Origin of the sequence: Pseudomonas sp. LS.1a (assembly GCF_022533585.1) — a bacterium.
GTDB lineage: Bacteria > Pseudomonadota > Gammaproteobacteria > Pseudomonadales > Pseudomonadaceae > Aquipseudomonas.
In genome coordinates this window covers 1,507,924-1,565,594 of the sequence record NZ_CP092827.1, presented here as the reverse complement: position 1 = coordinate 1,565,594, position 57,671 = coordinate 1,507,924, and the positions used below count along the sequence as shown (strand labels likewise).

The following is a 57,671-nucleotide window of genomic DNA, read 5'->3' as shown; positions in this document are numbered from 1 at the left end:
GCTCCTCGAGTCGGTTGGTCTTGTTGCGCAGGCTCTGCACCTCGATGTTCTGCAGCGCCAGCTGGCCGAACAGCGCGGTGATGCCGATGTCCTTGTCCACCTGCACTTCCAGGGTGTGCGGGGTCAGCAGCCGGCACGGGTAGCCCTGCAACGTCGGTGCAGTGGCCAGGTCCTGCTTGATGTCGAGGACGAAGGTTTCGACATGCAGCTTGCCCAGCAACTGGCGCATGCTGGTGTTCTCGACGATGGTGCCGTGGTCGATGATGCCGATGTTACGGCACAGCTGCTCGGCCTCTTCCAGGTAGTGGGTGGTGAGGATGATGGTGATGCCTTTCTGGTTCAGCTCGGTGAGAAAGCTCCACATCGAGCGGCGCAGCTCGATGTCCACACCGGCGGTAGGCTCGTCGAGAATCAGCAGGCGCGGCTCGTGGATCAGCGCGCGGGCAATCATCAGGCGGCGCTTCATGCCGCCGGACAGCGAACGCGACTGCACGTCGCGCTTGTCCCACAGGCCGAGCTGGGTCAGGTACTGCTCGGCGCGCTCCTTCGCCACCTTGGGCGGAATGCCGTAGTAGCCGGCCTGGGTCACGACGATGTCGAAGGTTTTCTCGAACTGGTTGAAGTTGAATTCCTGCGGCACCACGCCCAGGCAGCGCTTGAGCGCCGAGGGCTCGCGATCCAGATCGTGGCCAAACACGTTGACCGTGCCGCTGGTCTTGTTCACCAGCGTGGAGAGAATACCGATGGTGGTGGACTTGCCGGCACCGTTGGGGCCGAGCAAGGCGAAGAAGTCGCCTTCGGCAACATCGAGGTCGATGCCTTTGAGGGCCTGAAAGCCATTGCTGTAGGTCTTGGTCAGCTGTCGAATGGACAGGGCGGAACTCATAGCGGGTCACTTACCGAAGAAAAAGGTGCAGGACACGCCAGGCGAAGTCACTGGCGCAGTGAGTGCGGCCAATGGTGCTTGGCCTGGCCGCACAAGTACAGTCATGTGTATTGATAGTGACTATCGAAACAGCCGTGGTGTTCGATCAGGTCAGCGCGGTCATCACCGCGGCCTGGTAGGCCGGACGGGCCTTGAGGCGTTCGTACCAGGCCTCCAGGTGACGCATGGCCGGGCGCTCGATGGGCATTTCGAACCAGGCATAGATGAAGCTACCCAGTGGGATGTCGCCCATGCCGATCTGGTCACCGGAAAGATACGGTTGTTTGGCCAGGGCTTCGTCGGCAATGGCCAGCAGCTGGGCGCATTGCTTGTGCGCAGCGTTGATCGCCACCCAGTCGCGCTGGTCTTCCGGGGTGCGCAACAGGCCCCAGAACAGCGGACGGAACGGAGCGGCGAAGGACGAAGTGGTCCAGTCCATCCACTTGTCGGCCAGGGCGCGCTGGCGTGGGTCTTCGAGGTACCAGCCCTGCTCGGTGCCGTACTCGGCGCACAAGTAGCGGACGATAGTATTGGATTCCCACAGGGTCAGGTCGCCGTCTTCCAGCATCGGTACCAGGCCATTGGGATTGCGGGCGCGGTAGTGCGGCTCGTTGACCACGCCGAAGGCGCCGCCAGCGTCGATGGACTCGAAGTCCAGGCCCAGTTCATGGGCGATCCACAGCGCCTTGCGTACGTTGCTCGAATTCTTGCGGCCCCAGATCTTCAGCATGTCGACATCCCTGAATGAACACGAAGGGAGAGTCTAACCCTACAACCTTCAGGTTGCAGCCGAAACCACGCTTGCGCAACCGGGCAGCGCCTACCTGCTAAATCTGCCAGTAGCTGGAATGCAGTGCCGATGTTGCAATCAGTGCACTTGCCAGCGCAGCGAGGCCACACCATGGAACAGGAAACTCATGCCCCCCATTCAACCCGATCACGATATGCGCGGCTGGCGCATGCACGTGGTTTTCGATGCGGCCAAAATCAATGCCGCGCGCGAGCGATTGATCGGATCGAAGCCACCCGTGCTCCACGAAACGATTAACTACGAACGGCTCAGGAGTGTAACCAGCGAGCATGTGATCTGCGAACTTGCGACACCCTTCGTGGAATATCTCCAGGACCGTGTGCGGGTCTGCTCACGCATGATGTCCTTCGCCAACTTAATCTGGTCCGCACCGGTATTCGGTGGCAAACCCAGGGCAAGCCTTGAAAGAGTGGTTGCATTTACCAGGAACGAACCGCAATACCTTTATCAGGAGTTCCCCCTGGATGGGTTTGTCGGGCATTGTGCAGGGCCTGGCGCTGCGTTGACGCTGAAAGTTAAAAACGACTCAAGCTTCTATATACAGGCCACTGGCTCGGCTAAGCCTGACGTAGAGCTGGCAGACATCTTTCGCCAACGTTTCAATGCCCTCCCGGACGAGCAGCGCATCCTCCAGCCTTACAAGGTCGAAGCCAGCACACAAAGTCGATGGCTGCTGGATGAATTGCGATTTTACCTGCGCAAGCACCCGAGTTCAGGGGCTCACGTTCTCTATATCGTGAACGGGAAGAGCGACACAGGAACGTACCCCACGCAAGACAACACCCCCGTGGATCAACTGGCCGTCTATATGCCCCATGCCCAAATGCCAGACCCGATCTACTACAATGACTTCACCGACCTTGCCCTCCTCTTGCTACCGCCGTCCCATGTGCTGTGTGACAAAATTGAGGTAGTTCAAAACCATGTTCACAAGATGTCTTACAGGTTCCTGCGCGCCAATGCGGAGCAGGCACAACCCCAGGCACCGCTGAGCTTCCACGCCGACCCTCTGGTCGCAGCGGTCAGCGCCGGCAGCACTGCACACACGATTGAACTGCAGCCGCAAGGTACGGCTATACCCCGCTGGGAATTGGACGGACGCGGCCACGGCTCATTGAAGCCCAATGGCTATAAATGCGATTACTCGGCACCAGCCAAGCCGGAAATTCGCCTGGCTGACAACAGCCTGACCGAGGCACCAACAGCAACCAGGACGTCATTCGAAGAGCCGCTGCGAATAGACCGGGTACTTACAGGTTTTGGCTTGCCTCCCCTTGTATCGACCTTCGTGGTTCTGAACATCGCCCCTAATTTCTTCATCAAGGCCGAGCTTGATCAAGGCCGTCTGAAGCTGCGCTTGTTCTACAGCAACAATGGCAAGGAAACCGAAGCCCCTGCCCACCTGACCGAATGGAAAGTAATGGCAGGTGACGGAAAACTTGATAAGTCCGGCATCTTTACGCCCGGCCTGACCAGCCGCTTCACCGTAATCCAGAGCGTAATGGAGGACCTGACGAACTGGTACTGGGCCTACATCATCGTGCCCGTACCCTTGATGACGGCCGAGGCCTTCGTGGCCAGAGGGAACAAGACCTGATTGCCTGCCCCTCGATACCTTGCAGCGAACGCTTCCAGCCACACCTTGTCACTGTTCAGGTAAAGCCTTTGCCAAGCGGCCGTCTAAGCTCTTGGCATAGGCTTCGAACACCGTTTCCATGGAGGAAGGGCTATGTGGCTGTTGTGGTTGGCGGGGTTGGTGATCGGCGCGGCGTACCTCACGCACAGGCGCCTGGAACCCTTGCAGATACTGGGCATCATGGCGGCCTATGTGCTGCTGATGGGTATATTCAGCCATGCACCCGGCTGGCTGCTGACGCTGATCTGGGCCGTGCTGGCGCTGAAAATCGCCCTGGTGGCCTTGCCCGATTGGCGCCGCAAGGTATTCACCGGCCCGGTGTTCCATTGGTTTCAGCGCACTCTGCCGCCGATGTCGCAAACCGAACGCGAGGCGATCGATGCTGGCACCGTGTGGTGGGACGGCGAACTGTTCAGCGGCCGCCCCGACTGGCGCATCCTGCTCGATTACCCGGCGCCGAAGCTGACCGAGGAAGAACAGGCCTTCATCGATGGCCCGACAGAAGCACTCTGCGCCATGGTCAGTGACTGGCAGATCGGCCAGGACATGGACCTGCCGCCCGAAGCCTGGGCACATATCAAGCAGAATGGCTTCTTCGCCCTGATAATTCCCAAGGAATACGGCGGTAAAGGCTTCTCGGCCTACGCCCACTCCCAGGTGGCAATGAAGCTGGCCACCCGCAGCGGCGACCTGGCCTCCACGGTAATGGTGCCCAACTCCCTCGGCCCGGCCGAACTACTGCTGCACTACGGCACCGATAAACAACGCAGACATTACTTGCCGCGCCTGGCCCGCGGCGAGGAAATCCCCTGCTTCGCCCTCACTGGCCCGCTGGCAGGCTCCGACGCGGGCGCGATGCCGGACACTGGCGTCGTCTGCAAAGGACAATGGCAAGGCGAGGAAGTCATCGGCCTGCGCCTGAACTGGGAAAAGCGCTACATCACCCTCGGCCCGGTCGCTACCCTGCTGGGTCTGGCATTCAAGGCCTACGATCCGGACCACCTGCTGGGCGAGGAAGAAGAGTTGGGCATCAGCCTGGCGCTGATCCCCACCGACACCCCGGGCGTGGAAATCGGCAAACGCCACCTGCCGCTGGGCGCCGCCTTCATGAACGGCCCCAACAGCGGCAAGAACGTGTTCGTGCCGCTGGACTGTCTCATCGGCGGCCAGGCCATGCTCGGCAAGGGCTGGATGATGCTGATGAACTGCCTGTCGGTCGGTCGCTCGATCTCCCTGCCGGCCGTGGGTACCGGGGCCGCCAAGTACACCAGCCTGGTCACTGGCCAATATGCCAATATCCGTGAGCAGTTCAATGTGCCCTTGGCCGCTTTCGAAGGCATCCAGGAATCCCTGGCCCGCATCGGTGGCAATGCCTGGCTGATGGACAGCGCCCGCCTGCTGACCGCCAGGGCCGTGGACCTGGGCGAGAAGCCTTCGGTGCTGTCGGCAATTCTCAAGTACCACCTCACCGAACGCGGCCGCGAGTGCATCCAGCACGCCATGGACGTGCACGGTGGCAAGGCCATCATCATGGGCCCGAACAATTACCTGGGGCGCAACTGGCAAGGCGCGCCGATCTTCATCACCGTCGAAGGCGCCAACATCCTCTCGCGCAACCTGATGATCTTCGGCCAGGGCGCCATCCGCTGCCACCCGTTCGTGCTCAAGGAAATGGCCCTGGCTGGCCGCGAGGACCGCGAGCAGGCGCTACGGGAATTCGACGATCTGCTGATGAAACACATCATGTTCGCCGCCGGTAACGCGGCTAGCACGCTAGTGTTCAACCTGGGGCTGGGCCGCCTGGAGAACGTGCCGGGCGATGCCCTCAGCCAAGGCTACTTCCGCGCCCTCAACCGTCAGGCGGCGGCCTTCGCCATGCTGGCAGACCTGTCGATGATGCTGCTGGGCGGCGCGCTGAAACGCCGCGAACGCCTGAGCGCAAGGCTCGGAGATGTGCTGAGTTACCTGTACCTGTCCAGTGCCGCGCTCAAGCGCTATCACGACCTGGGCTCACCGGAACACATGCAGCCTTTGCTGCGCTGGGCGATGGAAGAGAGCCTGGGCCAGGCGGAAACAGCCCTGGACCGGCTGCTCGAGAACTTCCCCAACCGCTTTGTCGGCTGCGCACTACGGGCCCTGGTGTTCCCCTTCGGCCGCCGCCATACCGGGCCCAGCGATGAACTGGATGCCGAAGTCGCGGCGCTGATCGGCCGCAGCAAGGGCGACCCGGCTCTGGAAGAGTTGCTTGCGGGTTGCTTCAGGCCGCAGGCCGAGGGCGACCCGGTGGCAGCACTGCAACGGGCTTGCGCGTTGCTGGCTGACGCAGCGCCACTGCACAAGGCGCTTCATCAGGCGATAAAGGAGGGCAAGGTACGGCCAGCCCCCGGCCAGTCAGTGATTGCTGCGGCTGTAGAGGGTGGTGTACTGCAGCCGGGTGAAGGGCAACGGCTGCAGGCCGCGGAACAGGCACGCCGGGCAGTGATCGATGTGGATGCCTTCGACAAAGCGCAGTTGCTGCCCGAACAGGGCAAGGTGCGCTGATCCGTTGCCCCGTCTGCCGGGTGGACGGAGCCTGAGGGGGCGGTACGGCCACCGCCTTCCCCAACCCGCCCCCAACCGGCGTATACTCCGCCCCCGTTTCAACCACCCCGAGGACCACCCCATGGCCACCCCCATCTGGAATACCACCTGCAACTGCTGAATCACCTGCGCACCATCCTGGCAGCCCTGGGTGAGGCCGAGCAGGTACCGGAGGAAAGCCACGTCCTGTTTCTCGAACGCTTCGACGAGCTGCTGACCCTGCTGCCGCAAGATCCCCTGCAAAGCCAGTACCTGGGCCAGGACCTGATCTGCCAGGTGATCCAGCGCTACCCGCAAATCGCCCACCTGGTGCCACGCGACCTGCTGTGGTTCTTCGGTGGCGACTGCCTGCACTTCATGCCGGATGAAGAGCTGAGCCTGTACCAGGCCCTGGAAGAGCGCCGCTACGAATGCGAACAGCGTGGCGAACCGTTCGACTGGCTTGAGCAAAAGCAGTTGCTGGCTTCGACGGCAGCCGATACCCGCCACTGATCCCGGGCTGCACAGACGAAGGGGCATGGCTCCCCTTCGATCAGCCTGTTTCCCCCGCATTGTGCAGCCTTCGCCTACAGCCCACCTGTGTTGCCCTGCGTACTCTGTCTGCGCGCTGAGATACATGAGTTCGCAGCCATTCAACACAGGGATCATCCAATGAAAAAAACACTATCTGTACTTGCGCTGAGCCTTTGCAGCAGCGCGGCAATGGCAGCCATCATCAACTTCGATGGTTCTGTCAGTGCGCCTGGCACCTGCCCTATCGAGGTCGTTACCCCAGGCGGTCCAAGCCTGCCAGTGGTCTTCCTGGGTAACTTCAACACGTTCGACTTCGATGCAATCGGCCAGGAAACCACCAAGAGAGAATTCGCGTTGCGCGTGCCGGCAAGCTGCGTGACTGGCACCCAGAATGCCTACGCCACCTTCCAGGCGGGCCTCGGTGCGGATCCGGCAAATGCCGATCTTTATGCCCTCAGGGACGGCCTTGGCTACACCACTGGCCTGGGTCTGGCAATCAACGACCTCACGAAACGCCTCAAGCCCAATACCGAATCGATGGCCTATGAGGTGAAAGACACTCGCGACACCGACATGGTCTTTTCAGCGCGCCTTGTCACCACCGCTGCGAAGGTGAGCGAAGGGCAGATCGACAGCAACATCTCATTCAATGTCGACATCCGCTGATTCTCCCCCCCTGCGCTGCCAGGGGGACTCATCCGTTTCGCCTATCATGCCGGCCCCACCATGTCCATAACCACGCTGCGCAAGTACGTACTCAGCTTTGCCTGCCTGGCAACGCTTTCCTCAACCAGTGAAGCGGCCTTGACCATCAGTGCCACCCGTGTTGTCCACTCCAGCGACAAACACAGCAGCTCGGTGGTTGTCGCCAACCCAAGCCAGGCCACTTACGCGGTACAGGCCTGGGTAAACACCGAGGCCGACGACACCAGTACCGCAGTGCCTTTTGCCGTATCCCCCACCTTGTTCCGGCTCGACCCCAAACGCGAGCAGCTGGTCAAGATAAACGCACTGCCAAACAACCTGCCCAACGATCGCGAATCGCTGTTCTACTTCAATGTGCAGGAAATTCCCCAGGTCGATAGCGGTCTGCAAAATGTACTGAAAATAGCCCTGCGCACCCGCATCAAGCTGTTCTATCGGCCCAGCCAGGTAAAAGGTGTGCCCGAACAGCACCTGGATAGCCTGCAGTGGTCACTGGCGAGCAAAAACGGCAAAACCTACCTGCAAGTTCACAACCCCACGCCTTACCACTTCACCTTCAGCCGCCTGGAAGTTTACAAAACAGGAACCGGCGAAAAGATAGACACGGCTCTGATGGCATTGCCCATGCAAAAGCAGTCCTTCGAACTGAAGACAACCCGTGCTGCAGACGGCCTGAAGGTTCGTTTCACCACGATCAACGACTACGGTGGCAGCACCCGGTTGATGGAAAAACCACTGCCCATTTCGTCGATATAGTCCAACTGTTCAATCGCGCAGATACATGTCAAGCAGTGGAAAGACGGGCGATGACGGCCATGTCTGGCCTTGATCGAAGCTGATGGAGATCCGGACAGAGAGCTTGTCACGCTTGAGCCTTGACAGAAAAGGCTTGCTCGCCTTGACCATATCGTCGAAACCCAAGCCGCTCATTACTTGCTCCGGGGTCACAGCATGCTCCTTCAGCACTTCTTCGCTCTGGGCGTTACCCTGCGCATCCTCTCCGCCGACGACCAACGTTACCCTGTGGTCCGTATGGATATAGCGCCAGGCATTGACGGTAATGACCATCCCCTCTGCCGGGACATTGGAAACATAGACCGTGCCATGGGTGGCAGAAGGAGGGGGAATATCCGGTGTCGGAAACCCTTGAGTCAGCGGCAAAAACGATACCAGGCGGGCATCGGACTGATGAACCTTGCCATTTTTGTCGGTCACATGAAAAGCTACTGTCAGCACTTTACCGCTGTGCTGTGCAATCAGGTTCAGCGGGATATCGTACTGACCGGGAAAGCCTGGTGCCTCCTCTGTCGCCAGGTAGCTCCCGATCCCTCCCGGCGCTCCCCATGACACCTCGACCTTCTCGCCAGGGAACGCAGCCCCCGCTGGCACAGTCACCCGCATGTAGTTCAGCCTCTTGTTGGGGTCCAGTTCCACCTGCTGCCCGCTTCCCGTGGTATGGCTGATTTCCGGCCAGCCCAGTTCTCTGGGCAAAGGTGCCGTATCAGCCTTCAGCTGGACCACTTTCGGCTCTTCAGGTGAACTCTTGTTACCGGCATAATCGTTTAGCCGGTAATGCACGAAACGCACCCCGTCCCCTCGCGCCCGGATGATATCGCCGGAGATTTCCAGCGTAACGGGAAAGTCCCCCTGCTTGAGAACCTTCTCGCCGACAAGATTGTCTTCGTACAGCGTCGTATCCCAAAACCAGCGAATGTGGTCTCCAGGCACAAAGACCTGATAGTCCGGCACCCGTGCGACCAGCACATCATCGTGACGCTCCAGGTAATCCGCCGTTACGCCATCGGTGAGCACCTCTGCTTCGAATATCAGGCCACCGCGATCACCGCCCAACCTGGGCCCGGTCAAGTCCAGGGTTATGATCAGCGGCTCCGAATACCCTTCAGCACCGTTGTAACCCGTGACCCTGTAGATCAATTCAGGGGTGCTGTCCTCCCTGAGGTGAAGCAGAGGGATTTCGACATAATAGTCATCGGGATCAATGGGAGCCTCCCATTGCCTGGGTTCACCTATCTGTACACCATCGCACAACAACACCAGTGTCTCCGGCGTGCCTGGGGCGGGGTTGGAGCCCGGCCACGGCGTGACATCCACACGTAGAGGCTTTTCCAGCAGATCCAGAGGGATGACGTTTTGCGCGCCACCCTCCAGGTTTTCAAGCGAGCCGTCCACCCAGGGTGGAGGAAAAAGCGTTTCCGACTTCCCGTTTCGCATAACCTAACCTCCAACGTGTCCAGTCCGGCGCAATGAGCGGCTCGCCATGCCTTACCAGCTGTAATGCACTCCCAGGTTGACGCCCCACGGCTGCTCCAGTGCCTTGCCGTTGCTGTAGTCGAAGTCGGCATGCAACTGCAGGCGGTCCATCAACGACACCGCCACCCCCATGCCCAATTCACCACGCGAACCTGACAGGTCATTGTCGAAACGGTGATCGTTGACCTTGACCTGGTTGTTGTTGGCAAACTCGTGCACATAAGCCAGGCGCACATAAGGTTGCAGCCACTGCCCCCCCTCAAGCTTCAAAGTACGGCCCGCCGTGGCGCCAACCTTGCCCAGCACCGAGCGCGTCGTATCACCGTCAGCCTTCAGGCCATTGTCCAGGTGGTAGTCCTGGCCCTGGATGCCGACCACCGACAGTTGCCCGAAAGGCTCGACGAAATAGTCGTCATCCAGCGTCAGGTGGCGCCCAAACTCCACCGACGCCCCCAAGCCGACGTTGTCATAATCGCCTTCGGTGCGCTGGCCATCACTGAGGCTTACCTTGGCCTGGTTATCGAAGCGGTTCAGCTTGACCACGCTGTCGAGGTAATAGCCACTCTGGGCGTCCAGCCAGGTCGCATACAACCCCAGGTAGTAGCTTTTCACCTCACCCGAAGCCCCCCGGGTCAAGTTCAGATCAGAGCTGCTGTAACCCGCCATCACCCCGGCCAGCCATTGGCCGTCGCCCAGGGGCAAGGGGGTGTCGGCACCCAGCGAGAAACCCTGTTGAACCTGACTGTACGGTGTACCGGTCGAGGAAGAGACGTTGTACTTGTTGCCATAGCTGCGCGCCCACAGGCCCGCTTTACGCTCGTCGAGCCGCAGCTCGCCCATGCGGCTGCGCAAGGATGACAGCTCGCCATACCACACGGTCGGCGCGGTGTTGAACAAAGCCATCGCCGCCTCGGTGCTTGGGCTGATCACCTTGGTCGCGCCATCCAGGTACCAGTCATTGCCACGCTGCACCAGGTCATACGAGAAAGCCCCCAGGTCCACCGGCCCGTTGAGCAGGGAGAACTGCGCATCACCCGCCGCAGCGTGAACCAGATGCAGGCTGTTTGCCTGGGTGGGTTCATTGCCGCTACTGCCCACCAGCAGGCTGTGGTTGCCGGTGGCCGTGCCGGTAATGTCGAGGAAGTCGCTTTCGCCGCTGCTGAAGTCGGCATCCATGATGAATGTGCCACTGCCCGACAGGCTGCCCAGGGTAAGGCGCTGGTACTGCGTGGCCTCACCGAACCGCACCGAGCCACCCGCCATGTCCAGTTGCCCGACTTCACTGTCCTCCACCATGTTCCAGCGCCCGCCATCATTCAGCGCCAGACGTTCGACATTGGTCAGGCGCCCGGTCAGGCTGGCCTGGTTGCCCAAGGCCAGGTTGGCACTGGAGCCGGACTCCACCCACACATCCCCCACCAGGTCGCTGCCCTCGACCCGCATGGTGGCGTTGGAGTTGTTCGCCACCTCCAGCAGGTTGCCATTGCTGCCAAGCAGCGCAGTACCGCCGGTGACGGTGATCGTCGCATCGCCGGGCGCCTGGTTTGCGCTCCCCACACGGATGGCGGCGCCATTCTGGCCTTCCACGTGCGTGCCCTGCAGATTGATCGATGCAGCTTCGGTCGAAAGGCTATCGCCAACCACCCGGATGCCGTCCGTGGCGCCGGTCAGCCGGCTGTTGATCGCATCCAGCCGGGCATCGCCGAACAGCAAAGCAGCACCGGCCGCCCCTGTACTCACCAAGGTACTGTCAGTCAGGGACAGATGAGAACTGCCGGCCACCCTGGCGCCACCTATACCCCCTTCGATATGGCTGCCATTTACCGACACGCTGGCACCAGCCGTCGCACTGCGCAGCACATCGAGGCCGAACAGATTGCTGGTCAGGCGCGAGCCACTGGCGATGGTTGCCGAAGCACCGCCATTGACCATCACCGCAGCGACCCCCGTGGCTGACACCGTGGTGCTCTCAAGGTGCAAACCACCGCCTGTACGCACGTCGATCTGCTGTGTGGTGGCGCCCTCGGCTACCAGGCGCCCGCCGTCAGTGACCCTGTAGCTATCAACAGGGGTGCCGGCACCGATAGTTTTCTCATGGTCCACCAACGTCAAGGCATTTGCCGGCCCAACGAAAAGCACGGCCGAAACGCCCATTAACAGTTGCCCGATGGCCGATGCCAAGGGGGACAGGGTGGAACTGCGTTGTTTGATCATTGCACTTTGGCCTCATCGATTTACCCAAGAACGGGCAACAGAAACGTGGGCAAGGCTATTAAGAATTCACCTAAAAACGTGTAGGAAAAGTCCGAGGATTGATGCGACTTTTCAACAGGCCTCACCCAACATGCTGTATCGCCGACACTCAAGGGCGAACGAGAGGGCACTCAGTACCAAAACTGTGCATTGATACCACCGCCACGGCGGGATCGGATTTGACAACTTTGCCATTACGCATGAATGCATAAGTAAAGGTCGCCAACCCATCATATTTATTGTTTGCCTTATCGAACTCGTAGATCGGCTTCAGACCATCGGCGTAAGGAATTGGCCAAACGAAACCGATCGGCGGGTTGTCTTTGTCCAGCTCGATGATTTTCTCATACTTGGCATCGGGTATCTCGGCCCCACCGGGAGCCGTTCCCTGCGTCGCTGTCCAGGTCAGTGTCAATTCGTCACCTTCTGCCAACCATTTGCTCAGGTCAGGGATCTGGATACGTACATCAGGAGTAACATCAGCTGAATCATCCGGGTCAAACAACGAACTGCAGTTCAGCCACAGGCGCCCTCCGCTGGTGAACCCGCCGCGGATCTCCGCCGCTTCGGGGTGTAGAACAATAGCCTCCACCACAATTGGCTGAGGTTTGGAAACAGCCTTGTTCGGCACGTCTTTGCGGCTGACCTCGTAGTGAGCAAAACGGCTACCATTGTCGTGCCGAAGAATGTACGACCATGGAATCGTCACTTCGATTTCAGTACCGGGCTCATCCTTCCCAAGTACATGATCCGCCTCCACGACATGCTCATCGGTGTAGTAGAACTCGGCCAGGTCACCTTCCTTGAATGCAGCATCGATCGTTACTTTCAACACGGCATCGGCCAGCTCGTCTTTCTCGGTCAGCCGATTTTTCTGGTTGTCATTACCGCCATAAACATCCGGCAAGGCCATGCTCGGGTTCACAGGCCCCGGCCATTCCGGATCCGGATCAGGTACAACTGGGCCAATGCGCTCGAGGTTGACGTTGAAGGAATCCTTTTCGCCACCTAACAGGTAGTCACCGCGGTGCACCTCATACGTGACTTCGACCGGTTTCACGCCGGTAGAGCCTTTTCCATAAATAGCCAGGACAACGCTGGCAGGGATGGCCAGCTTGACCGGGAACGTGCCGACAGTCCGCGTTTCGAAAGTATGCGTACCCCACTTGATCGTGATCAGGTCAGTCGCCTTGAAATGCAGGAAGGCACCAATTTCCACCGTAATACCGTTGAACACGGCATCCTGGTCCACCACTCCGCCGTTCATGCCCAAGACCAGGGGCTTTTTGAAGTCCGCCGGGGTAGGCAAATTGCCAGTCGCCACCGTAACGCGCGTGGGCACTGACACGGCACTCACATTGCCGGCAATGTCCTTTAAAAGGTAGGCAATATGGATGCCGCCATCCCCTGCATCCCGAATGACCTTCTCAGGCACCGGTATCGACAATGGCACTGCAGTGACAGGCGTGAAGCCGTCAGGCACCAGGTCGCCCGGGTCGCTGGGCACTTCCCTGCGCCAGATCCACGCCACGATGTCTCTGGCATCCCAATCCGGATAGGCGGGCAAACTAAGCTTGACCGCACCAATATTGGCATCCAGCACAGCGGCAATAGCCGGGAATGCTGTCGGAAGTCGATTTGGATAAGGAGCCACACGATCGAAAATCAGGCTCAACGGAGGGAAATCCACAGGCAAGGGACTATTGTAAGGGATCACCCTGATGAAAAAATCATGTTTGCCTTCACCCCAGGATTTTACCTTCGCCTTATCCAGCTTTACCGGGAAGGGAAAGGTACTATCCCTGTCATACTGACCACTGTGCAGCTCCTCCTCCACGCCCCCCTCTGGCAGGTGATACAGCCACATCTGGTCAAACTCCCCCACGCTGGGATCGCCTGCGGCATTCCAGTCTTCGATGGTCAAGTCCATCTCGACGGTATCGTCGGTCAAGGCCGTGCTCAACATCGTATTGTCGGTAGTGTCGGCCAACAGCGCCGGGTCGATTTTGGGTGCGACGGGTGCAAGTACAACATTATCGTTTGCGGGTGTGTATTCGTCGTCTTTCATTTTGACCTCTCAACGATACAGGGGCTGCAGGAAAATACATACTTATTGAAATCCACGATTCTACCCCCGCACAACTGGCAAATTTGTCAGTTGCCAGCAAGGCCGCTGTATCATCCGCACGCCAGCCAGACAATAAAAAGCCCGCGCTAGCGCGGGCTTTCAGCGGGTAATAACGCTACAAGCAGAAGATCAACTCTGCCCGCTCAAACGATCAACACCATCATAGTAATAGTTCGAGGTCACGCCACTCTTGACCACTGACCTCAGCCGACCAGTAGCGTCATAATCCATTTTCATGCCCTCACCATCGTCCTCGAGGTTACCGTCATCGTCATAGCTCAACTTCACCTCGGGCGCATACCCTTCGTAGCTATTGGTTATTCCGCTGAGCTGCGCAGGGTCTTCATGTTCGAAGAAGTACTCAGCCACGTTTTCACCCGGTTTATCAGTATCTTTATCTGTCAGTTCGGTAATAACCAGAACAATGTTGTCGATGGCATCGAACTCAAACGCCTGGGTACGAATCACATGACCTTGCGGGTCGACCGGGGCCAGTGTTCCGTTACATTTATAGTCATACAGGCGACCGCGGCTATCGTAGGCATACACCTCGTGCCGCAACCAGTTTTCCTCGGCCGAGTCTGCTTTAACATTCGACCGATAGGGCGTGTGCCTGGCATAAATCGCCCTCAACAGCTGATCGGCTTTTTCAGTCACCGCAGGCTCGTGCAGATTACCTCGCACATGATTGGCATAGGCTTCGGCCTGGCGCAGCATCTTGTCGTCCGGCTCACCAGACCACAGCGTTTTCAGCTCAATGCGGTCGCACTCATCATACTCCTGGGTCAAGGTCTGAATTTCACCTTTCATATCGAAGCGACGACGCCGTTCACGATCGAACTCGTCATACTCCAACTGGGTAATCAGGTAGTTATCACCATCACGGGTCTCGATTTTCGACGTCCTGCCCAGCTTGTCGTACTCGAACATCGCCACTGTGGAGCCCAAGGTAGTCTTCTGCAGGCGCCCGGCATCGTCATACTGATAGCTCTGCACCTGGCCCAGTACATCGGTATAGCTCAACATACGTGCGCGATAGCTGTAGCCATACGTCATTTCGAACGTTTCGTTGCCCTCAGTGCGCTTCTCCGATTTCATCTGTCCGGTACTGAAATAATCCCGCTGCAGGGTTTGCCCATCCTCTTCGCAGCGTAGCAACCGGGCATTCTGCGGGTCATACTCGTAGTCAGCCGTGAACCGGCTGGATGCCCGCTTGAGCGGCTCCTCACCCAACACCGGGTTATATTCATACTCGACCCATTGTCTGGAAGGCGTGAACACCTTCTCTGGTCGGCTATGCCCAGGCTTGTAGTACAAGGTGCGCTCTCGACCGCCGGTGACAGACCGGTAAAGCCGCTTCAAGCCATCGAACCTTTGCGTACCCAGCTCAATGCCATTGACACCGATGTACTCCGGAAGGTCATCACTGTCGAACGTGGCATAGTGGCGGGTAACCACCGACCTGTCGGGGAGCGTCTGTGTCAGCAACCGGCCAAAGATGTCGTACGTACTCAGCGTGGTGGCCTTGTCGGCAGCCACTTCCCGGGCCACACGGCCCAGGCCATCGTAATGATAGGTGTGCTGGCTGTACGCAACGGTATCGTCCTTTTTCTTGAAGCGCCTGACGTGGGTGGCCTGCTCGAAGCGGTTGAGCCAGGTCTCGGTCACGCCGCTTGCAACAGTGCCATCCGCCGACTCCCGCCAGCTGCGCTTGATGGGCATATTGGCCGATGCTTCGGTGCCAACCGGGTCCGTCACCTCGAAATGGCAGATGCCGTCCGCCCCCCTTTGCCAAGCTTGCTGGCCCCAGTCGTCGTAGCCGTATGTTGTCTGCAGCGTCAGGTCCACCGCCTGATGGATACCCGGCCCGGTAACCATATCGGCCAACCAGTCATACTCGGTTTCTTCGACAAGCTGGCCATAAGCGTCGTAGCTGGCCGAGTAGGTCTTGCGATACTGCTCGCGCCGCCAGATTTCCTCACTGTCGGCCTCCATACGATACTCTTCGACCACCCGGCCGAGGCCGTCGATCACGGTGCGGACTGTCACGCCCTTGACATCGGTCGAAGTCTGCACAGCCGGGCTGTTACCCTGAGCCAGCACGTAGCTGTACTTGCGGGAAGCCTTGTAAAGTGGGTCGTTTGGCGCAGCCGTCTGGAGAATCACACGCTCCACAGGGTCATAGGCGTAGGCAATTTCCACATCGTTGTCATCGCGATTGAGCAACGGCTTTCCGGTCAATGCCGAGTGCTTCAGGTCGAAGGTTTTCTGCACATGGCGAATGGTGCCGTCTTCCAACACCTGCCCATGATCGAAACCCGTCACTACCTGATTGACGACCAGGGCTGGATGGTTCTCCACCACTTCCGTCGTGTAGCTGTATGAGGTGGTCGTAGGCTTGTCGTCCATGGCCTTGATCGTCTTGGCCGGCCGCCCATAGCTCAACAAGTCTTCCTGGGACTCATGGTAATGGGTAATCGTCTGACTCAGCGGCACCTTCACTTCACCTGCCAGCCTGAAGGCATGTTCCTCGCTCAACACGATCCACGGCTTGATAACAGGTTCGGGCGTGTCTGCAGGCAGGGGAACCGGATCAAGGGCCTTGTACACGAACTCGGTATGCTCGGTCGCAGCTGAGCCCTCACCGTTTGGCGACGGTTTGATGGTCTGGCTCTTGCGCCAGCGCACAAAATTCTGTGGGTCGGCCGGGCACTTGCCAGGCTCCCCGCCAACGGGATAGTACTCGTACTCCGTCTCGACGCCCGTGGCGGCAACTTCGCGGGTCAGGTTGCCGAACAGGTCATACGTGGTGGCATGTACAGCCTTGGCCATCCCACCGTTCCCGTTCTGCCAGGTCTGGGTCGATAGCTCCTTGGACTTGTAGTTCGCAGGTTGCCTGGCGAACGGCTCCTCCGATTTGCCGTGGTACTTGGTAACCGTGGTTGTGACGCAACTGCCCTGAACCCGTTTTTCCTCGACCAGACGATGGAAACGGTCGTAGGTGCTCAGCAGGGTGCGGTCTGCTTGCCCTGGGCAACGCTCGGTGGTTTTGCTCCAGTAGTGATAGCTGGCGTCGGTCACATCGTAGAGGTTATCGCGGCCATTATTGTTCCAGACAACAGAGCTGCCATTACCCACGAAGTTGGTCGAGGAGTAATCGTACTCGGTGACCTGTTCGGCCTGCCCCGCCCCCGGAATGAGGCGGTGGCGCTTGACCCTCGGCAAGTACTGCTCGACGCCTGGTAGTTTGTGGCCAGGATCACCGCCTGTGCCGTATTCGATATGCTCCTCCGCACCACCAGGACTGCGCACCCAGCTCACACATGTTTGCCCGTGCACCGGTTGATACTTGAACTCCCACTGTTCACCGGTAGGCAGTTTTACACTCTTTAGCTCCCGCCCGCTGAACGCGAGGGAATAACTGGCTCGCGCCCCAGGTTGATCGGGGTACAAGGTGATGACCATGTTGCCCGGGTACTCGATCAACAACAGACGCCGCGGCAGTTGCCCACCCAGCCCGGACTCACGCACTTCATGCAAGCAAGGGTTGCCTGGTAGTTGCGGGTTGTCACGGTAGACAAACTCCAGCCAACGCTTCGAATCGGAGTAAACCTTTGTGGGCAGCGCCAGTTTCTTCTGGCCGATTTTTGTAAGCTCCAGTATTTCTGTCAGCTGAGTATCTTTATGCTCGATTCGGAACTTACCCTCGCCATCCTTGTGAAAATGGAAAGAATCCAGTTTTTTCTCACTGATACTTTCGACACCATCCACCGTGAAACGCTCACCGGTGTACAACGATAGCGCTCCTCCCCCCTCGGGGTAGGCATGCTCGATGAAGCTGCTGAGGTTGATATCCCAGCCTTGCCCATAGCCGAAGTCACCTGCGCCCATCGAACTGTACATAAGACTTAACGGAAACTCTGCCCCGCCCAGATAATCCCCACGCAATACGGGCAAGACAATACTCAGGCCATACTGGCCTGTACGTGGATCAACACTATTACTGATGAAGCTGTCAAAGCTAAAAGCACCTGAATGCAGCGCAGTTTTGCCGGACATAGTGATACTCCTCCAAAAGCCAATATTAACGAACCGAGAAAGTCAGCTTGTCGCGGCTGCCCTGCACACCGTTGGGGTGGTGAAAATCAACCCGGAGCCGATGCCAATTACCAAATTGATCCATCACACGGAACAATAATGGTTTTTCCAGTGGCGCCCGCCATTTTTTGCTCACGTCTTGTTCACTGTCATAGAAAATCGGCAGGTTCGATACTCGGTGGATAGCAAAACATACATCGCCCCGCCCTGGCTTGGCGCTCTCAACCAGTTCAGTATCCAGAAACGCTGGATCGGCGACTTGAGCGTTCACCAAAGATTGCAACAGGCCATCATGTACCAGGTACTTTTCCGGATTTTCCGGATTCTCCGGGCTTTCCGGATCCTCCGGCTTGGGCTTCAATGGGGTAAACGAATAGCTGGTAAAACTGCAATACTTCTCTTTGCGCTGATTGGACTCCCAGCGGATCATCGAAACCCTGCTGTCGTCTTCAAACTTCAGCCTGAGGAAACTCAGCGTTTTGAATTCATCGCTCTTCGCCCCTGCCAGTACCCAATAGTCGGTAGTGTCATCTGTTTTGTCGAAGGCTTCGGTTTCATTGCCTTCCCAACCCTTGACTGGGATACGTTTGAATGTATAGGCATCCTCAGTGTATTTTTCTGGCGGCGCCTCACCGGTTACCTTTACTTTATCAATACCTGTGTTGATGTCAGTGGACTTGTAAGAAACATTATCGTCACCGGTGAACTGAGCGCCTACGGACAGGGTTCCCACACTGTTGGTCAGCAAGAACAAATGCTTGGTTCGAGTACTGGCGTCGAGGACCGAGGGTTCTTCCGCCTTTGTTCCTGGCCGTGTTCCTACCCGATTACGGTCTTCATGCACCGCCCAAGTTCCGGGCTTCAATGGGTCATTAGGCTCCAACCCTTCTTCACCGGCAGGCAAAAACTCGATCACCTTGCCGCCTTCAGTGTTGAACAACTGGAGGCTGCCCAGTTCTGTGTCACTGATCGGCGGCGAAACCCCTGTCCCCTGACTACCTTTCGTCTTGATGGTTATCAACACTTCGATTTGCTGCATACCGTTGGCGAAACACACGCCTTGGCTAAGCAGTTCGATGCTGAAAACGCTAAGATCCTCCCAGCCACTGCTCGTCGGGCGGGACTGAACGACCGGGCGGTGCTCGATGATTGCGTAGCCGCTACTGAGGTTATTGTAATCAGCCATGACCACAGTAACGGGCCACTTGGCTGCCTGGGGTGGTGTATACAGACCGTCCTGGCCTATATCGCCCTCGCCGAACACATGCCATGTCAGGCCAGGCGGTGTGCCCTTGACGCTGAACGGCAAGGTGCTGTTAGGTTTGTAGTCCGAAACGTAATGGGGTTCGACACCAAAACGTTGCGGCCAGGTCACGATCACGACTGTCGCATCTGCATATGCGCCTGAACGGGTGTCCGTAGCCCGAATGACCTGGAACAGGATTTCAGGCTTGCCCTCCTCGATAATGGCCGGGGTAAACCTGGCCTGCCCATTGCCCAGGTCCTCGAGTTTGCCCAGATCCCCCACGTAAGTACCTGCAAGATCGCGTTTCTCTGGGTTAGCAGCCCGCTGCGGCCCTCGTGAAGCACGAAGCGTTTGCGGCGTTTCGACCTTTTCCCAGCGAAGGGTACCGCCGTCCACGCTTATGGCGGAAAGGCTGATCGGCACACCATTGGCGCCAGTGGTCGCCACCCGCGGGGAAATCTGCACAGGCCTCACATGCTCGATCACCAACCCGGCACGTTGCTGGTCGCCGTTACCGCCATCGGCATAGTGCCCCGTCACCAATGAGACCTGGCTATCCGCCGTGAACGCGTCCGCATCGGGAGACGAATACACACCCGCAGAGGTGACTTGGCCGCTGGCAGCAGCGTTCCTGAGGTTTGTAGTTGTCCACGCCCTGGCGGGAGTGCTGCCTTGAAGGCTGAACGACACCCCCCCTTTCGCAACGGTTCTGGTGATGCCTGGCTCGACCCGATAGGTACCAACAGTGGGCGAGACATGACCAAAACCGACCACATCGCTCGGCACGAACTTGTCACCAGCCTTGCAGGTGTACCGATGTGCATTGGGCATACGCACCGGCCTCAACACTTGGGTCAATGGCTCGGCGCGCTTCCCCTCGTTGACAGGGTCAAGCAACAAGGTGCATGAGTACTGGGTTCCTGCTGCGGCCGTGCCAGGAAGCAGGAAAGGGAAATCGTGACCAGGTTGTGGAAGTGTGCCAGCCAGCAGATGCGAGCGTGGCTGCATCAGCAGGAGCACGGCACCATCGCCTTCGCTGGCGGCCTTGTCCTTGAACGCCTTGTTGGTCTTGCCCCCCCAAGGCGCCGTCTGGGTCAATACCTTGATCCCCATGGGCGACATCGACGCATAGTCTTCACGATCGAACTGGGCCAGTATATAAACCTGACGATAGCCGGGTTGCTCAAGCCAATGGCTGAATGCCGCCTTGCCAATCTGTCTCGAAGCGTAGCGGGTGGTGCCAAGCTCACACTCCAGCGTATTTGGCTTGGCGTCGGAAAGCGAAAGCATCAACTGGGTGTACTGACCGCTCTCGCTCTGCTGCAACTTCAGCTCGACTTGCGCACTGACCGCATACCCCATGGCCTCGTCCAGACTATGGGCCCGCAGCATGATCGGCTGGCTGCCTGGCAGGTGGGCATGCTGGACATAATCGCCTGAAAGGATATTCATCCGCACCGTCGTCACCGCCGAGAGCAACGTTGCATCTTCGAATGAAAGTTGTGGCGGCCCAAATACCAGGTTGCGGAATTCACCACGCAATTCGCCACCCTCGTCCAGGTCGAACTGGCTACGCATGGGCGCAATGAACGATTGGTCGGTATATCGCAACAGGAACTGGTCGCGAAACAACAGGTTAATGTGGCTTCGCGCAATCGCGCCAATAGCGCCCCAACCCCTCATGACGGTACCGGAGGCCAAACGCGTCAGAATTTGTTCTTTTGTAAGGTCAGCCATGATCAAAACCTCAATCGATTGGTCCAATTAGTTTCATGAATCAAATGTTACTGCACGAATCTTCTGACTACCTGGCAACAGAACATGCCAGGCTTTGGTATATTTCAAACATCCCGAGCTTGCCGCGGAATGGTGCTGTTTTTACCTTTTGAACGTCAGATACAACGTTGGAAAGCGCCACCATTGAGTGCCGTCAAAACTGACGCTGGCCCAGACAGAGAGGGGCGAATCCGATTTAAGCTTGTCCAGTTCCTCGTACGGAAGTACATCTCTTACACCTTCTTTAACCTCCGACTCGCTAACCGCTACGCTATCCCGCAGAACGCCCACCAGCTGCGTGCCATCCTGCGCCACACCGGAAAAGTGAATACTCAACCACTGGTTCTCATTGATGAAAATCCAACGAGCCAACGTAAGCCTTGCCCCACCTGGCACCAACACCAAGTGTCCGTCACTCGAGGCATCCAGGCAGTCAATTCGCATATATCTGCCTTCTTCCAGCGGTGACACCAGTAACTTCACCGGTTTGCTGTCCAGGAAATGGCCTGTGTGCTTGTCAACGATTCGGTAAAACACGTCAAATCGCTTCGATGGTGTTGTTCCCATATTGGCCGGGATATATTTTGCTGGCACGTTGAATACCCGTGGACCTTCAGCACTCGGGGTTGTAATGACCACCCGACCAGCGTTCGGCTCGCCCTGCCAATGCACTTCAAATTCCTCACCCTCGCGAAGGTCGGCTTCGTCGGGGATGATGACGTATGCACCACTGTTCCTGATATCGTAGGCATCGATACCGAATTCATTTGGCTCTTCCCCCTTCTGAGTACTTCGCCTGATTGTGGGCATTGGAGGGGTTACGCGGGGCGTCGTAACGTTCAGCGACAATACTTTTGATGTCAGCGAGCGCCCTTCACGGCCATATTGGTAAAACACCTGCACCGCCCCCAAACTGGCAACTAACCATTTATGTTCGATGCGCAGGACGAACTGCTTTGCCATCAGACTGCTTTGATCCAGACGGAAAACTTGCACGTGCGCTTCACCTGACGGCACCATCCAGGCCAACACCATGTGATCGCCAACAGCTCGCTGCGAATAGGCGTCAATGGCAACAGGCAGACCGTTGGTGTAATTACCAGGGTCAATCTCGTCACTGCCACCATTTTCCACACGGGGGACCGGCAGGAGTGTAGCGGTGTCGATAACATCACGAATGATGAACTTCTGGGTACGCGAGGCCTCAAGCTGCATACCGTCCCTGAGTTTTATCTTATAACTAACTTGCAGATGCCCCCCTGTATCGAGGGTATTCAATTGGGCCTTGGGTATCTGCCATTCGAGGGGGGCACCGTCAAACTTTTGCTGGCTGATCAATTGCGTTACGAACGGCGATAATTCGGTGCCATTGCTTCGGAAGCGACGTACAGTCAGCTCAGCGCTGTCACCTTCTTGTATGGCTTGATAAGCTGCCGCCACTACATTGACATGCTGCTGTACCTCAGCCTTGACGATTTCCAGACCATGTGATTGCAACACCTGCACCACTGGCAGTCGACTGGCGGAACGCAAACCTATATAGCAGAACTGCCGCAGCGACTCGTCGCCTGCAGTACTGTTGACCTGATAAGACAAAAACGCATACCCGCCGCGGGCAGCGGTCACCAGTTTATTGTCTATTTCGACTATCACGTTATCCGGGTCATTTACCGGAGTGCCATTCCCTACCAGGTCAAATGCAACCCCCTCTGCATCCACGCCTCGCCAGTTGGTAAACACCACATCGCCAAGTTGCAAATTTGCCCCTCGGATAAAAAATTTGAGATTTACCTCGCCCAATGCGTCCAGATCGACCTCAAGGTCTTGGGTCAACCCCTCGATAACTGGCATTGGATTTCTCGAACGCGGGCTGTTTCCCGGGCGGGCGATGGGGCTGTTATCAGCCGTCGAATTCATTACAGTCACTCCGTATCAACCGTTCCGGAATGAAGTTCTACGCCCCCCGGGTCATTTCCACTACTGGTAAAAATACTAGGTATGGACATTCTCAGCGGATACGCAGCCACGCTGCTGCCAGCAACCTTACCTGTCATTTCTGCCAGGTGCCAACCTGAGCCTGGTGTTTTAGCCTGAGCACTGCCAGCCCTGCAAACGCTGCGGCCCGCGTCAACAACTTCTTCAAAAACGAAGGAACTCGACCATGACCAATACGGTAAAGCGAAGCCTGCTCCGCCTCGCCTCAATAACAGTACTATTCCCTGTTTTCATACTTATGCTTTTTGGCTTACCGGCATCCAATGCCAACGCCGGAACGATTACGCTGATCTCAAAGCCCATGGGTGATCATGGGGAACGTCGGTGCTCCGTGGACATCCCCGCTGCCGGCGCCGGCAAGACATTGAAACTTTCCCTGGCCGATAGAGGCGGTATCGGCATAGGGAACTGCTATGATATGCAACCCACTGAAATCATCATGCAGGACATCCCGTCTGCAGCAGAATTTCTGCTGACCGACGACTGGTTGTGCAACACGGATGCAGGTACTACTTTCTATACGAACGATGACCCGGAAGATAACAAGAGTTTTGTCATCAGGCTCGAAACCACACGCAATCTGTCACAGCTTCCAGAAATTGGCATTGACCGACTGGTAGAATTTGAAAAGGGCAAATACCTGGACTACGTCAATGAAAACCAGGAAAAGCCGATCGGGTTCAGACTGGTAGATAAAAGCCATACAGGCGAAGGCCGGATTACTCGCAAGCTCAGCTGCCTTGAAATAAAGATCTCGGAGGGTGAGGTAATACCAGAATTAAAAGCCGTAGCACTAGGAGGTGATGCCTATTCGAAAGTCGAGTTCGCATCGAATACTGATTTCAAATGCCCAGAGAACTACGCCATGACTCGCCGCAAACATAGCGGTGACGAGATGAAAAAGTCAACTTATTATTGCAACCCAGTCGTAGGCAACGGCACCGAAACAATTCTGAGAAAGGAAAGCTTCGTTTCCGCAAAAATCCCTGAATGCGGCAGACGCAAACCCGACAAATTGACTGAAAATCCGCCGGAAAAGGATTGCAAAAGAGCCTTCAACTACGACAAAGAAAAGTTAGACTTCATTTATTTAACTTGCCCGACAGACAGCGTGATGATTGGACGATGGCATATGGGCGATGAAAACGACTATACCAAATACACCTGCGCCGAATTTTATATTGGCGAAATTGATGATGCGAGAAAGAACAGGTTGATCGTAGAACCCGACGAGTGGGAAGAGGAGCAGAAAGAGAGCAACTCCGACATCCACTGCGGCATCGGTAAAGTCATGATCGGCCGCGCTCACAAGGCCGATGAAAATGGCCCTACCAGATTCCGGTGCGGCACGCTGTACTACCCAATCAACGCCAAATCACAGGTGACCCCATGAGTAGCATGGCCGCGTACTCCAACGCCAACAACTTCGCAGTCAAGAACCGCGTCGATGAACGCACAGGGCAATACGGGCTAAGCATCGCAATCCCTAAACTGGTTGCCAATAGCGGTACAGGGCCCAATCTCGAGCCGGTCCTCGATTACAACTCGATGGGCGGGGGCGATGTCGGTTACGGCGAAGGCTGGGACTTGAACTTTTCCCGCTTTGTCGAGCACGCCTACCCTGAAGGCGGCGGCGCCCTGTCACTGTCTACCGGTGAGCATTTCACCGTGGATGGCATCGACAGCATCAGCGAGAAGAAGCTCGATACCTTTCATTTCCACAAGGACGGTGAAGGGCGCTTCCGTGTCGTGCACCGTAGCGGCGTGGTCGAAGTGCTGGAAAACATGGGCGAAGGCAAACAGCGTGTGGCATTGCCGACCCGAATCTATGCCCCGACCGGGCAATGGATCGAGCTGAAGTATGCCAATAACCCAATTGCACCTGGCTGGTTCTGTTTGACCGAAGTACGCGACGGCCATCCCGACGGCCCCGACAAAGGCCGCCGTCTGCTGGAGGTGACATACAGCGGCGCTACCGTGTTCACCCGCTATCCTGACGACGAGGATGTACGGGCCAGCCATAGGCTCGAATTCAAGGGGCGGCAACTGCAGTATGCAATCATGCCCGACCAGACCCGGTGGGAATTCGACTACCAGCCTGTGCATGGGCAAACCTGTGTATCCAAAGTGACCTGGCCAACAAAAGCGGAAGAACACGTGGAATATGGCGTTGACGGTGACCCTGGCCATTCACTGCCGGGTGTTGCCAAGAAACTGCCACGCGTCAAGCGCCATCGCGTTCTGCCGGGGTATGGCCAGCCTGAGATACGCACGGTTTACGACTACTCCGCTGAAAACTACATGGGTAACGGCGGCAACATTACCTGGCACAACAACGGCCGCGACAATTTGTACGACATCGTCGACCCAGGCTACAGCTATTGGTGCAAGACTACCCGGAGTTGTGCAGGCGAGGCCGACCTTGTCATCACGACCCGCTATGACCGTTTCCACCGCACCGCCACGAAAACCCGCGCTCAGGGCAAGGAGGTCACCCTGACCGAAATCGCCTATCACGGTGAGCTGGGCGAGCCCTTCGCCAAGCAGCCCCCCAACTTCCTGACGGCCAAGACAGTCACGACCACCTGGCAAATAGAGGGTGACAGCAATAAAACGCGCTCCGAAGTCATCACCACCGAATACAACCCTGAGGGCAACCTCACCAAGGAAATCAGAGCGGATGGCTCGTACACCGAACTGGAGTACTTCGACGCCAACGGCGAACCCGGTAGATGCCCAGCCGAGCCTAACGGCTTCAAGAAACATGTGAAACGCCAGACGGTCTACCCAAGTAAGCATGACAGAGTTGTAGAAGGGGCGATCCCGCAATGCACGGATTTCACCTACAAAGCGCTGGATACCCTGAAAGGCCGTGACGACCTGCCCGAAAACGGCAAAATTGCCTCGACCTGGCTGGCCATCGAGCAGGAAGAGCTGTCGGACGCCTCCGATCCAGACAACCTGCGCCCCCTCAGCACGGTCAGGCGTAGCTACCTCACCATCCCCGGAGATGCAGTTTTACATGGGCGCATGAGAAAACGCACAACCACGTTGCATGGCGAGCATGATGGGACAGACCTGGGCAAAGTGCTGGCCGATACCACCACCACTCTTGTGTGGAAGTTCAGCCGCGGCCTTCACAAGACGCTGGGCAATGTCTTGCAGACCACACAGACGGCCATCGGGCACAAACAGAGCACGAAGGTGTCGAAACAAAGCCAGCATTCGCTGACAGGTCAGGTGCTGGAGAACGTCGATATTCATGACACGGTAACGCGCTTCACCTATGACACAAGCGATCGGCTGACCAGCGAGACCTCCGCACCGGACGATGTCGATCGGCGCGCCAAAGTCGAATATCGCTACGTGGTATCGCCCGAGAAGAATTGCCAGGAAACCGAAAACAACCAAGGCGTGATCAGCCGCGTGCTGTTCGATGGCCTCAACCGCGTTATCAAGGAAGAGCGGATATGCGATGCGCTGCCCTTGCACCCCGGGCAAAAGAAAACGTATGACGTCTACTCGGCCTCGTACAACGCCTTCGGCCAGCTGGAAGAAGAAACCACCTACGACCACCTGCCCGACCGCATACTGACCTCGACCAGCAAGCATCGATACGACAACTGGGGTAACCGGTACGCCACCGTTCGCCCGGACGAGGTGACCGTGTTCACCGAGCGCTCACCATTCGGCAGCGAGGGGGATATCGTCACCTCCTGGGAGGAATACCCGGATCAACCCGGTGTGCGAAAAAACCAGAGCGTCACCACCTTCAACCGCTTCAACAAGCCAGAACGCGTGCAAACACTGGACGAGAAAGGCGACACGGCATCGACACGCACATACCGCTATGACGGTTTTGGGCGCAGCGTCGAAGAAACCTTTACCTTCGGCGTACCGGCAACCGACAAGCGAACAGCGCGCGCCGAACACAAACGCACCACCGGTTACAAGTACGACGTCTGGGGCCGGATGACGCGCACCGACCGCCCGGATGGTTCCGCGCTGAGCCGGGAGTTCGCCCGCCACAGCACCGAAGAACTGGCTACCAGCATTCTGTTGCACCCGCAGCGAAACGCTGAAGGGCTTTCGGTATGCAAGCGCGAGTTCGACGACATCGACCGCATGGTCTCGATGACCGTTGGCCCACACCAGGAAACGCGGGAGTACGTCGGCTCGCGGACTCTGCCAGACAAACGGATCACAAAGTCTGGCCGAACCTTCAATTACGAATACGACCTGGCGGTAGGCGCCTCGCCAACACGTATCACAGCGGGGAAAAACCAGAAGCTTTCCCGCTTCAAGTACAGCATGGCCTCGGCAGACATTACCGAAGCCGAGAACGAGCAAGGTAAACGCGAATACAACTACACCGACCAGGGTTACCTGCTCAGTGAAAGCTGGACAGACAATCAATCGGGCAAATCCTACACGCGCAATTTCCTCACGTCGTTGCAAGGGCGCATGCTGGAAAACAACGACGGCGACAACAGCCGAAAGGTCTACGACTACGATGACCTTGGCAGGTTGCACAAGATAACCCAAGGCTCGCTGGAGGCCGTGTTCTGTTACAACAGCGCCGGGCTGCTGCACACAACACGGACAACCAGCACCTCCGATGCCAGCAGTACGCAGCAATTGCTGTGCACACAAAACTATGACCATCGAGGCCGGGAGACTTCGCGCACCCTGAAACTGAGCCGTATTCGGCAGGACGTTGATCCGCCCGCCGAGGTAACCCTGGATGAACGCACATTAAAGCAGGTGTGGCGTGACGACAACATGTTGCACAGTCGCACGCTGATCAAGGCGGGTGAGCCGGTGCTGACGGAAACCTTTGATTACGATGACCGTGATCGCTTGTACAACCACAGGTGTGAAGGCAGCGTACTGCCGACCAATAGCAAGGGCCGGGCGATCATCAACCAGGCCTTTGAGTTTGATGACTACGACAACATCTACTTCTGCCTGACCGAGTTTGCAGATGGTAAAAGCGATGAAGCCTTCTACGATTTCTTCGAAGATTCGCCCTTCCAGCTGAAAAGCGTAAGCCATTCGCTGACAGAGGATTACCCGGCACTCGTGACGTTCGACAAGGACGATTACGACGCCGACGGCAACATGCTGAAGGACGAACAGGGCAACAGCCTGGTATACGACGAGGATACCGGCCAGCTCGCCAGCGCAACGGCCCCCGATGGCAAGCCCTTGGCCAGCTTCCGCTATGACGGCCACGGGCAACTGGTGGGCGTGCGCTACGGCGCGCAGGCCGAGGAGCAACGGCGTTACGAGGGTTATCGCGTCGGCAGCACCCTGCGCGATGGCCTGCTTACAGAGTACCTGTTTGGCGGCGAGGTACCGCTGGGGATGCAACAATCGGGCAAAGGCAACGAAACGCGCCTGTACATGGCCAGCAGCAACAACAGTGTAATCGCCGAATGCGCGGCCAATGACGAGGTGCATGAAGCAACCTACAGCGCCTATGGCGAACTGCCGGAAGGCAAGCTGCTAGGCCTGCTGGGGTTCAATGCCGAAGCGCGCGAGCAGACATTGGGCTGGTACATGCTGGGGCGTGGTTTCCGCGCCTTCAACCCAGGCCTTATGCGCTTCCAGAGCCCGGACAACATGGCCCCCGAAGTGGCGGGCATCAACCCTTACGTGTACTGCCTGAACAACCCGGTGATGTGGCAGGACCCCACCGGGCATTACAGCCGGGGCGACTGGGGCTCGAAGGATGACCCGGTGCAAGAGAAAGAAAAGCGCGGGATTGAATTCTGGCTGAATATTGGCGTTATGGTGATGAACGTGGCGCTGACCATCACATTTACCGTGGTCTCAATGGGAGCCTTTACCCCGCTGGCCATTGGAGTGGTGGCTCTAGGTGCAGCCGCGACGGTGGCATCGGCGGCTACGCAGGTTGCTGCAGAGTTCACGAAAGACCCGGAAAAGAAAAAGAAGCTCGCAATCGCATACCTGTCATTGTCGATCGCCGGTACGCTGGCGTTGTCGACAGCGAATTTGAAAGGAGCCTGGGATAAGAGGCAGGCCAAGAAAAAAGCAGCACTTGATGCTGCAGGAGGTGATGGGGATAGCGACAGCAGCCTCTCAAGGCGCTCAAGTTCTACCCCCGGGAACTCCAGGACACCGGATGCTGAAATCTCAATGGAAAATCCAGAGCTCCGAGAACTCAATACGCCTGAAGCGCGCAGACCATCCAGCAGCTCTGGAACATACGATGCACCGTTATCGGATGTGGCTGATTCAACAAGCAGCAGGCGCAGTAGCACAACCAACCAAGCTAGTGAGGGAGCCCCTGAGGTTCAAAGTACCTCGCTTGCACCACCACCTCCTGGTTTTAGCGCTAGCGTAGTTGGTAATCTCATTGAACTGAAAAGACACAAAGACATGTTTACCGGTGTATTTACTCCAACCGAAATCACAAGTAACTCACAGAAGTACCAAGAGTTTATAAATAAGAACTTTAGCTTTAACCCATAACGCCACTGCACGGCAATGCAGGTTCACCCTGCATTGCCGTAACTCACCGGCACTGTCTCCATCAGGCGTTATCGACACCGCCGACTTATCCCTCTACCCCCAGACTAACCTTACAGCCCCCCCCACCTTTCTCCTTATCCTCGCCCCACCAAGCGATCGCCTCGCCTAGCCAAACACGCCTCGCTTGCCACCGCCGGCACCGCCTAACCGCCGCGCTTCAACGTCCAGACCAGGCATCCGTCATGCTCAAGCCCCTCAAACGCCGGCAGGCGCTGTCACGCCTGCGCTTTTTGCCCTTCCCCGCGCTCGGCGCAAGCCTGCTGAGCCTGCAAGCTGTAGCCGCCCCGCCCGACCTGCAGTTCGAACCCGGCTTCATCCGCCAAAGCCCGGGTCAACCCGCCGACGCGGGCGCTCTTGCCCTGCGTGCCCTGGCCGAACATCGGCCCCTCGCAGCTGGCCGCTATACCCTGGAGCTGTATGTCAACCTCAGCCCACTGGGCAAACGGGAGATCACGATCAACGAGAGCAGCGACGGCCAGACCCTGTTGCCCTGCCTGAACGCCGAACTGCTGGGTGAAATCGGTGTGCGTGAACAGAACCTGGCCGTCAGGCAACCCGGCAACGAAGGCAACTGCTTCGACCTTGCCACCCAGCTGGACGGCGCCAGTGCCGATCTGGATACCGGCAAGCTGCGCCTGAACCTGTCGATACCGCAGTCCTACCTGCGCCGCGACACCAGCGGCGCCATCGCCGAAAGCCACTGGGACGACGGCATCAATGCCGCGTTCGTCAACTACCAGGCCTCGGCCCAGCACAGCAACCGGCGTGGCAGCGGCAGCCGCAACAGCCAGGACCTGTACCTGAACAGTGGTATCAACCTGTACGGCTGGCGCCTGCGCAGCCAGCAGGCCCTGCGCGAGAACCAGCAGGGCGACCTGCGCTGGACGCGCAGCAATACCTACGTCCAGCGCGACCTGCCGGCGCGCTGGGGCACTCTCACCCTCGGCGAAACCTTCACCCAGGGGGAGGTTTTCCGAAGCTTGCCGTTCAAGGGCGTCAAGCTGGCCTCCGACACCGGGATGCTGCCCGACACCCTGCAAAACTACGCCCCTGTGTTGCGTGGTGTGGCACAAACCTACGCCAAGCTGGAGGTACTGCAGAACGGCTACCCGCTCTACTCCACCTTCGTCGCCCCCGGCCCATACGAAATCGACGACCTGGCCGTTGGCGCCAGCAGCGGCGAACTGGAAGTGGTGCTGACCGAAGCGGATGGCCAGGTGCGCCGCTTCATCCAGCCGTACTCGACCCTCAGCAACCTGATGCGTGCCGGCGTGTGGCGCTACGACCTGGCCCTTGGCCGCTATCACGGCGCTGGCCAGGCCGACACACCAGCGCTGTGGCAGGGTGCGCTGGCCCGGGGCATCGGCTGGGACAGCACGCTGTACACCGGCATACTCGGTGGCGACTACTACCGCGCCGCCACCCTGGGCCTGGCGCGGGACTTCGGGGCACTCGGCGCATTGTCGCTGGACGTCACGCAAGCCACTACCGACCTTGGCCCCGCACTGGGCGAAGTGAAGGGCAACAGCCTCTCGGCCCGCTACGGCAAGGCCTTCGACATCGGTACCAGCCTGAACTTTGCCGGCTACCGCTATTCCACCGTCGGCTACCGCGACTACGACGAAGCCGTCCTGCAGCGCAACGCCTCCAGCCTGTACCTGGGCAACCGCCGCAGTCGGGTGGAGGCCTCGGTGTACCAGCATTTCGGCAATGCCGGCACGCTCAGCCTCACACTGTCACAGGACGACTACTGGCACAGCAGCCTGCAACGGCGCCAATATCAGCTGCAATACAATGCGCAATTGCCGCACAACGTCAGCCTCAACCTGTTTGCCTCGCAGTCGCTCACTTCGTCACGCAGCAACGACCGTCTCATCGGCCTGGGCATTACCCTGCCGCTGGACTTGGCGCATGCCTCCAGCGCCACGTTCGACCTGCAACACAGCGCAGGCAAGTCCAACGAACGCGCCAGCCTCAGCGGCCACTTCGACGAGCGGCGCCTGAACTACCGGGCTACGCTGGCCAACGACACCCGGCAAAATGGCAGCCTGTCGCTGGGCTACCAGGGAAGCCATGCCAACTACGGCATGGGCTACAGCGAGGCCTCCGACTATCGCAGCCTGTCACTGAGCACCAGCGGCGCCCTGCTGGCGCACGGCGGCGGCATGCTGTTGGCACCGTTCATAGGCGAAACCAACGCCGTGGTGCATGTGCCGGATATCGCCGGGATCGGTGTCAGCCAGGGACAGCAGGGCAAAACCAACGGCGACGGCTATGCCTTGGCACCCTATATGCGCCCTTACCGGGCCAACCCCGTGGTGCTGGAACTGGACCAGCTCGACCCGGAAATCGAAATCGACAACGGCGCCACGCAGGTGGTGCCACGCCGCGGCGCTGTAGTACTGGCGCAATTCGCGGCGCGCCGGGTCAACCGCCTGGTGCTGACCCTGTTGCAAGCAGACGGCCGCCCCTTGCCCTTCGGCGCACAGGTCAGCGATGAGCACGGCCAGGAACTGGCGATAGTCGGCCAAGGTGGCCAGGCACTGGTGGCCACCCACCTTGAGAACCAGCAACTGCTGGCCAGGTGGACCGCAGGTACAGAGCAGCAATGCAGCTTCGACATCACGCCCGCCACCTTGCCGCTTGAACAAGGCTATCGCCTGCAGACTTTGCGCTGCCAAGCCCCCTCCGACAGGAAAATCCAATGACCACTTTCACTCGCCAGCGCCTGCGAACGGCCCTGCTGTTTGCCAGCCTGCCTTTCATTACCCTGCAAGCCGCCTATGCCGCATCAGGTTGCGCCACCCAAAACGGTCCTGGCCCCGCGGTATTCACAGCAGATTTCACAAATGTATGGGTACCCAGGGATCTGCCAGTCGGTGAGCCAATCGTCACCAAAACCTTTGCCGGGCTGCTGGACCCATCAGCCACTCGCATCCAATGCGACAACGACGGCTCAGGCCTGCTGGAGGCGCGCATCGATTACACCGCTCCATTCGCCCACAACCTGCCCATGCGACTGGGCAATGGGCGCTTCGCCAACAGGGTTGTCAGAACACGGATCGCCGGGATTGGCGCAGTGATCGAGATGCGCTGGCCGTTTGCCGGTCAAGCCTTCAACAACTTTTATTCGGCAGGCAGCGACAATACCGTACCTTACTACGGCACCAACAACCGCCTGATAGGCGCGCCCCCTCTGTTTATCGGCCCGCTCTACATGGATGTGACGCTGGTCAAGACCGGGCCCATAGCCTCTGGGCCGATCCTCCTGGATGAAGAACTGGCCCATGGCAGCACCACGGATGTGCCCGACGCCTTTCGCCTGCGGACAAGCGCCACCCTGCACCAGGCACAGTGCACGCTGAAAAGCGATGCCGTCAGTGCCGACCCCGTGGATTTGGGCAGCCACACAGTGGCGGACTTCCCGGGAAAGGGCACCACCACAACCAGCATACCGTTCCACATCACTTTGAGTGACTGCGAGGACGACCCTGCCGCGAGCACCGCCACCGCCTACATCTACTTGACAGGTACCGACGGCTCGGTGGCAATTGACCCGAAGCTTGGCCTGTTCAGCCTGGGCAATGGCTCGACGGCGAAAGGCATCGGCATCCAGATAACCGATGACCTGGGGGTTCCCGTCCCCCTGCAGGAACACGTGTCGAGCAACAAAAAACTCGAGCTCCCTCTCACCCGCCTGCCCTATCGTGCGCATTTCTACCAGACCGACGACCGAGTTACGCCTGGCTCGGCCAGAGGCGCGCTCGACTTCACCATCAGCTATCGCTGAGCACTACGATGCCTGCGCAGCGGCGTTCGCGCAGGCATCGCCGGAAAATCAGGCATGCAAAAACGCAGAAAGGAACCCGAAGGTTCCTTTCTGCGTTACATGTTTGGAGCGGGAAACGAGACTCGAACTCGCGACCCCGACCTTGGCAAGGTCGTGCTCTACCAACTGAGCTATTCCCGCATTTTGAAGCATTTACCACTATCGGCGTGAAGCGCCATGAAGACCTTCACCACCACTGCACCGCATAGACGCCACAGTATTTAAACTGGAGCGGGAAACGAGACTCGAACTCGCGACCCCGACCTTGGCAAGGTCGTGCTCTACCAACTGAGCTATTCCCGCATTTGGCGTCCCCTAGGGGACTCGAACCCCTGTTACCGCCGTGAAAGGGCGGTGTCCTAGGCCACTAGACGAAGGGGACACACGACACTTTTCAGTGCACCAGAACATGAACCTCACGATTCAGCCTGGATTTTCTTTTCCTGCCCCGCCGCTAGGCGTTGCCGGAGAAACTGGAGCGGGAAACGAGACTCGAACTCGCGACCCCGACCTTGGCAAGGTCGTGCTCTACCAACTGAGCTATTCCCGCAATTTGGCGTCCCCTAGGGGACTCGAACCCCTGTTACCGCCGTGAAAGGGCGGTGTCCTAGGCCACTAGACGAAGGGGACACGCTGCTGGCATTACTGCCTGCTTTCACTCCCTGCCGCGTTTCGCTGTGTGCTTTACGCTGCAAGTGGCGCGCATTCTATGGATGGTTCGTACAGGCGTCAACCCCTTTGTAGAAATTTATTTAAATCAATGACTTCCGGGTAGGTGGGGGTGCAGTTGCGGGCCGGGTTGTCGATATAGAGAGAGGGGTACCTGCACCGCCCTCTTCGCGGCTAAAGCCGCTCCCACAAGGACCGCACGAAGCCTGAGGGCGGTGCGATCCCTGTGGGAGCGGCTTTAGCCGCGAAGAGGCCAGTACAGGTATATAGCCGCTGTTCGTCCCCAGACGAACTCACTACACTCAAGGGTGTAATTCTTCTTCAATGAGGCATTAACGGTGACACCACTTCTGATCACCCTGCTCATCGTGGCGGGTATCGCGTTGCTGATCGTGATCGGCTACCTCAACAACGTGGTCGAGAACGGCAAGCTCGAGCGCGCCCGGATGAAGGTCGAACTGGCCGACCGCCTGCGCCGCTGTGGCGAAATCACCGAGACCTTCCCCGGCCAGTTCATGACCCCGGCGCTGAAGCTGCTGCTGACTCGCCTGGAGCTCAACCTCAACCAGCGCCAACTGGCAATGGACAAGCACAGCGCCGAACTCAAGGCGCGCATCGCCGAACTGGAACGGCTGATTGCCCTGGGCGGGCAGATCCCGGTAAACAACCCGCCCAATCCGATTCAGACCGAGATCAAAGCCAAGGATGTGCGCTTCCTGCTGGAGGCGCTGCACAACCAGGTGACTCGCGCCGCCCAGGAAGGCTTCCTGCCCACGCCCGAGGCCAAGCACTGGGTCAAGGAAATCCGCCATGTCCTGGTGTTGCTGCATATCGAGTTCTTCAACAACCTCGGCCAGCAGGCCCTGCAGAAGAACCAGCCGGGCCAGGCACGCCTGGCCTTCGAGCGCGGCGTGCAGTACCTGCGCAAACAGCCGGAGCCAAAGGTGTATGAAGAGCAGCTGACGTACCTGGAAAAACTGCTGGCCCGCGCCAACGCCCAGGTGCTGGACCGCATGGCGCCGGCGGAGGACGAGCAGAATGAACTGACCCAGGGGCTCAAGACCGATGAGGAAGAGACCTGGAAGAAGAAGGTGATGTACGACTGATGCTTTAACCTGTACCGGCCTCTTCGCGGCTAAAGCCGCTCCCACAGGGACCGCATCGCCTTCAGGCCTGGTGCAATCCTTGTGGGAGCGGCTTTAGCCGCGAAGAGGCCGGTACAGGCAACCAATATCAGCAGTCGGTCAGCGCCAGGAAAATCGCTGCCAACCGCTCCAGCCCCACCTGATCCGCCTCGCTGAAGCGCCCAGGCTTCGGGCTGTCCAGGTCCAGCACGCCAATCAGCCTGCCCTCCTTCACCAGCGGGATCACCAGCTCGCTGTTCGATGCACTGTCACAGGCAATATGCCCCGGAAACGCATGCACGTCCTCTACCCGCTGGGTCTGCCGGGTGGCCGCTGCCGCCCCGCACACGCCCTTGCTGAACGGGATGCGCACGCACGCCACCTGGCCCTGGAACGGGCCCAGCACCAGTTCTTCGTTGCGGTTGAGGTAGAACCCCGCCCAGTTCAGGTTGTCCACGTGGTTATAGAGGAATGCCGAAAACTGCGCGGCATTGGCGATGAAGTCACGCTCGTCGGCAAACAGCGCCTGCACTTGCGCCGCCAGCAGGTTGTAGCCGTCGAGGCCGGCGCCACTGGCATTGAGGTCGATCATTTATTTTGCTCCAGCAATTGCAGCCCGACCCAGTAGCGGGCGAACTGATAGGCACAACGGCCATTACGGTTACCGCGGCCGGTGGCCCAGCGCACGGCGAGGATGTCGAGTGCTTCACTGCGCTGCCAGGCCAACCCGGCAGATTGCGCAAGCTGGCCGATCCAGTGCTCGACCACATTCAGGAAGTGCTCCTGGGTAAAGGGGTAGAACGACAGCCACAGGCCAAAACGATCGGACAGGGCAATCTTGTCTTCCACCGCTTCGCTGGGGTGCAGTTCGCCGTCCACCCGCTTCCAGTTCTCGTTGTCGCTCTCCTTCTCCGGCACCAGGTGGCGGCGGTTGGAGGTGGCGTACAGCAGCACATTGTCCGGGGCCTGCTCCAGCGAGCCGTCGAGCACGCTCTTGAGCACCCGGTAGTCGCCCTCCCCGGCTTCGAACGACAGATCGTCGCAGAACAGGATGAAGCGCTGCGGCAGCTTCTGCAGCTGCTCGACTACACGTGGCAGGTCGGCCAGGTGGTCGCGTTCGATTTCGATCAGGCGCAGGCCGGCGCCCGCGTGCTCGGCCAACAGGGCACGTACCAGCGACGACTTGCCGGTACCGCGCGAGCCCCACAGCAGTGCATGGTTGGCCGGCATGCCGTTGATGAACTGGTGGGTGTTGCGGCCCAACTGGTCACGCTGCTGGTCGACGCCGATCAGGTCGCTGAGGCGGATGTCCAGGCTCACTTCCAGCGGCAGCAGGTAGCCGCTGCGGCCATCGCGCTGCCAGCGCGCGGCCAGGGTGGTGGCCCAGTCGATGTTCGGACGTGTTGCCGGCAACAGGGGTTCGAGGCGCGCCAGTACCGATTCGGCGCGGTCCAGGAAAGCAATCAAGCGAGCGTCCATGACGACTCCTACGAATTTCAGTTTTTTTGGGGCCGCTTCGCGCCCCTTCGCGGGCTTGCCCGCTCCCACAGGCACACCACAAATCTCAAGGGCAGTAATATACCTGTGGGAGCGGGCGCGCCCGCGAAGGGGCGCAAAGCGGCCCCCGCTTGGCGATCAACTGAAATGAACAGACAGACCCACCAGCAGCCGGGGTTGATCGGCTATGCTTGCGCAGCGCAAGGAACGTGAAACCGGCTCGGGACTCATGGATATCAAGTTCACCAATCGCCTGTCATACAAGCAAGCCCGGTTGACAGTCCTGGTCGGCTTCATCCTGGGAACATTGCTCAGTCTCATCCAGATCGGCATCGATTATGCCAGCGAAGACGCATCCATCAACCGCGAAGTGCGCGCCTTGCTGCAAATCAGCCACAACCCGGCCTCGCGCATCGCCTACAACATCGACTCCGAGCTGGCCCTGGAGCTGACTCGCGGCCTGCTGGAGTCGCCAGCGGTCATCCGTGCGCGGCTGATCGACAACAACGAAACGGTATTGGCCGACGTCGAACGGCCGCGCCTGCAGGACCGCTACCGACCACTGAGCGACTTCCTGTTCGGCGAGCAGCGCCAGTTCAAGGAGCGCCTGTACCTCACCCACATGCCCGAAGAAGACCTCGGCACCCTGTACCTGGAGGTGGATACCTTCGCCTTCGGCAGCCGCTTCCTCGACCGCGCCGGCATCACCCTGCTCAACGGCTTCGCCCGTAGCCTGGTGCTGACCGGCATCCTCCTGGCGCTGTTCTACATGATGCTGACCAAGCCGCTGGTGACGGTGATCGGCGCGCTCAGCGGCAGCGACCCGCGCAAGCCCCGGCAAACCCGCCTGGCCTGCCCGCACGGCCACGAACACGACGAGATCGGCGTGCTGGTGAAGGTCGCCAACCAGCAGTTCGTCAGCATGGCCACCGAGATCGAGCAACGGCGCACCGCGGAAAACCGCCTGACCCAGTACCTCAACGAGCTGGAAGACATCGTCTCGGCGCGCACCAACGAGCTCAAGGCCAGCAACAGCAGCCTGAGCCTGTCCAACCAGGAGCTGGAAGAAGCCCGCCGCCGGGCGCTGGACATGGCCCAGGCGCGCGCCGCCTTCCTCGCCAACATGAGCCACGAAATCCGCACCCCGCTCAACGGCATGCTCGGCATGATCGCCCTTGCCCTGGACAGCCCGCTGCCCAGCGAGCAACGCCAGCAGCTGGCGATTGCCCACGACTCGGGCAAGGTGCTGGTGGAGTTGCTCAACGATATTCTCGACCTGTCCAAGTTCGATGCCGGCCAGCTGGAGCTGGAACGCATTCCGTTCGACATGGGCTCGATGGTCGAGGACACCGCCAACCTGCTGTCGCAAAACACCGCGCAAAGCGTGGAGCTGACCTGCCTGATCGCCCGCGACTTCCCCAGCAGCGTACTCGGCGACCCCACACGGGTGCGGCAGATCGTCAGCAACCTGCTGTCCAACGCCCTCAAGTTCACCCGTTTCGGCCGCGTGGATGTGCGCCTGACGACCATGGTCGGCGGTGTGCGCCTGGAGGTGCGCGATACCGGCATCGGCATCCCCGAAGAAGCCCAGGCACGGATCTTCCAGCCGTTCACTCAGGCCGGCGCCGGCATCACCCGCCAGTACGGCGGCACCGGCCTGGGCCTGGCGCTGACGCACAACCTGTGCAAAGCCATGCAGGGCCGCCTGCATATCAATTCCGAACCGGGCTTTGGCAGCCGCTTCAGCGCCGAGCTGCCACTGGCGGTGCACACCGAAGCGATCCCGCCGGCACCGTTGCACGGGCGCGTGGCTGCAGTGTGCGCAGCCGGCAGCGGGCTCGACGAACTGTTGCAGGACCAGCTGCCCGCCTGGGGCCTGACCTACCAGCAGCAAGACAGCATCGCGGGGCTGGAAGCCGCTGCCATCGACCTGCTGATCACCGACCGCCTGGACCAGCTGTTCGAACTGCGCCCGGCACTGAAAACACCGATCCTGCTGGTGACCGCCTACGGCAACTTCCTGCCCAACGAGCAGTCACTGGCCCTGGCGCCGTTGCATCAGCTGGCCCGGCCACTGGCGCGCAACGCCCTGTACCAGACCCTGCGACGCACTTTGCAAGGCCATGAGCCCGAGCACCCGCTGGCCACCCCGGCCATTACCCTGGAGCAGGGCCGCGCGCGCATCCTGCTGGTGGAGGACAACCCGGTGAACCAACTGGTCGCCAAAGGCATGCTGGCCAAGCTCGGCTGCCAGGTGCAACTGGCCACCCAGGGCGCCGAAGCCCTGGAGCTACTGGAACAGGACGAATTCGACCTGGTGCTGATGGACTGCAACATGCCGGTGATGGACGGCTACGAGGCCAGCCGGCGCATCCGCCAGAGCGGCCGCTGGCCCGACCTGCCGATCGTCGCCCTCACCGCCAACGCCATGCCCGAGGAGCGCGAGCGCTGCCGGGCAGCGGGCATGAACGACTACCTGGCCAAGCCGTTCCGCCGCGAAGAGCTGCTGGCGCTGGTGGACCACTGGGTGCCCGTCAACGGCTGAGCAGGCGCTCGATGTCCGCCTCCAGGGCCTGCGGCTTGGTGGTGGGGGCGTAGCGCGTTACCTGGCCAGAGGCCGGGTCGACCAGAAACTTGGTGAAGTTCCACTTGATCTTCTGGCTGCCCAGAATGCCGGGGGCGCGCTGCTTGAGTTCGACGAACAGCGGGTGGCTGCCAGGGCCATTGACCTCGATCTTGCGGAACAGCGGGAAGCTCACGCCAAAATTGCGCTCGCAGAACTGGGCGATTTCCCGTGCATCGCCAGGCTCCTGCTTGCCGAACTGGTTGCAGGGGAAGCCCAGCACCACCAGGCCGCGCGCGCGGTAGGCCTGCCACAGTTGCTCCAGGCCCTTGTACTGCGGGGTAAAGCCGCACTGGCTGGCGGTATTGACCACCAGCAGCGCCTTGCCGGGGAAGTCGCCGAGCTTCTTGTGCTCGCCGCCCAGGGTCACGCAGGGGATGTCCAGTATCGATCCAGCCATGGTCGGGCTCCGGTCAGTCGCGCGGGCGCAGGTCGATGCACACCGAGTTGATGCAGTAGCGCAGGCCGGTCGGTGGCGGGCCGTCGGGGAACACGTGGCCCAGGTGCGCATCGCAGCGGGCACAGGTGACTTCGGTGCGGATCATGCCGTGGGAGGTGTCGCGGATTTCGATCATCGCGCTTTCCTCGATGGGGGCGTAGAAGCTCGGCCAGCCACAGCCGGAGTCGAACTTGGTCTGCGCATCGAACAGTGGCAGGCCGCAGCAGATGCAGTGGTAGATGCCGTCGCGGCGCTCGCTGTTGTACTTGCCGCTGAATGGCCGCTCGGTGCCCTTGAGGCGGCATACCTGGTACTGCTCGGGGTCGAGCATCGACCGCCATTGTTCCAGGGTTTTCTCGATCTTTTGCATGTAGGGACCTCGGCAGGCTGAATTTCACTGCGCACCGTCTTTTCCGGGGCGCGGGTGGCACGTATATTAGGTGGCTTCGTGTGCCAGGCGTTCAGTCTGGCACCCGCTTCCTGCCCTTTCAAACCTTTCGGCGTGGGTTGCGCGTTTTCTCATATCGGGATCCCATCATGCAGTTCAGCAAATCGAACAAGCTCGCCAATGTCTGCTACGACATTCGCGGCCCAGTGCTCAAGCACGCCAAACGCCTGGAAGAGGAAGGTCACCGTATCCTCAAGCTGAACATCGGCAACCCGGCGCCGTTTGGCTTCGAGGCGCCTGACGAAATCCTCCAGGATGTGATCCGCAACCTGCCCACCGCCCAGGGCTACAGCGACTCCAAGGGCCTGTTCAGCGCGCGCAAGGCGGTGATGCAGTACTGCCAGCAGAAGCAGATCGAAGGTGTCGGCATCGAGGACATCTACCTGGGTAACGGCGTGTCCGAGCTGATCGTCATGTCGATGCAGGCGCTGCTCAACAACGGCGACGAAGTGCTGATCCCGGCCCCCGACTACCCGCTGTGGACCGCCGCCGTGAGCCTGGCTGGCGGCAAGCCGGTGCATTACCTGTGCGACGAGCAGGCCGACTGGTTCCCCGACCTTGAGGACATCAAGGCCAAGATCACCCCGAACACCAAGGCCCTGGTGATCATCAACCCGAACAACCCGACCGGCGCGGTGTACTCCAAAGAGCTGCTGCTGGGCATGCTGGAACTGGCCCGCCAGCACAACCTGGTGGTGTTCTCCGACGAGATCTACGACAAGATCCTGTACGACGAAGCCGTACACATCAGCACCGCCTCGCTGGCCCCCGACCTGCTGTGCCTGACCTTCAACGGCCTGTCCAAGTCGTACCGGGTGGCGGGCTTCCGTTCCGGCTGGCTGATCATCTCCGGGCCCAAGCACCACGCGCAAAGCTACATCGAAGGCATCGACATGCTGGCCAACATGCGCCTGTGCGCCAACGTGCCGGCCCAGCATGCCATCCAGACCGCGCTGGGCGGCTACCAGAGCATCAACGACCTGGTGCTGCCACCGGGCCGCCTGCTGGAGCAGCGCAACCGCACCTACGAGCTGCTGAACGACATCCCGGGCGTAAGCTGCGTGAAACCAATGGGTGCGCTGTATGCGTTCCCGAAGATCGACCCGAAGGTTTGCCCGATTCACAACGACGAGAAGTTCGTGCTCGACCTGCTGCTGTCGGAGAAGCTGCTGATCGTTCAGGGCACGGCGTTCAACTGGCCGTGGCCGGACCACTTCCGCGTGGTGACCTTGCCGCGGGTGGATGACCTGGAGGCGGCGATTGGCCGGATCGGCAATTTCCTGCGGACCTATTCGCAGTAAGTGATGGCCTCTTCGCGGCTAAAGCCGCTCCCACAGGTACAGCGCAGCCCTTGAGCTTTGCGCAAACCCTGTGGGAGCGGGTTTACCGCGAATGGGCTGCAAAGCAGCCCCCTGCAATCTCACAGGATGTTTCTTACATCCTGCAACGCTCTATCCCACAGCCCCCGCGCCATCCTCTGCCATACTCCGCCGTACACAGTTTGAAATAGTCGCCCGATTGAATCGGCACGGCCGGCCCCTTATATACCCCGCAGTAAGCGACAACTCATCCGTCAGGAGAACGTAACAACCATGATGCGCATTCTGTTGTTTGTAGCCACCAACCTCGCGGTGGTGCTGGTTGCAAGCATTACCCTGAGCCTGTTCGGTTTCAACGGGTTCATGGCCGCCAACGGGGTCGACCTGAACCTCAGCAGCCTGCTGGTGTTCTGCGCCGTGTTCGGCTTTGCCGGCTCCCTCGTCTCGCTGTTCATCTCCAAGTGGATGGCGAAGATGACCACCGGCACCCAGATCATCAGCCAGCCGCGCACCCGCCACGAGCAGTGGCTGTTGCAAACGGTCGAAGAACTGTCCCGTGAAGCGGGCATCAAGATGCCCGAGGTGGGTATCTTCCCGGCGTACGAGGCCAACGCCTTCGCCACCGGCTGGAACCGCAATGACGCGCTGGTGGCCGTTTCCCAGGGCCTGCTGGAGCGCTTCTCGCCCGATGAAGTGCGCGCAGTGCTGGCCCACGAGATCGGCCACGTAGCCAACGGCGACATGGTCACCCTGGCGCTGGTGCAGGGCGTGGTGAACACCTTCGTGATGTTCTTCGCGCGCATCATCGGCAACTTCGTCGACAAGGTGATCTTCAAGAACGAAGAAGGCCAGGGCATTGCCTACTACGTGGCGACCATCGTTGCCGAGTTGATCCTTGGCATTCTGGCCAGCATGATCGTGATGTGGTTCTCGCGCCGCCGCGAATACCGCGCCGACGAAGCCGGTGCACAGCTGGCCGGTACCGCAGCGATGATCGGCGCCCTGCAGCGTCTGCGCGTGGAGCAGGGCCTGCCGGTGCACATGCCCGACACCATGAAGGCATTCGGCATCAATGGCGGCCTGAAGCACGGCCTGGCCGGGCTGCTGATGAGCCACCCGCCGCTGGAAGACCGTATCGAGGCCCTGCGCCGTCGCGGTTGATCCGACCGGTAAAAACAAAGGGCGACTTCGGTCGCCCTTTTTTGTACACCTGTGCCGGCCTCTTCGCGGGTAAACCCGCTCCCACAGGTTCACTACACACCTTGAGGATTGTGCAGTACCTGTGGGAGCGGGTTCACCCGCGAAAGGGCCGGCACAGGCTACACACCTGTCAGCGGCTGACCCGGTAAACCCGCTCCAACAAGCTCGATACCCCGGCCTGCGAAAACTTCGGGCTTTCCTCAATCACTTCCACAACCTCCAGCTCATCCACCTGCCACCCGGCAAACCCCTGCCGCAGCTCTTCATCCCCTACCGAAAACGGCGGCCCGCCCAGCAAAGCCTGGTCATAATCCAGGGTCACCACCAGCCCCTGGCAACCCGTCGGCAGCAAACCCGACAACAGCTGCATGTACGCCGCACGCATCTGCGTCGGCAAGGCAATCACCGCCGCCCGGTCATAAAGCCCCGCGCAGTCACCAATATCCCCTGCCTGCAACGCAAAGAAATCGCCACACCAAAGCTCCACGTCACCACTGCGCCAAACCTCGAAAGCCCCGCGCTGTTGCACTTCAGCTTCAAGCCCATGCTCGCGGAAGAAGTCCTCCACCGCCCGCCGCGACAGCTCTACACCCAATACGCGGTACCCCTGCCCAGCCAACCAGGCCAGGTCCAGGCTCTTGCCACACAGTGGCACCAGCACGCGGCTGCCCGGCGCCAGGCCAAGCGTTGGCCAATACTTCTGCAGATAGGGGTTCACCTGCGCCTGGTGAAAGCCGATCTGGTTGTCGGCCCACCGCTGCTGCCAGAACGCTGGCTCCATGATCACTCCCGATTTTTAGATGGTTTGTCGGTAAAAACTGGTTTGGATTTCGATCTGTAGTTGATCGAAGATGACTGCATCTTAACCGTCAGGACCCCGCCATGCTGCCCAGCCTGTTCATTTCCCATGGTTCTCCCATGCTTGCCCTGCAACCCGGCGCCAGCGGACCGGCGCTGGCCGGGCTGGCCAGCACCCTGCCCCGGCCAAAAGCGATCGTGGTGGTGTCGGCGCACTGGGAAAGCCGCGAGTTACTGGTCACCGGCAACGCCCAGCCAGAGACCTGGCATGACTTCCATGGCTTCCCTCCTGCTCTGTACGCGGTGCAGTACCCGGCGCCGGGCGAACCCGCCCTTGCCGTCCAGGTCAGTGAACTGTTGCAGGCAGCCGGGCTACCAGCCCGGCTGGACCCGCAGCGGCCGTTCGACCACGGCGCCTGGGTACCGCTGTCGCTGATGTACCCGGATGCGAGTATTCCGGTGGTGCAGGTTTCACTGCCCAGCCACATGGGGCCGGCGCTACAGGTCAAGGTGGGACAGGCGCTGGCGGGTTTGCGCAACCAGGGCGTGCTGCTGATTGGCTCGGGTAGCATTACCCATAACCTGGGTGAACTGGACTGGCATGCCGGGCCGGATGTGATCGAGCCTTGGGCGCTGGCGTTCAGGGATTGGGTGGTGGAAAAGCTTCGGGCGGATGACCAGCAAGCGTTGCTGGGTTATCGGCAGCAGGCGCCGTTTGCGGTGCGCAACCATCCCAGTGATGAGCATTTCCTGCCGCTGTTCTTTGCCCTTGGGGCTGGGGGCAGGTTTGGGGTGGTGCACCAAGGGTTCACCTTGGGGGCGTTGGGAATGGACATTTACCGGTTCGGCTGACGGACCTCTTCGCGGGCTTGCCCGCGAAGAGGCCGGTACAGGCAAAAAAAATCCCCAGCCGAGGCCGGGGATTTTTTCATTGCGCCAGGATCAATCCTCGCGGTAGCGACGCAGCTTCAGCTGCTTGCCAGCCACGCGGGTGTCCTTGAGCTTGGACAGCAGCTTCTCCAGGCCGTCTTCCGGCAACTCGACCAGGCTGAAGCTGTCGCGCACCTGGATGCGGCCGATGGCGTCACGGGCCAGGCCACCCTCGTTGAGGATCGCGCCCAGCAGGTTCTTGGCAGCGATGCCGTCACGGGCACCCAGGGCAGTACGGCAACGCACGCGGCCTTCGGCCAGCGGCAGCGGGGCACGACGCTCGCGGTCACCACGCTCTGGGCGTTCGCCACGCTCACCACGCTCGGTACGCTCGCCACGCGGGGCGAAGCTCGGCACCAGCGGCTGCTCACGCTCTACCGCGGCCAGGTCCAGCGCCTGGCCATTGGTGGCCTTGCGCAGCAGGGCGGCAGCCAGGGCACGCGCGCTGCAACCCAGGTCGTTGGTCAGGCGGTCGAACAGCTCGCCGTGGCTGGCTTCTGCTTCGGCGACCAGCGGTGCCAGGCTCGAGGTCAGCTTCTTGATGCGGGCATCCAGCACGGCCTGGGCATTCGGCAGACGGGCTTCGGCAACTTTTTGCCCGGTTACGCGCTCGATCACCTGCAACATGCGGCGCTCACGCGGGGTGACCAGCAGCAGTGCACGGCCATCGCGACCGGCACGGCCGGTACGGCCGATACGGTGTACGTAGGACTCCGGGTCGTACGGCATGTCGACGTTGAACACGTGAGTGATGCGCGGTACGTCCAGGCCACGGGCAGCGACGTCGGTAGCGACAACGATGTCCAGGCGGCCATCCTTGAGCGAGTCGATCACGCGCTCACGCTGGTTCTGGGCGATGTCACCGTTCAGCGCGGCAGCCTTGTAGCCCTTGGCTTCCAGCGCGGCGGCCAGGTCCAGGGTAGCTTGCTTGGTACGCACGAAGGCGATCAGCGCGTCGAACTCTTCCACTTCCAGCAGACGCAGCACAGCCGGGATCTTCTGGTCGGCGTGGACCATCAGGTGGGCCTGCTCGATCGCAGTGACGGTCTGGGTCTTGCTCTGGATCTTGACGTGCTTGGGCTCGCGCAGGTGGCGTTCGGCGATCGAGCGGATCGACGACGGCAGGGTGGCGGAGAACAGCACGGTCTGGCGGCTGGCCGGGATTGCGTCGAAGATCACTTCGAGGTCGTCCATGAAGCCCAGCTTGAGCATCTCGTCGGCTTCGTCCAGGACCAGGTACTGCACGGTCGACAGGACTTTTTCGTCACGACGCAGGTGGTCGCACAGGCGGCCCGGGGTGGCCACGACGATTTGCGCGCCGTTGCGGATCGCACGCAACTGTGGGCCCATCGGGGCACCACCGTAGACGGCGACCACGTTCACGCCCGGCATCTGCTTGGCGTAGGTTTCGAAAGCGGTAGCAACTTGCAGCGCCAACTCACGGGTTGGCGCCAGGATCAGGGCTTGCGGTTCGCGCTTGCTCACATCGATCTTGTTGAGGATCGGCAGGGCGAAGGCAGCGGTCTTGCCGGTGCCAGTCTGCGCCTGGCCGATCATGTCGTGACCGGCGAGGATGATCGGGATCGATTGTTGCTGAATGGCGGACGGCTCTTCGTAGCCGGTCGCCAGAACGGCAGCAACAATGTTCGGATTGAGATCGAGAGCGGCGAAGCCGCCGGTTTCCTGGGTCATGGGTCTGCCTCTAGGTGCATCCGCAAAGACCCATGCTCCAAAGCTGCACAAGCCATGAAAGACCGACAGGTCACCCAGGCAGCTTTGGCGGCGGGGATTTGCGAAAACGATTGAAAAAGAAAACGTGGGAAGGTCCGCCTAGCGGACGTGCAGCCGAAGCTGGACTCGGAGGGTTTGCACCACCTGATTTTGCGGTCCGCTAAAAGACCGGCGCGTACTATACCTGAAATAGTGCGCAGACGTGAGGAATATTTTCAGGGTGCAGGGCCAGTATCGGGCCATCAGCCATGCGCAGCTGAAACGATTCCTGCCTGCGATACCGCGTCGCCTGTTTCGCGGGCATGCCCGCTCCAGCAGGATACTCACCGCCCTTGGGCACTGTGATATCCCTGTGGGAGCGGGCGTGCCCGCGAAGAAGCCAACTCAGGTAGCCGGCCGAATCTCGCGGATCAGCCCCTCAAGGCTATACTCCAGGCGCGGTGCCAGCGCCTCGGCCCGGGCCCGCACCCCATCCAGGTCCAGCGTCTGCTCCAGGTCCGCTGGCACCAGCAGGATCACATTGCCCTCCTTCACCGGCAGCTCCCAGTAATGCCGGTGATACAACCCGCGCAACAACGCCGCGCCCAGGGGCTTGCCGTCGTCGGTGGCCCACTGGTTGATCACCAGCCAACCACCCGGGTTCAACTTCTGCTGGCAGTTCTCCAGGAAGTTCCAGGCCAGGTGGCCCACCCCCGGTCCATGGTCGGTGTACAGGTCGACGAACAGCAGGTCGGCCTTCTCCGCCGAGGGCAACATCTCCAGGGCGTCGCCGATGCGTACATACAGCCGCGGGTCGTCGTCCAGGCCCAGGTATTCCATGGCCAGGCGCGGTACGTCCGGGCGCAGCTCTATGGCCTCGATGTCGTCCAGCGGCAGGAACTTCATGCAGGCCTGGGTCAGTGTGCCGGCCCCCAGGCCGAGAAACAGCGCGCTCTCCGGCTGTTCGTGGCACAGCGCCCCCACCAGCATGGCGCGGGTATAGTCGTACTCCAGCCAGCTGGGGTCGGCCGTGAACACGCAGCTCTGCTCGATCGCATCGCCGAATTCCAGAAAGCGGTAGTCGTCGACTTCATACACGCTGATGACGCCAAAGGCATCTTCCACCCGTGCCAGTAGCCGCTCTTCCCGTTCCGCCGCCATGCTCACCACCCACCCGCGCAAAAACGCGCATTGTCCGTCAACACCCTCGATGCAACAAGCGCAGCGCCAACTGTTACCATGGCCCATAGCCTACAACCGACAAGACCGAGCCCGAGATGAACCAACCGTGGAGCCCCGACAGCTGGCGCGCCCTGCCGATCCAGCAGCAACCGACCTACCCCGATGCCGCGCACCTGCTGAAGGTCGAACAGACCCTGGCCAGCTACCCGCCACTGGTATTCGCGGGCGAGGCACGCGAGCTGCGCCGGCAGTTCGCCGAGGTTACCGAAGGCCGCGCCTTCCTGCTGCAGGGTGGCGACTGCGCCGAGAGCTTCGCCGAGTTCTCGGCGGCGAAAATCCGCGACACCTTCAAGGTGCTACTGCAGATGGCCATCGTCATGACCTTCGCCGCCGGCTGCCCGGTGGTCAAGGTCGGACGCATGGCCGGGCAGTTCGCCAAGCCGCGCTCATCGGGCGATGAAACCATCGGCGACATCACCCTGCCTGCCTACCGTGGCGACATCGTCAACGGTATCGGCTTCGACGCGAAAAGCCGCATCCCCGACCCGGAACGCCTGCTGCAGGCGTACCACCAGGCCACTGCCAGCCTCAACCTGCTGCGCGCCTTCGCCCAGGGCGGGTTTGCCGACCTGCACCAGGTACACAAGTGGAACCTGGACTTCATCGCCAACTCGGCGCTGGCCGACAAGTACCACCAGCTGGCCAACCGCATCGACGAAACCCTGGCATTCATGCGCGCCTGCGGCCTGGACAGCGCGCCGCAGCTGCGCGAAACCAGCTTCTTCACTGCCCACGAAGCGCTGCTGCTGAATTATGAAGAAGCCTTCGTGCGCCAGGACAGCCTGACCGGCGACTACTACGACTGCTCGGCGCACATGCTGTGGATCGGCGACCGCACCCGCCAGCTGGACGGTGCCCATGTGGAGTTCCTGCGCGGCGTGCACAACCCGATCGGGGTCAAGGTTGGCCCGAGCATGAACCCCGAGGAGCTGATCCGCCTGATCGACACGCTGAACCCGACCAACGACCCCGGGCGCCTGAACCTGATCGTGCGCATGGGCGCCGGCAAAGTCGGCGACCACCTGCCGGGGCTGATCCGCACTGTCGAGCGCGAAGGGCGCAAAGTGCTGTGGAGCTCCGACCCGATGCATGGCAACACCATCAAAGCCAGCAGCGGCTACAAGACCCGCGACTTTGCACAGATCCTGGATGAGGTGAAGCAGTTCTTCCAGGTGCACCAGGCCGAAGGCAGCCATGCCGGCGGCATCCACATCGAGATGACCGGACAGAACGTCACCGAATGCATCGGCGGCGCCCGGCCGATCACCGAGGATGCGCTGTCCGACCGCTATCACACCCACTGCGACCCGCGCATGAACGCCGACCAGTCGCTGGAGCTGGCGTTCCTGATTGCCGAAACCCTCAAGCAGGTGCGGCGCTGAGCAACGCCTGGCGCAACTGGCTGCCCTCCGGGCGCGGGCAGTTCAGTTGCACCTTCTCCAGGCCCAGCCAACTGGCCAGGCGCAGCAGGTTGCCGGCCAGGGCCTGGTAACCCTCCTCGTCCAGGCCTGCGGCCTCCACATGCACGGCATGTACTGCCAGTTGCCCCGGTGCGCGCTCGGCGCGCAGGTCCACACGCGCGCCGATGCGTTCGCGGTACAGGAACGGCAGCACGTAGTAGCCGTACACCCGTTTGTGCGCCGGGGTGTAGATTTCCAGGCGGTAGCGGAAGTCGAACAAGCGCTCGGTACGGTTGCGTTCCCAGACCAGTGAATCGAACGGCGACAACAGCGCGCTGGCCTCGATGCGCCGAGGGATACGCGGTGCGCCGGCGCAGTAGGCGAGCTGCTTCCAGCCTTGCACCTCGACCGCTTGCAGGCGGCCATCAGCCACCAGTTTCGCCAGTGCCGACCTGCCCTGCCCCGGGTCCAGGCGGAAGTAGTCGCGCAGGTCGCGCTCGGTGGCTACGCCCAGGGCGGTGGCGGCGTGCAGCATCAAGCCCTGATGCGCCTCCGCCTCGCTGGGCAATGGCTGATCGAGGATGGTCCTCGGCAGGACCCTTTCCGGTACATCGTAGAGTCGCTCGAAGCCACGCCGGCCAGCGACCGTCACCTCACCTGCGGCAAACAGCCACTCCAGCGCGTGCTTTTCCTCGCTCCAGTCCCACCAGGGGCCGGCCCGTTCTTCACGAGTGGACAGGCTGCCCGCGCCAAGGGCGCCCTGTTCGCGGACGGCGGCCAGTACCCGGGCAATCACGTCCTGGCGTTCGCGGCCAAACTGCGCGAGCTGGCGATAGATGCCACGGCCATCGGCGGCATGGGCCATGCGCCAGCGCAGCAGTGGGTACAGGCTCAGCGGCAGCAACGAGGCTTCGTGGCCCCAGTATTCGAACATCAGGCGCTGGCGGCCACGCCCCCAGGCGAGCTGGTCGAGGGTGGCAGGCGAGTAGTTGCCCAGGCGGGAGAACAGCGGCAGGTAGTGGGAGCGGACCAGGGCGTTGACCGAATCGATCTGCAACACGCCCAGGCGTTGCAGCATGCGCTTGAGTGCTGGCAGGGTCGGGGCCATTTCCGGCTGCTTGCCGAAACCTTGGGCAGAAAGGGCCAGGCGGCGGGCCTGGTTGATGGATAGCTTGAGGGGCAAGCCTGAACTCCTTGTAGTGTCTGCACTGGCCCTTTCGCGGGTGAACCCGCTCCCACAGGGATACCACTGGTCCGGGCAATGTGGCGTTCCTGTGGGAGCGGGTTCACCCGCGAAGAGGCCAGTGATTCCACCGACAAACTTAGCCTATTTGCGCAGCGGGTCATCCCAGAAATGCCGCTCGGCCTCTTGCTGGATATCCGCCCGGCTCAACCCCAGGTCGTGCAAGGTTGCGTCACTGAGGCTGGCCAGTTCCTGACGCTGGCGGTACAGCTGCAGCCAGCGAACAGGACGCTGCAGGACTGCATGCCACAGGTGGTTCAGGGAAAAGGCAGGTTGCTGGATGCTGCTGACATGACCTTTCATCGTGAAGCCCTCCGTGTTGATGGCTCCAGTCTCCTGCCAGGCATAAGATCAATCCAACGAATGTTTCTGATGCCATGCATCTCGGAGATTGATGCAATGTCCCAGTACCAGAGCCTCGACGCGGACGTGCTGCGCACCTTCGTTGCCATCGCCGAACAAGGCGGCTTCACCCGCGCCGGCGAGGTGGTCAACCGCACCCAGTCGGCGGTGAGCATGCAGATGAAACGCCTGGAAGAAGACATCCTGCAGCGCCAGCTGTTCGAGCGCGACGGCCGCCAGGTGCGGCTGACTGCCGAAGGCCAGGTGCTGCTGGGCTATGCCCGGCGCATCCTCAAGCTGCACGGGGAAGTGTTCAACACCCTGCGCATGCCGCACATGGTCGGCGTAGTACGCATCGGCACGCCGGACGACTACGCCATGCGCTTTCTGCCGAATATCCTGTCGAGCTTTGCCCAGGCTTACCCGCTGGTGCAGGTTGAGGTGCATTGCGACTCGTCCAAGCAACTGATGCTGCGCCAGGACCTGGACCTGACCATCGTCACCCGTGAGCCGGGCAACGAGATTGGCCAGCTACTGCGCCAGGAACGCCTGGTGTGGGCCGCCGCCGAAGGCTTCTGCCCGCAGGAACAGCGCCCCATGCCGGTGGCCCTGTTCAACACCGACTGCTTCTGCCGGGCCTGGACCTGCAATGCCCTGGAAGCCCAGGGCATCGACTACCGCATCGCCTATACCAGCCCGAGCCTGGCGGCGATCTTTGCCATTGTCACCGCAGGGTTGGCGGTGACTGCGCAGCTGCAGAGCCTGATTGGCGGGAATATCCGCATTCTGGGCGAGAGCGAAGGGTTGCCGCAGTTGCCGGTGGCCAATGTGATGCTGGTGCGCAGTACCCAGCCCCCTTCGCCAATTACCGATTGCATGGCCGACTACATTGTCGAAGGGTTCAAGTAACTTGGAGCTTGCCGGCGATGGGCCGCAAGGCGGCCCCAAAATCTCAAAGCTCAAACCCGAGCATCACCGCACACCCCACCAAAAACACACAGAACATCGCCCGCAACACCTTCTCCGGCAACGCATGGGCCAACTTCACCCCCAGCTGATGCTGAGCAAGCCCCCCACCGCCAACGGAATTCCCACCCCCAGTCAACACTGTGGTGCACCCCATAGGTCACCAGGGTCACCAAGGTACTCGGCGCCGCCAGCGCCAGCGACAGCCCCTGCGCCACCACCTGGGTGGTACCGAACACACTGGTCAGGATCGGTGTGGCCACCACAGCCCCACCCACCCCGAACAAGCCGCCCATGGTCCCGGCAAAGCTGCCCAGCACACCCAGCCACGGCCAGGCATAGCGCAACTCGGCGCTGGGCGGCGTCACCTTCATGAACATCCGCGCCACGTTCCACACCGCCAGGGCCACCAGGAAGCCGACAAAGCCCAGGCGCATGGAGTGCGCATCCAGCCCCACCGCCCAGATCGACCCCAGCCAGGCGAACACGAAGCTGCACAGCGACAGCGGCACGGCATGGCGCAGCTCGATGCGGTTACGCTGGTGATAACGCCACAGCGCCAGCAGCACATTGGGCACTACCATCACCAGCGCCGTGCCCTGCGCCAACTGCTGGTCCAGGCCAAACAGCACGCCCAACGCCGGGATGGCGATCAGACCGCCGCCAATGCCGAACAAGCCGCCCATGGTCCCCAGGGCTGCGCCCAGCACGATATACAACAACCACTCGATCATCAGAGCCTCATCCGCCTGTACACATAATGCGAGCATGCTAACGATTGCGGGCTGGCGGGGAAACGCATAGCAGCGCACAATGGCTGTGCGTTTCTCGCAAAAGCAAGGCAGCCATGAGCCCCGATACCCTGACCGACCAGCTAAGCCTGTTCCTCGACGTGCTGGAAACCGGCAGCTTTTCTGCCGCCGCCCGCCGCCACCCGCTGACCCCGTCCGCCGTGGCCCGGCGCATCGACAACCTGGAAAACGCCGTGGGCAGCCGCCTGTTCACCCGCAGCACCCATGCCGTGCGCGCCACCCCCGCGGGCAATGCCTTTGCCGAACGGGCCAGGCGCATCATCGAGGAACTGCGCCTGGCCCGCGCCGAAGCGGTGTCGCTGAGCAATGCCCCAGAAGGCCTGATCCGCATCGACGCCCCTGCCGCATTCGGCCGCCGCCACCTGGCTCCGGCCATCGCCGATTTCCTGGTGGCCTACCCGGGCCTGGATGTGCAACTGCGCCTGATCGACAGCTTCGTCGACCTGCAGGGCAGCCACCTGGGCGAGGTCGACCTGGTGTTGCGCGCCGGCCCCCTGGCCGACACCCGGCTGGTCGCCACGCCACTGGCCTACATGGTGCGCATCGCCTGCGCCAGCCCGGCCTACCTGGCCAGCCGCGGCATACCCACCTGCCCCAGCGAACTGCCCGGGCACGATGGCCTGGACTGGGACGGCCTGGCGCCGCCATTCGCCTGGCGCTTCAACGTGGCCGGGCAAAACCGCCTGTACCGCCCCTCACGCATGCGCATGGCCGCCAACAACGCCGAAACCCTGCTGTTCGGCGCCCTCGCCGGCTTAGGCATCGCCCACCTGCCCACCTGGCTGATCAGCGAATACCTGCTGCGCGGCGAACTGATACCGTTGTTTTGCGACGGGGGCTTGCCCGAAGCGGAAACCAGCGGTATCTACGCGCTACGCCTGGAACATGAAACGAACTCTCGCAGCCGTTTGCTGCTCGAATTCCTCAAGAGCCGCTTCAGCCCGATTCCGCCCTGGGACCTGGCCTTGCGCAGTGAACTGCACGAGTAGTGCGCGCACTAATGATCAGCGCGCCAGACTTTCCCATTGATTACCTTCAAGGACCTGCATGAACGCCGACACCCAAGCCTCCTCCTGTGACGAGCTGCTGCTGGACAACCAGGTCTGTTTCGCCCTGCATTCCACCTCGTTGCTGATGACCAAGGTCTACAAACCGCTGCTGCAGGCCCTGGGCCTGACCTACCCGCAGTACCTGGCCATGCTCGTGCTGTGGGAGCGCGACGGCCTGACCGTAGGCGAGATCAGCCAGCACCTGCTGACCGACCCCGGCTCGTTGACGCCGCTGCTCAAGCGCCTGGAAAGCGAGGGCCTGCTGCAGCGCAACCGCAGCCGCGAGGACGAACGGGTGGTGCTGGTGCAACTGACCGACAAGGGCCGCGCCCTTCAACAGCAGGCCAGGGAAGTGCCACAGTGCATCCTCAAGGCCAGTGGACGCAGCCTTGAACAGCTGCAACAGCTGCAGGCCGACTTGCTGGCGCTGCGCGAGAACCTGCAGAAAAACCTCTGACAGCTATGCTGTGCGATGGCCGTTCGGACGAGCGGTGAAGATTTATCTTGCGCGCTAACTAATTGCGCGCTAATTTAAATCCCACACCAACCCGCGCCCTCCTCCAGACGGGGAGCGCACAGCACATTAGCGAGGCTCAAGATGCAAAAGGTCACTCCGCTGTACATCGCAGAAGCAACCTCCACCGGTGGGCGCGATGGCAAATCCCGCTCCAGTGACGGCAAACTGGTTGTCAACCTGAGCACCCCCAAGGAACTGGGCGGCGCAGGCGGTGACGGCACCAACCCCGAGCAGATGTTCGCCGCCGGTTACTCGGCATGCTTCATCGGCGCCTTGAAGTTCGTGGCCGGGCAAGAGAAAAAAGCCCTGCCAGCGGATGCCTCGATCACCGCGAAGGTGGGCATCGGCCAGATTCCGGGTGGTTTCGGCCTGGACATCGACCTGCACATCAACCTGCCGGGCCTGGCCCAGGCCGATGCCGAAGGGCTGGTGGAAAAGGCGCACAAGGTGTGCCCGTACTCCAACGCCACCCGCGGCAATGTGGATGTGCGCCTGCACGTAACCGTTTAAGGCTGGCGCGATCCCCTTGTGGGCGCGGCCTTGCGCCCCATCGCGACACAAGGCCGCTCCCACAAAAACAAGAGCAAGCATCGAGAACTGCAAAAACGCAGGCATGAAAAAACCCGGCCAAGGCCGGGTTTTTTGCGTTTCACAAGAAGTATTACTTCTTGGAACGGCCTTTGAAGCTGTTGTCGCGAGTGTCGATATCGATCCACTCGTCGATCTGGATGAAGTCGGCAACCGAGATCTCGGTACCGTTCTTCAGCTTGGCAGGCTTCATGACCTTGCCCGAGGTGTCGCCGCGTGCAGCGTTCTCGGTGTAGACAACCTGGCGGCTGATGGTGGTCGGCAGTTCAACCGAAACCAGGCGGCCTTCGAAGAACACGGCTTCGCAGACGTCTTCCATGCCTTCTTCGATGTACGGCAGAACGGCTTCGATGTCCTCGGCGTTCAGTTCGTACATGGTGTAGTCGGTGGTGTCCATGAAGGTGTATTCGTCACCGTTGATGAACGACAGGGTCGCTTCTTTGCGATCCAGGATCACGTCGTCCAGCTTGTCGTCCGCACCGTAGACGGTTTCGGTCTTGTAGCCGGTCAACAGGTTCTTCAGCTTGGTCTTCATGATCGCGCTGTTACGGCCCGACTTGGTGAACTCAGCTTTTTGAACCAGCCATGGGTCGTTGTCGATCCGCAGGACGGTACCGGGTTTCAGTTCTTTACCAGTTTTCATTACGAAGTATCCGAATCTGGATGGATTTATAAAAATCGAGGCCGCGTATCATAGCGAATTTCGGTAAAAGTGTACTAGCGCTGTGGCAAGGTCCGGCTGAGCGGCCTGTCGCGCCGCCCAACGCCGGGCATGCTGCCGCAGTTCTGGCCAGTGCTGGCGGGCCGCCTGCCAGGCCTGGCCCATGTCGCTGTCCATGTTCCAGGCACGCCACAGGCCAAGCAGGGCGGCATCGGCATCGCCTGACAACCCGTGTCGATAATGCGCGAGAAACGCTTCGAGCTTTTCCCAATGGGCATTCTCGTCCTGCACGTAGATGTGCCACAGCATCGGCTGCCCGGCCCACTGCGCGCGCACGAACGAGTCTTCGCCGCGCACGGCGTTGAAATCACAGCTCCACAGCAACCGGTCGTAGTCGTCCTGGCTGACGAAAGGTAATACCTGCACGGTCAGCGCCCCTCGCTTGCGCACGCTGCCCACTTGCAGCGGCGCCTCGCCAAGCCACTGGCTGAGCCCCGCGACAACGCGCCCTTGCGGCACCAGCAAGTGACAAGGTTGCTCACCTGAGGCCATGGCATCGAGCCAGTTGCCCAGTTGCGGGTTTTCGTAGGCGAACAGCGACATCAGCAACGCCCCCGCTTCAGGGTTTACGCCAAGCCCCTGCAAGAAGGCCTGCCGTGCGCCCTGCTGGAACGCATCACGCCGTGCCAGCAGCGAGCCCTCGCGCAGCAGGCCACCGGTTTTTTCGGTAAAGCCGGGAAAGAAAAACACCTTGCGCAAGCCATTGGGCTGCGGCGAAGGCAAGCCATGGCAACCCTCCACCCAGTCCTCGGCACTGAGGTACTCAAGGTTCAGCCACAGCGGCGGCGTGGCGCGAGCACGCATTGCCTCTACATAAGGTGCTGGCAACTGGCAGGCGAAGGCACCAATTACCACATCAGCCGGCGCCACCGGCAACCAGGTTACCGGCCACTGGCGCACGTCCACACCGTGCTGCCACTGCTGCTGGGCGGTGGCATCGGCCCCTGGGCACATGGGCGTGAACGCATTGAGGTCATCCACCCACAGGCGCACTGCCAGCCCGTGCTCGGCCACCAGCTGCCGGGCCAGGCGCCAGGTCACGCCTATATCGCCGTAGTTGTCGACGACACTGCAGAAGATGTCCCAGGTGGCTTTCATGTGCCCTGCCCTCGCCCGGCGGAAAAACCGCGCATTTTGCGCATAAATTGTCGCTGACAAAAGCACCTGCGCGGAAAAATGCCCAGACGCATGCGACAATGCACCCCGATCCACCTGCCAGGAAGCTGCCATGCCGCGCCACCGTGAACTGAAGATCGCCCTCAAGCCGTTGCCGTTGATCCTGTGCGTTGCCTTTGGCCTGTGGCTGGGCGCCGTGGCCATCGCCGCCAGCCTGTGGCTGGCCCTGCAACTGTGGCCACAGCAGGTACAGCCACTGGCCCAGGCCGTGGCCCCCAGCGCGTACCGGCCTGCCACGCCGCCAGCGCCAGCCCCTGTGGCGGATGCCCAGGCGGAGATGTTCGAACGCTACAAGGACATCCTGCACAAGCAGGAACTGCAACAGGCCGCCGAGGCCGCCCAGGGCAACCCGCACAACCTCAACAGCCCCAAGTGCCAGTTCTGGCTGCAGCAGAACCGCACTGCGCCTACCGACAAAAGCCAGGCCAACGTGCTGGAGTTCTGTTACTGACCATGAACAAGCCCCACTTGCTGGCGCAGATCGTCGCCACCCTCGAGCATGACCTGGATGTGCTGACCCGCGCGGCGCAAACCGCGTACGAAGCCGCCACTGCTGAAGAGAACATCGCCGAGAACAAGTATGACACCCTTGGCCTGGAAGCCTCGTACCTGGCCACCGGCCAGGCCCGCCGCAGCGCCGAGATTCGCATGGCACTGCAGACTTACCAGCAACTGCTGCTGCGCGATTATGACCCGGCGCGTGGGGTGCAGATCAGCAACCTGGTAACCCTGGAAGACGAGGATGGCAGCCAGCGCCGGTTGTTCCTTGGGCCTGAGGCGGCGGGGCTGAAGATTGGCGAGGGGGCCGGGCTGGTGACGGTGATTACCCCGCGCTCGCCGCTGGGGCAGCAGTTGCTCGGCAAGAAGGTTGATGATGAGGTGAGCCTGGGGGCACAGGCACTATTCATAGTCGATGTTGCCTGACCGGGCCCAATCGCCGGCAATACACATCTAAAGGGTTTGCAAGGCATCGAACCGCCGCGCCAACCCCTGCTCGGCAAACTGCTCCACCACAAAGTCGATAAACGCCCGGGTCTTGCCCGGCAGCAGCTTGTGCTCGGCGAAATACAGGCTGATATACCCATCGTCCACATACCAGTCCGGCAGCACCCGCCGCAGCCGCCCGCCCTCCAGGTACGGCACGGCAAACGGCAGGCTCACCAGGGCAATCCCCAAGCCCTGCTCGGCCACCGCGCAAGCCGCATCCGAATCGCTCATGGTCATCGCCTGGCGCAACTGCAAAGGCTGCTGCACCTGCCAGCGGCTGGTCAACGGCCATGAGCGCACCCGCCCGGTCTGCGGCGAGCGGATCAGGATACCGTCATGCCGTTGCAATACCTGCGGGTCGTCAATCGGCGCGTGTCGCCCCAGGTACGCCGGCGCCGCCACCAGCACCCGGTGCGCCGGGGTCAGCTTGCGCGCCACCACCCCTGGCGGCAGTTCGAAGCCACCGCCAATCGCCGCATCGAAGCCCTGGCCGATCAGGTCGACCTGACGGTTGTCGAAATGCCAGTCCGGGGTAATGGCCGGGTAG

40 protein-coding genes, 5 tRNA genes and 2 pseudogenes (2 of these 47 only partly in view) are annotated in these 57,671 nt (G+C 60.5%); 21 read left to right on the top strand and 26 right to left on the bottom strand.

Annotated features, from left to right (window positions below):
* Both MKK04_RS07220 and MKK04_RS07215 read right to left on the bottom strand, forming a co-directional pair.
* Positions 1-886, bottom strand: partial view of an ABC transporter ATP-binding protein gene (locus MKK04_RS07220; protein WP_207832221.1) — the 5' portion only. 47 nt of this gene lie to the left of the window's left edge; the window shows 886 of its 933 coding nt (coding positions 1-886); the start codon lies at positions 884-886; its stop codon lies beyond the left edge, outside the window.
* 145 nt (positions 887-1,031) lie between these two features.
* Positions 1,032-1,655 carry a glutathione S-transferase gene (locus MKK04_RS07215; protein ID WP_207832223.1) on the bottom strand — a complete coding sequence of 208 codons (624 nt, stop codon included), beginning with the start codon at positions 1,653-1,655 and terminating at the stop codon, positions 1,032-1,034.
* A gap of 187 nt (positions 1,656-1,842) precedes the next feature.
* On the opposite strand from MKK04_RS07215, the gene MKK04_RS07210 reads away from it, so the two are divergent.
* The 5 genes from MKK04_RS07210 (at position 1,843) to MKK04_RS07190 (ending at position 7,926) form a co-directional block, all read left to right on the top strand.
* Complete coding sequence (locus MKK04_RS07210; RefSeq protein WP_241106410.1) at positions 1,843-3,333, top strand: hypothetical protein; 1,491 nt, start codon at positions 1,843-1,845, stop codon at positions 3,331-3,333.
* A 132-nt stretch (positions 3,334-3,465) separates the two neighbouring features.
* Positions 3,466-5,913, top strand: coding sequence for an acyl-CoA dehydrogenase (locus tag MKK04_RS07205; protein ID WP_241106409.1), 2,448 nt, complete (start codon positions 3,466-3,468; stop codon positions 5,911-5,913).
* Between the two features lie 135 nt (positions 5,914-6,048).
* A complete protein-coding gene (locus tag MKK04_RS07200; protein WP_241106790.1) occupies positions 6,049-6,444 on the top strand; it encodes a PA2817 family protein in 396 nt (131 codons plus the stop codon).
* A 159-nt stretch (positions 6,445-6,603) separates the two neighbouring features.
* Positions 6,604-7,131: a fimbrial protein gene (locus MKK04_RS07195; RefSeq protein ID WP_233694403.1), complete on the top strand. Its 528-nt coding sequence runs from the start codon at positions 6,604-6,606 to the stop codon at positions 7,129-7,131.
* Positions 7,132-7,191: 60 nt separating this feature from the next.
* On the top strand, positions 7,192-7,926 hold the full coding sequence (locus tag MKK04_RS07190) for a fimbrial biogenesis chaperone (RefSeq protein ID WP_207832233.1): 735 nt from the start codon (positions 7,192-7,194) through the stop codon (positions 7,924-7,926).
* A 9-nt stretch (positions 7,927-7,935) separates the two neighbouring features.
* Here MKK04_RS07190 and MKK04_RS07185 read toward each other — a convergent pair whose 3' ends face one another.
* The 6 genes from MKK04_RS07185 to MKK04_RS07160 form a co-directional block, all read right to left on the bottom strand.
* Positions 7,936-9,402: a hypothetical protein gene (locus MKK04_RS07185; protein WP_241106408.1), complete on the bottom strand. Its 1,467-nt coding sequence runs from the start codon at positions 9,400-9,402 to the stop codon at positions 7,936-7,938.
* A 51-nt stretch (positions 9,403-9,453) separates the two neighbouring features.
* Positions 9,454-11,655 (bottom strand): autotransporter outer membrane beta-barrel domain-containing protein, encoded by a 2,202-nt coding sequence (locus MKK04_RS07180; RefSeq protein ID WP_241106407.1) that lies wholly within the window; start codon positions 11,653-11,655, stop codon positions 9,454-9,456.
* 148 nt (positions 11,656-11,803) lie between these two features.
* Positions 11,804-13,762: a hypothetical protein gene (locus tag MKK04_RS07175; RefSeq protein ID WP_207832239.1), complete on the bottom strand. Its 1,959-nt coding sequence runs from the start codon at positions 13,760-13,762 to the stop codon at positions 11,804-11,806.
* A 189-nt stretch (positions 13,763-13,951) separates the two neighbouring features.
* A complete protein-coding gene (locus MKK04_RS07170; protein WP_241106406.1) occupies positions 13,952-17,881 on the bottom strand; it encodes an RHS repeat domain-containing protein in 3,930 nt (1,309 codons plus the stop codon).
* A gap of 25 nt (positions 17,882-17,906) precedes the next feature.
* The gene (locus tag MKK04_RS07165) at positions 17,907-20,903 is read right to left on the bottom strand and encodes a hypothetical protein (protein ID WP_241106405.1); all 2,997 of its coding nucleotides are present in this window, start codon (positions 20,901-20,903) and stop codon (positions 17,907-17,909) included.
* Between the two features lie 141 nt (positions 20,904-21,044).
* A complete protein-coding gene (locus MKK04_RS07160; protein ID WP_241106404.1) occupies positions 21,045-22,859 on the bottom strand; it encodes a hypothetical protein in 1,815 nt (604 codons plus the stop codon).
* A 244-nt stretch (positions 22,860-23,103) separates the two neighbouring features.
* On the opposite strand from MKK04_RS07160, the gene MKK04_RS07155 reads away from it, so the two are divergent.
* From MKK04_RS07155 to MKK04_RS07140, 4 genes are all read left to right on the top strand, one after another.
* Entirely contained in the window at positions 23,104-24,330 is a 1,227-nt protein-coding gene (locus MKK04_RS07155) for a hypothetical protein (RefSeq protein WP_241106403.1), read from the top strand.
* Positions 24,327-29,435, top strand: a complete 5,109-nt coding sequence (locus MKK04_RS07150) for an RHS repeat-associated core domain-containing protein (RefSeq protein WP_241106402.1) — start codon at positions 24,327-24,329, stop codon at positions 29,433-29,435. The genes MKK04_RS07155 and MKK04_RS07150 overlap by 4 nt, the downstream gene beginning before the upstream one ends.
* A gap of 242 nt (positions 29,436-29,677) precedes the next feature.
* Positions 29,678-32,203, top strand: coding sequence for a fimbria/pilus outer membrane usher protein (locus tag MKK04_RS07145; protein ID WP_241106401.1), 2,526 nt, complete (start codon positions 29,678-29,680; stop codon positions 32,201-32,203).
* A complete protein-coding gene (locus MKK04_RS07140; RefSeq protein WP_241106400.1) occupies positions 32,200-33,285 on the top strand; it encodes a fimbrial protein in 1,086 nt (361 codons plus the stop codon). The genes MKK04_RS07145 and MKK04_RS07140 overlap by 4 nt, the downstream gene beginning before the upstream one ends.
* Positions 33,286-33,389: 104 nt before the next feature.
* On the opposite strand, the gene MKK04_RS07135 is transcribed toward MKK04_RS07140, so the two are convergent.
* The 5 genes from MKK04_RS07135 to MKK04_RS07115 form a co-directional block, all read right to left on the bottom strand.
* Positions 33,390-33,465: transfer RNA gene (locus MKK04_RS07135), tRNA-Gly, on the bottom strand.
* An 86-nt stretch (positions 33,466-33,551) separates the two neighbouring features.
* Positions 33,552-33,627, bottom strand: a tRNA-Gly gene (locus MKK04_RS07130).
* A gap of 3 nt (positions 33,628-33,630) precedes the next feature.
* Positions 33,631-33,706, bottom strand: a tRNA-Glu gene (locus tag MKK04_RS07125).
* A 92-nt stretch (positions 33,707-33,798) separates the two neighbouring features.
* Positions 33,799-33,874 (bottom strand) — tRNA-Gly (locus MKK04_RS07120).
* Between the two features lie 4 nt (positions 33,875-33,878).
* Positions 33,879-33,954, bottom strand: a tRNA-Glu gene (locus MKK04_RS07115).
* A 377-nt stretch (positions 33,955-34,331) separates the two neighbouring features.
* Here MKK04_RS07115 and MKK04_RS07110 point away from each other — a divergent pair.
* On the top strand, positions 34,332-35,099 hold the full coding sequence (locus tag MKK04_RS07110; protein ID WP_207832254.1) for a hypothetical protein: 768 nt from the start codon (positions 34,332-34,334) through the stop codon (positions 35,097-35,099).
* Positions 35,100-35,226: 127 nt separating this feature from the next.
* Here MKK04_RS07110 and MKK04_RS07105 read toward each other — a convergent pair whose 3' ends face one another.
* Entirely contained in the window at positions 35,227-35,709 is a 483-nt protein-coding gene (locus MKK04_RS07105) for a GAF domain-containing protein (protein WP_241106399.1), read from the bottom strand.
* Positions 35,706-36,596, bottom strand: coding sequence for an ATP-binding protein (locus MKK04_RS07100; protein WP_207832258.1), 891 nt, complete (start codon positions 36,594-36,596; stop codon positions 35,706-35,708). Before MKK04_RS07100 ends, MKK04_RS07105 begins: the two co-directional genes overlap by 4 nt.
* A 205-nt stretch (positions 36,597-36,801) precedes the next feature.
* On the opposite strand from MKK04_RS07100, the gene MKK04_RS07095 reads away from it, so the two are divergent.
* Positions 36,802-39,159, top strand: coding sequence for a hybrid sensor histidine kinase/response regulator (locus tag MKK04_RS07095; protein ID WP_241106398.1), 2,358 nt, complete (start codon positions 36,802-36,804; stop codon positions 39,157-39,159).
* Here MKK04_RS07095 and MKK04_RS07090 read toward each other — a convergent pair.
* Both MKK04_RS07090 and msrB read right to left on the bottom strand, forming a co-directional pair.
* Entirely contained in the window at positions 39,149-39,637 is a 489-nt protein-coding gene (locus MKK04_RS07090) for a glutathione peroxidase (RefSeq protein ID WP_207832262.1), read from the bottom strand. The genes MKK04_RS07095 and MKK04_RS07090 overlap by 11 nt on opposite strands.
* 13 nt (positions 39,638-39,650) lie before the next feature.
* Complete coding sequence (gene msrB / locus MKK04_RS07085; protein WP_015269381.1) at positions 39,651-40,046, bottom strand: peptide-methionine (R)-S-oxide reductase MsrB; 396 nt, start codon at positions 40,044-40,046, stop codon at positions 39,651-39,653.
* 167 nt (positions 40,047-40,213) lie between these two features.
* Between msrB and MKK04_RS07080 the strand changes: the two genes are divergently transcribed.
* The gene (locus tag MKK04_RS07080) at positions 40,214-41,425 is read left to right on the top strand and encodes a pyridoxal phosphate-dependent aminotransferase (RefSeq protein WP_023661072.1); all 1,212 of its coding nucleotides are present in this window, start codon (positions 40,214-40,216) and stop codon (positions 41,423-41,425) included.
* Between the two features lie 291 nt (positions 41,426-41,716).
* Positions 41,717-42,604 (top strand): protease HtpX, encoded by an 888-nt coding sequence (gene htpX, locus MKK04_RS07075; protein ID WP_003259721.1) that lies wholly within the window; start codon positions 41,717-41,719, stop codon positions 42,602-42,604.
* Between the two features lie 169 nt (positions 42,605-42,773).
* Here the strand turns inward: htpX and MKK04_RS07070 are convergent, their stop codons facing one another.
* Complete coding sequence (locus MKK04_RS07070) at positions 42,774-43,424, bottom strand: thiopurine S-methyltransferase (protein WP_207832266.1); 651 nt, start codon at positions 43,422-43,424, stop codon at positions 42,774-42,776.
* Positions 43,425-43,525: 101 nt separating this feature from the next.
* Here MKK04_RS07070 and MKK04_RS07065 point away from each other — a divergent pair, with 101 nt between their 5' ends.
* A complete protein-coding gene (locus MKK04_RS07065) occupies positions 43,526-44,293 on the top strand; it encodes a DODA-type extradiol aromatic ring-opening family dioxygenase (RefSeq protein ID WP_241106397.1) in 768 nt (255 codons plus the stop codon).
* 90 nt (positions 44,294-44,383) lie between these two features.
* Here the strand turns inward: MKK04_RS07065 and MKK04_RS07060 are convergent.
* Together MKK04_RS07060 and MKK04_RS07055 are read right to left on the bottom strand one after the other, a co-directional pair.
* A pseudogene (locus MKK04_RS07060) lies at positions 44,384-46,097 on the bottom strand (DEAD/DEAH box helicase).
* A gap of 389 nt (positions 46,098-46,486) precedes the next feature.
* Positions 46,487-47,242, bottom strand: a complete 756-nt coding sequence (locus MKK04_RS07055) for a spermidine synthase (RefSeq protein ID WP_241106396.1) — start codon at positions 47,240-47,242, stop codon at positions 46,487-46,489.
* A 116-nt stretch (positions 47,243-47,358) separates the two neighbouring features.
* Between MKK04_RS07055 and MKK04_RS07050 the strand changes: the two genes are divergently transcribed.
* On the top strand, positions 47,359-48,705 hold the full coding sequence (locus MKK04_RS07050) for a class II 3-deoxy-7-phosphoheptulonate synthase (RefSeq protein ID WP_207832273.1): 1,347 nt from the start codon (positions 47,359-47,361) through the stop codon (positions 48,703-48,705).
* Here MKK04_RS07050 and MKK04_RS07045 read toward each other — a convergent pair.
* Positions 48,686-49,906, bottom strand: coding sequence for a winged helix-turn-helix domain-containing protein (locus MKK04_RS07045; protein ID WP_241106395.1), 1,221 nt, complete (start codon positions 49,904-49,906; stop codon positions 48,686-48,688). The genes MKK04_RS07050 and MKK04_RS07045 overlap by 20 nt on opposite strands.
* A gap of 144 nt (positions 49,907-50,050) precedes the next feature.
* Complete coding sequence (locus MKK04_RS07040; protein WP_063911691.1) at positions 50,051-50,269, bottom strand: DUF1127 domain-containing protein; 219 nt, start codon at positions 50,267-50,269, stop codon at positions 50,051-50,053.
* Between the two features lie 96 nt (positions 50,270-50,365).
* Between MKK04_RS07040 and MKK04_RS07035 the strand changes: the two genes are divergently transcribed.
* A complete protein-coding gene (locus tag MKK04_RS07035) occupies positions 50,366-51,217 on the top strand; it encodes a LysR substrate-binding domain-containing protein (protein ID WP_233687170.1) in 852 nt (283 codons plus the stop codon).
* A 43-nt stretch (positions 51,218-51,260) separates the two neighbouring features.
* On the opposite strand, the pseudogene MKK04_RS07030 reads toward MKK04_RS07035, so the two are convergent.
* A pseudogene (locus MKK04_RS07030) lies at positions 51,261-52,008 on the bottom strand (sulfite exporter TauE/SafE family protein).
* Between the two features lie 113 nt (positions 52,009-52,121).
* Between MKK04_RS07030 and MKK04_RS07025 the strand changes: the two are divergent.
* From MKK04_RS07025 to MKK04_RS07015, 3 genes are all read left to right on the top strand, one after another.
* Positions 52,122-53,075, top strand: coding sequence for a LysR family transcriptional regulator (locus MKK04_RS07025; RefSeq protein ID WP_233694395.1), 954 nt, complete (start codon positions 52,122-52,124; stop codon positions 53,073-53,075).
* Positions 53,076-53,133: 58 nt separating this feature from the next.
* Complete coding sequence (locus MKK04_RS07020) at positions 53,134-53,592, top strand: MarR family winged helix-turn-helix transcriptional regulator (RefSeq protein ID WP_063911689.1); 459 nt, start codon at positions 53,134-53,136, stop codon at positions 53,590-53,592.
* A gap of 141 nt (positions 53,593-53,733) precedes the next feature.
* Entirely contained in the window at positions 53,734-54,162 is a 429-nt protein-coding gene (locus tag MKK04_RS07015) for an organic hydroperoxide resistance protein (RefSeq protein ID WP_063911688.1), read from the top strand.
* Between the two features lie 151 nt (positions 54,163-54,313).
* Here MKK04_RS07015 and efp read toward each other — a convergent pair whose 3' ends face one another.
* Both efp and earP read right to left on the bottom strand, forming a co-directional pair.
* On the bottom strand, positions 54,314-54,883 hold the full coding sequence (efp, locus tag MKK04_RS07010; protein WP_013971530.1) for an elongation factor P: 570 nt from the start codon (positions 54,881-54,883) through the stop codon (positions 54,314-54,316).
* A 48-nt stretch (positions 54,884-54,931) separates the two neighbouring features.
* Positions 54,932-56,059 carry an elongation factor P maturation arginine rhamnosyltransferase EarP gene (earP, locus tag MKK04_RS07005; RefSeq protein ID WP_233687171.1) on the bottom strand — a complete coding sequence of 376 codons (1,128 nt, stop codon included), beginning with the start codon at positions 56,057-56,059 and terminating at the stop codon, positions 54,932-54,934.
* Between the two features lie 130 nt (positions 56,060-56,189).
* On the opposite strand from earP, the gene MKK04_RS07000 reads away from it, so the two are divergent.
* Both MKK04_RS07000 and MKK04_RS06995 read left to right on the top strand, forming a co-directional pair.
* Entirely contained in the window at positions 56,190-56,588 is a 399-nt protein-coding gene (locus MKK04_RS07000; RefSeq protein WP_207832281.1) for a hypothetical protein, read from the top strand.
* 2 nt (positions 56,589-56,590) lie between these two features.
* Positions 56,591-57,061 (top strand): GreA/GreB family elongation factor, encoded by a 471-nt coding sequence (locus MKK04_RS06995; RefSeq protein WP_207832284.1) that lies wholly within the window; start codon positions 56,591-56,593, stop codon positions 57,059-57,061.
* A 27-nt stretch (positions 57,062-57,088) separates the two neighbouring features.
* Here the strand turns inward: MKK04_RS06995 and MKK04_RS06990 are convergent, their stop codons facing one another.
* Positions 57,089-57,671: the 3' portion of a LysR family transcriptional regulator gene (locus MKK04_RS06990; RefSeq protein ID WP_241106394.1), read on the bottom strand. Its footprint extends 356 nt past the window's final position; only the last 583 of its 939 coding nucleotides appear in the window; its start codon lies off the right edge, out of view — the gene reads right to left on this strand; the stop codon is at positions 57,089-57,091.

Coding starts and splice junctions, on each gene's coding strand:
- MKK04_RS07215 (WP_207832223.1), bottom strand. CDS start 1,655: ATGCTGAAGATCTGGGGCCGCAAGAATTCGAGCAACGTACGCAAGGCG.
- MKK04_RS07210 (WP_241106410.1), top strand. CDS start 1,843: ATGCCCCCCATTCAACCCGATCACGATATGCGCGGCTGGCGCATGCAC.
- MKK04_RS07205 (WP_241106409.1), top strand. CDS start 3,466: ATGTGGCTGTTGTGGTTGGCGGGGTTGGTGATCGGCGCGGCGTACCTC.
- MKK04_RS07195 (WP_233694403.1), top strand. CDS start 6,604: ATGAAAAAAACACTATCTGTACTTGCGCTGAGCCTTTGCAGCAGCGCG.
- MKK04_RS07190 (WP_207832233.1), top strand. CDS start 7,192: ATGTCCATAACCACGCTGCGCAAGTACGTACTCAGCTTTGCCTGCCTG.
- MKK04_RS07185 (WP_241106408.1), bottom strand. CDS start 9,402: ATGCGAAACGGGAAGTCGGAAACGCTTTTTCCTCCACCCTGGGTGGAC.
- MKK04_RS07180 (WP_241106407.1), bottom strand. CDS start 11,655: ATGATCAAACAACGCAGTTCCACCCTGTCCCCCTTGGCATCGGCCATC.
- MKK04_RS07175 (WP_207832239.1), bottom strand. CDS start 13,762: ATGAAAGACGACGAATACACACCCGCAAACGATAATGTTGTACTTGCA.
- MKK04_RS07170 (WP_241106406.1), bottom strand. CDS start 17,881: ATGTCCGGCAAAACTGCGCTGCATTCAGGTGCTTTTAGCTTTGACAGC.
- MKK04_RS07165 (WP_241106405.1), bottom strand. CDS start 20,903: ATGGCTGACCTTACAAAAGAACAAATTCTGACGCGTTTGGCCTCCGGT.
- MKK04_RS07160 (WP_241106404.1), bottom strand. CDS start 22,859: ATGAATTCGACGGCTGATAACAGCCCCATCGCCCGCCCGGGAAACAGC.
- MKK04_RS07155 (WP_241106403.1), top strand. CDS start 23,104: ATGACCAATACGGTAAAGCGAAGCCTGCTCCGCCTCGCCTCAATAACA.
- MKK04_RS07150 (WP_241106402.1), top strand. CDS start 24,327: ATGAGTAGCATGGCCGCGTACTCCAACGCCAACAACTTCGCAGTCAAG.
- MKK04_RS07145 (WP_241106401.1), top strand. CDS start 29,678: ATGCTCAAGCCCCTCAAACGCCGGCAGGCGCTGTCACGCCTGCGCTTT.
- MKK04_RS07140 (WP_241106400.1), top strand. CDS start 32,200: ATGACCACTTTCACTCGCCAGCGCCTGCGAACGGCCCTGCTGTTTGCC.
- MKK04_RS07105 (WP_241106399.1), bottom strand. CDS start 35,709: ATGATCGACCTCAATGCCAGTGGCGCCGGCCTCGACGGCTACAACCTG.
- MKK04_RS07100 (WP_207832258.1), bottom strand. CDS start 36,596: ATGGACGCTCGCTTGATTGCTTTCCTGGACCGCGCCGAATCGGTACTG.
- MKK04_RS07095 (WP_241106398.1), top strand. CDS start 36,802: ATGCTTGCGCAGCGCAAGGAACGTGAAACCGGCTCGGGACTCATGGAT.
- MKK04_RS07090 (WP_207832262.1), bottom strand. CDS start 39,637: ATGGCTGGATCGATACTGGACATCCCCTGCGTGACCCTGGGCGGCGAG.
- msrB (WP_015269381.1), bottom strand. CDS start 40,046: ATGCAAAAGATCGAGAAAACCCTGGAACAATGGCGGTCGATGCTCGAC.
- MKK04_RS07080 (WP_023661072.1), top strand. CDS start 40,214: ATGCAGTTCAGCAAATCGAACAAGCTCGCCAATGTCTGCTACGACATT.
- htpX (WP_003259721.1), top strand. CDS start 41,717: ATGATGCGCATTCTGTTGTTTGTAGCCACCAACCTCGCGGTGGTGCTG.
- MKK04_RS07070 (WP_207832266.1), bottom strand. CDS start 43,424: ATGGAGCCAGCGTTCTGGCAGCAGCGGTGGGCCGACAACCAGATCGGC.
- MKK04_RS07065 (WP_241106397.1), top strand. CDS start 43,526: ATGCTGCCCAGCCTGTTCATTTCCCATGGTTCTCCCATGCTTGCCCTG.
- MKK04_RS07055 (WP_241106396.1), bottom strand. CDS start 47,242: ATGGCGGCGGAACGGGAAGAGCGGCTACTGGCACGGGTGGAAGATGCC.
- MKK04_RS07050 (WP_207832273.1), top strand. CDS start 47,359: ATGAACCAACCGTGGAGCCCCGACAGCTGGCGCGCCCTGCCGATCCAG.
- MKK04_RS07040 (WP_063911691.1), bottom strand. CDS start 50,269: ATGAAAGGTCATGTCAGCAGCATCCAGCAACCTGCCTTTTCCCTGAAC.
- MKK04_RS07035 (WP_233687170.1), top strand. CDS start 50,366: ATGTCCCAGTACCAGAGCCTCGACGCGGACGTGCTGCGCACCTTCGTT.
- MKK04_RS07025 (WP_233694395.1), top strand. CDS start 52,122: ATGAGCCCCGATACCCTGACCGACCAGCTAAGCCTGTTCCTCGACGTG.
- MKK04_RS07020 (WP_063911689.1), top strand. CDS start 53,134: ATGAACGCCGACACCCAAGCCTCCTCCTGTGACGAGCTGCTGCTGGAC.
- MKK04_RS07015 (WP_063911688.1), top strand. CDS start 53,734: ATGCAAAAGGTCACTCCGCTGTACATCGCAGAAGCAACCTCCACCGGT.
- efp (WP_013971530.1), bottom strand. CDS start 54,883: ATGAAAACTGGTAAAGAACTGAAACCCGGTACCGTCCTGCGGATCGAC.
- earP (WP_233687171.1), bottom strand. CDS start 56,059: ATGAAAGCCACCTGGGACATCTTCTGCAGTGTCGTCGACAACTACGGC.
- MKK04_RS07000 (WP_207832281.1), top strand. CDS start 56,190: ATGCCGCGCCACCGTGAACTGAAGATCGCCCTCAAGCCGTTGCCGTTG.
- MKK04_RS06995 (WP_207832284.1), top strand. CDS start 56,591: ATGAACAAGCCCCACTTGCTGGCGCAGATCGTCGCCACCCTCGAGCAT.